53 protein-coding genes, 1 tRNA gene and 1 pseudogene (1 of these 55 running past the window's edge) are annotated in these 57,671 nt (G+C 56.1%); 32 read left to right on the forward strand and 23 right to left on the reverse strand.

Annotated elements, in window-relative coordinates; genetic code table 11:
- Positions 1-500 precede the first annotated feature (500 nt).
- Complete coding sequence (tyrS, locus tag BM395_RS20850; RefSeq protein ID WP_069902640.1) at positions 501-1,700, reverse strand: tyrosine--tRNA ligase; 1,200 nt, start codon at positions 1,698-1,700, stop codon at positions 501-503.
- Between the two features lie 223 nt (positions 1,701-1,923).
- On the opposite strand from tyrS, the gene BM395_RS20855 reads away from it, so the two are divergent.
- The gene (locus tag BM395_RS20855) at positions 1,924-3,330 is read left to right on the forward strand and encodes a peptidoglycan DD-metalloendopeptidase family protein (RefSeq protein ID WP_090515377.1); all 1,407 of its coding nucleotides are present in this window, start codon (positions 1,924-1,926) and stop codon (positions 3,328-3,330) included.
- A gap of 4 nt (positions 3,331-3,334) precedes the next feature.
- Positions 3,335-4,426, forward strand: coding sequence for an anhydro-N-acetylmuramic acid kinase (locus tag BM395_RS20860; protein ID WP_090515379.1), 1,092 nt, complete (start codon positions 3,335-3,337; stop codon positions 4,424-4,426).
- A 73-nt stretch (positions 4,427-4,499) separates the two neighbouring features.
- On the opposite strand, the gene erpA is transcribed toward BM395_RS20860, so the two are convergent.
- From erpA to argC, 4 genes are all read right to left on the reverse strand, one after another.
- Positions 4,500-4,850, reverse strand: coding sequence for an iron-sulfur cluster insertion protein ErpA (gene erpA, locus BM395_RS20865; protein WP_069902671.1), 351 nt, complete (start codon positions 4,848-4,850; stop codon positions 4,500-4,502).
- A 77-nt stretch (positions 4,851-4,927) separates the two neighbouring features.
- A complete protein-coding gene (locus tag BM395_RS20870; protein ID WP_069902637.1) occupies positions 4,928-5,338 on the reverse strand; it encodes a bactofilin family protein in 411 nt (136 codons plus the stop codon).
- Between the two features lie 15 nt (positions 5,339-5,353).
- Positions 5,354-6,079 carry a DUF6776 family protein gene (locus tag BM395_RS20875; RefSeq protein WP_244529025.1) on the reverse strand — a complete coding sequence of 242 codons (726 nt, stop codon included), beginning with the start codon at positions 6,077-6,079 and terminating at the stop codon, positions 5,354-5,356.
- Positions 6,079-7,113 carry an N-acetyl-gamma-glutamyl-phosphate reductase gene (argC, locus tag BM395_RS20880; RefSeq protein ID WP_090515381.1) on the reverse strand — a complete coding sequence of 345 codons (1,035 nt, stop codon included), beginning with the start codon at positions 7,111-7,113 and terminating at the stop codon, positions 6,079-6,081. Before argC ends, BM395_RS20875 begins: the two co-directional genes overlap by 1 nt.
- A gap of 132 nt (positions 7,114-7,245) precedes the next feature.
- Here argC and hemJ point away from each other — a divergent pair, with 132 nt between their 5' ends.
- The 4 genes from hemJ to BM395_RS20900 all read left to right on the forward strand — a co-directional run bounded on the left by hemJ (position 7,246) and on the right by BM395_RS20900 (position 10,663).
- The gene (gene hemJ / locus BM395_RS20885; RefSeq protein WP_090515383.1) at positions 7,246-7,674 is read left to right on the forward strand and encodes a protoporphyrinogen oxidase HemJ; all 429 of its coding nucleotides are present in this window, start codon (positions 7,246-7,248) and stop codon (positions 7,672-7,674) included.
- Between the two features lie 63 nt (positions 7,675-7,737).
- Positions 7,738-8,694: an NAD(P)H-dependent flavin oxidoreductase gene (locus BM395_RS20890; protein WP_090515385.1), complete on the forward strand. Its 957-nt coding sequence runs from the start codon at positions 7,738-7,740 to the stop codon at positions 8,692-8,694.
- Positions 8,695-8,840: 146 nt separating this feature from the next.
- On the forward strand, positions 8,841-9,794 hold the full coding sequence (locus tag BM395_RS20895; RefSeq protein ID WP_090515387.1) for a DUF805 domain-containing protein: 954 nt from the start codon (positions 8,841-8,843) through the stop codon (positions 9,792-9,794).
- Between the two features lie 77 nt (positions 9,795-9,871).
- Complete coding sequence (locus BM395_RS20900; protein ID WP_069902631.1) at positions 9,872-10,663, forward strand: SDR family NAD(P)-dependent oxidoreductase; 792 nt, start codon at positions 9,872-9,874, stop codon at positions 10,661-10,663.
- 9 nt (positions 10,664-10,672) lie between these two features.
- Here BM395_RS20900 and BM395_RS20905 read toward each other — a convergent pair whose 3' ends face one another.
- On the reverse strand, positions 10,673-12,157 hold the full coding sequence (locus BM395_RS20905; protein WP_170860634.1) for an AAA family ATPase: 1,485 nt from the start codon (positions 12,155-12,157) through the stop codon (positions 10,673-10,675).
- A gap of 85 nt (positions 12,158-12,242) precedes the next feature.
- Here BM395_RS20905 and BM395_RS20910 point away from each other — a divergent pair, with 85 nt between their 5' ends.
- The 3 genes from BM395_RS20910 (at position 12,243) to BM395_RS20920 (ending at position 14,247) form a co-directional block, all read left to right on the forward strand.
- Positions 12,243-12,581: a histidine triad nucleotide-binding protein gene (locus BM395_RS20910; RefSeq protein WP_090515392.1), complete on the forward strand. Its 339-nt coding sequence runs from the start codon at positions 12,243-12,245 to the stop codon at positions 12,579-12,581.
- A 109-nt stretch (positions 12,582-12,690) separates the two neighbouring features.
- Positions 12,691-13,338, forward strand: a complete 648-nt coding sequence (gene coq7 / locus BM395_RS20915; protein ID WP_069902628.1) for a 2-polyprenyl-3-methyl-6-methoxy-1,4-benzoquinone monooxygenase — start codon at positions 12,691-12,693, stop codon at positions 13,336-13,338.
- 144 nt (positions 13,339-13,482) lie between these two features.
- Positions 13,483-14,247 (forward strand): carbonic anhydrase, encoded by a 765-nt coding sequence (locus BM395_RS20920; RefSeq protein ID WP_090515394.1) that lies wholly within the window; start codon positions 13,483-13,485, stop codon positions 14,245-14,247.
- A gap of 84 nt (positions 14,248-14,331) precedes the next feature.
- Here the strand turns inward: BM395_RS20920 and speD are convergent, their stop codons facing one another.
- Entirely contained in the window at positions 14,332-15,126 is a 795-nt protein-coding gene (gene speD / locus BM395_RS20925; protein ID WP_069902627.1) for an adenosylmethionine decarboxylase, read from the reverse strand.
- Positions 15,127-15,440: 314 nt separating this feature from the next.
- A complete protein-coding gene (locus tag BM395_RS20930; protein ID WP_069902626.1) occupies positions 15,441-15,863 on the reverse strand; it encodes an OsmC family protein in 423 nt (140 codons plus the stop codon).
- A 230-nt stretch (positions 15,864-16,093) separates the two neighbouring features.
- Here BM395_RS20930 and crp point away from each other — a divergent pair, with 230 nt between their 5' ends.
- Positions 16,094-16,738: a cAMP-activated global transcriptional regulator CRP gene (crp, locus tag BM395_RS20935; RefSeq protein WP_069902625.1), complete on the forward strand. Its 645-nt coding sequence runs from the start codon at positions 16,094-16,096 to the stop codon at positions 16,736-16,738.
- A 52-nt stretch (positions 16,739-16,790) separates the two neighbouring features.
- Here crp and trpC read toward each other — a convergent pair whose 3' ends face one another.
- The 7 genes and pseudogenes from trpC to rpe form a co-directional block, all read right to left on the reverse strand.
- Positions 16,791-17,627 carry an indole-3-glycerol phosphate synthase TrpC gene (gene trpC, locus BM395_RS20940; protein WP_090515396.1) on the reverse strand — a complete coding sequence of 279 codons (837 nt, stop codon included), beginning with the start codon at positions 17,625-17,627 and terminating at the stop codon, positions 16,791-16,793.
- Complete coding sequence (trpD, locus tag BM395_RS20945; RefSeq protein ID WP_069902623.1) at positions 17,624-18,673, reverse strand: anthranilate phosphoribosyltransferase; 1,050 nt, start codon at positions 18,671-18,673, stop codon at positions 17,624-17,626. Before trpD ends, trpC begins: the two co-directional genes overlap by 4 nt.
- Positions 18,670-19,266 carry an aminodeoxychorismate/anthranilate synthase component II gene (locus BM395_RS20950; RefSeq protein WP_069902622.1) on the reverse strand — a complete coding sequence of 199 codons (597 nt, stop codon included), beginning with the start codon at positions 19,264-19,266 and terminating at the stop codon, positions 18,670-18,672. The genes trpD and BM395_RS20950 overlap by 4 nt, the downstream gene beginning before the upstream one ends.
- Before the next feature lie 10 nt (positions 19,267-19,276).
- Positions 19,277-20,755, reverse strand: coding sequence for an anthranilate synthase component I (gene trpE / locus BM395_RS20955; RefSeq protein WP_090515398.1), 1,479 nt, complete (start codon positions 20,753-20,755; stop codon positions 19,277-19,279).
- 67 nt (positions 20,756-20,822) lie between these two features.
- Positions 20,823-20,925, reverse strand: a pseudogene (locus BM395_RS23910) (phosphoglycolate phosphatase); the annotation flags it as partial.
- Positions 20,926-21,056: 131 nt separating this feature from the next.
- A complete protein-coding gene (locus BM395_RS20960; protein ID WP_090515400.1) occupies positions 21,057-21,740 on the reverse strand; it encodes a phosphoglycolate phosphatase in 684 nt (227 codons plus the stop codon).
- On the reverse strand, positions 21,740-22,414 hold the full coding sequence (rpe, locus tag BM395_RS20965) for a ribulose-phosphate 3-epimerase (RefSeq protein WP_090515402.1): 675 nt from the start codon (positions 22,412-22,414) through the stop codon (positions 21,740-21,742). Before rpe ends, BM395_RS20960 begins: the two co-directional genes overlap by 1 nt.
- 135 nt (positions 22,415-22,549) lie before the next feature.
- Between rpe and BM395_RS20970 the strand changes: the two genes are divergently transcribed.
- Positions 22,550-23,548 carry an alpha/beta hydrolase family protein gene (locus BM395_RS20970; RefSeq protein WP_090515404.1) on the forward strand — a complete coding sequence of 333 codons (999 nt, stop codon included), beginning with the start codon at positions 22,550-22,552 and terminating at the stop codon, positions 23,546-23,548.
- 25 nt (positions 23,549-23,573) lie between these two features.
- Here BM395_RS20970 and BM395_RS20975 read toward each other — a convergent pair whose 3' ends face one another.
- Genes BM395_RS20975 through BM395_RS20985 form a run of 3 tightly spaced genes read right to left on the reverse strand, consistent with a single transcriptional unit; the run spans position 23,574 to position 26,036 of the window.
- Positions 23,574-24,329 carry a DnaJ domain-containing protein gene (locus tag BM395_RS20975; protein ID WP_090515407.1) on the reverse strand — a complete coding sequence of 252 codons (756 nt, stop codon included), beginning with the start codon at positions 24,327-24,329 and terminating at the stop codon, positions 23,574-23,576.
- A 1-nt stretch (position 24,330) separates the two neighbouring features.
- Positions 24,331-25,014, reverse strand: coding sequence for an N-acetylmuramate alpha-1-phosphate uridylyltransferase MurU (gene murU, locus BM395_RS20980; protein ID WP_090515409.1), 684 nt, complete (start codon positions 25,012-25,014; stop codon positions 24,331-24,333).
- Positions 25,011-26,036, reverse strand: coding sequence for an aminoglycoside phosphotransferase family protein (locus tag BM395_RS20985; protein ID WP_090515411.1), 1,026 nt, complete (start codon positions 26,034-26,036; stop codon positions 25,011-25,013). Before BM395_RS20985 ends, murU begins: the two co-directional genes overlap by 4 nt.
- A gap of 126 nt (positions 26,037-26,162) precedes the next feature.
- On the opposite strand from BM395_RS20985, the gene BM395_RS20990 reads away from it, so the two are divergent.
- From BM395_RS20990 to BM395_RS21040, 11 genes are all read left to right on the forward strand, one after another.
- The gene (locus tag BM395_RS20990) at positions 26,163-28,973 is read left to right on the forward strand and encodes an LPS-assembly protein LptD (protein WP_090515414.1); all 2,811 of its coding nucleotides are present in this window, start codon (positions 26,163-26,165) and stop codon (positions 28,971-28,973) included.
- Positions 28,954-30,246, forward strand: a complete 1,293-nt coding sequence (locus BM395_RS20995; protein WP_090515416.1) for a peptidylprolyl isomerase — start codon at positions 28,954-28,956, stop codon at positions 30,244-30,246. Before BM395_RS20990 ends, BM395_RS20995 begins: the two co-directional genes overlap by 20 nt.
- A complete protein-coding gene (gene pdxA / locus BM395_RS21000) occupies positions 30,243-31,232 on the forward strand; it encodes a 4-hydroxythreonine-4-phosphate dehydrogenase PdxA (RefSeq protein ID WP_090515418.1) in 990 nt (329 codons plus the stop codon). The genes BM395_RS20995 and pdxA overlap by 4 nt, the downstream gene beginning before the upstream one ends.
- Before the next feature lie 104 nt (positions 31,233-31,336).
- On the forward strand, positions 31,337-32,158 hold the full coding sequence (rsmA, locus tag BM395_RS21005; protein ID WP_069902611.1) for a 16S rRNA (adenine(1518)-N(6)/adenine(1519)-N(6))-dimethyltransferase RsmA: 822 nt from the start codon (positions 31,337-31,339) through the stop codon (positions 32,156-32,158).
- A 23-nt stretch (positions 32,159-32,181) separates the two neighbouring features.
- The gene (gene apaG, locus BM395_RS21010; RefSeq protein ID WP_069902610.1) at positions 32,182-32,562 is read left to right on the forward strand and encodes a Co2+/Mg2+ efflux protein ApaG; all 381 of its coding nucleotides are present in this window, start codon (positions 32,182-32,184) and stop codon (positions 32,560-32,562) included.
- 1 nt (position 32,563) lies between these two features.
- Positions 32,564-33,388, forward strand: coding sequence for a symmetrical bis(5'-nucleosyl)-tetraphosphatase (locus BM395_RS21015; RefSeq protein ID WP_090515420.1), 825 nt, complete (start codon positions 32,564-32,566; stop codon positions 33,386-33,388).
- Positions 33,385-33,714: a thiosulfate sulfurtransferase GlpE gene (glpE, locus tag BM395_RS21020; RefSeq protein ID WP_069902608.1), complete on the forward strand. Its 330-nt coding sequence runs from the start codon at positions 33,385-33,387 to the stop codon at positions 33,712-33,714. The genes BM395_RS21015 and glpE overlap by 4 nt, the downstream gene beginning before the upstream one ends.
- 277 nt (positions 33,715-33,991) lie before the next feature.
- Positions 33,992-35,914 carry a PrkA family serine protein kinase gene (locus BM395_RS21025; RefSeq protein WP_069902607.1) on the forward strand — a complete coding sequence of 641 codons (1,923 nt, stop codon included), beginning with the start codon at positions 33,992-33,994 and terminating at the stop codon, positions 35,912-35,914.
- A 97-nt stretch (positions 35,915-36,011) separates the two neighbouring features.
- Complete coding sequence (locus tag BM395_RS21030) at positions 36,012-37,286, forward strand: YeaH/YhbH family protein (protein ID WP_069902606.1); 1,275 nt, start codon at positions 36,012-36,014, stop codon at positions 37,284-37,286.
- Positions 37,283-38,863 carry a SpoVR family protein gene (locus tag BM395_RS21035; RefSeq protein WP_090515422.1) on the forward strand — a complete coding sequence of 527 codons (1,581 nt, stop codon included), beginning with the start codon at positions 37,283-37,285 and terminating at the stop codon, positions 38,861-38,863. Before BM395_RS21030 ends, BM395_RS21035 begins: the two co-directional genes overlap by 4 nt.
- A 130-nt stretch (positions 38,864-38,993) precedes the next feature.
- On the forward strand, positions 38,994-40,232 hold the full coding sequence (locus BM395_RS21040; protein ID WP_090515425.1) for a multifunctional CCA addition/repair protein: 1,239 nt from the start codon (positions 38,994-38,996) through the stop codon (positions 40,230-40,232).
- Here BM395_RS21040 and folK read toward each other — a convergent pair.
- Both folK and folB read right to left on the reverse strand, forming a co-directional pair.
- Positions 40,229-40,762: a 2-amino-4-hydroxy-6-hydroxymethyldihydropteridine diphosphokinase gene (folK, locus tag BM395_RS21045; protein WP_090515427.1), complete on the reverse strand. Its 534-nt coding sequence runs from the start codon at positions 40,760-40,762 to the stop codon at positions 40,229-40,231. The genes BM395_RS21040 and folK overlap by 4 nt on opposite strands.
- Positions 40,753-41,109: a dihydroneopterin aldolase gene (folB, locus tag BM395_RS21050; protein WP_090515429.1), complete on the reverse strand. Its 357-nt coding sequence runs from the start codon at positions 41,107-41,109 to the stop codon at positions 40,753-40,755. Before folB ends, folK begins: the two co-directional genes overlap by 10 nt.
- 251 nt (positions 41,110-41,360) lie before the next feature.
- On the opposite strand from folB, the gene plsY reads away from it, so the two are divergent.
- On the forward strand, positions 41,361-41,930 hold the full coding sequence (plsY, locus tag BM395_RS21055) for a glycerol-3-phosphate 1-O-acyltransferase PlsY (RefSeq protein ID WP_069902601.1): 570 nt from the start codon (positions 41,361-41,363) through the stop codon (positions 41,928-41,930).
- A gap of 35 nt (positions 41,931-41,965) precedes the next feature.
- Here the strand turns inward: plsY and tsaD are convergent, their stop codons facing one another.
- A complete protein-coding gene (tsaD, locus tag BM395_RS21060) occupies positions 41,966-42,991 on the reverse strand; it encodes a tRNA (adenosine(37)-N6)-threonylcarbamoyltransferase complex transferase subunit TsaD (protein WP_090515431.1) in 1,026 nt (341 codons plus the stop codon).
- 205 nt (positions 42,992-43,196) lie between these two features.
- Here tsaD and rpsU point away from each other — a divergent pair, with 205 nt between their 5' ends.
- From rpsU to BM395_RS21090, 6 genes are all read left to right on the forward strand, one after another.
- The gene (gene rpsU, locus BM395_RS21065; RefSeq protein WP_003296736.1) at positions 43,197-43,412 is read left to right on the forward strand and encodes a 30S ribosomal protein S21; all 216 of its coding nucleotides are present in this window, start codon (positions 43,197-43,199) and stop codon (positions 43,410-43,412) included.
- 174 nt (positions 43,413-43,586) lie between these two features.
- Complete coding sequence (gene dnaG / locus BM395_RS21070; RefSeq protein ID WP_069902599.1) at positions 43,587-45,575, forward strand: DNA primase; 1,989 nt, start codon at positions 43,587-43,589, stop codon at positions 45,573-45,575.
- Between the two features lie 67 nt (positions 45,576-45,642).
- Entirely contained in the window at positions 45,643-47,487 is a 1,845-nt protein-coding gene (gene rpoD / locus BM395_RS21075; protein ID WP_069902598.1) for an RNA polymerase sigma factor RpoD, read from the forward strand.
- Between the two features lie 325 nt (positions 47,488-47,812).
- Positions 47,813-51,529, forward strand: coding sequence for an EAL domain-containing protein (locus BM395_RS21080; RefSeq protein ID WP_090515433.1), 3,717 nt, complete (start codon positions 47,813-47,815; stop codon positions 51,527-51,529).
- A gap of 15 nt (positions 51,530-51,544) precedes the next feature.
- Positions 51,545-51,621: transfer RNA gene (locus BM395_RS21085), tRNA-Ile, on the forward strand.
- 126 nt (positions 51,622-51,747) lie between these two features.
- Complete coding sequence (locus tag BM395_RS21090) at positions 51,748-52,809, forward strand: site-specific integrase (RefSeq protein WP_090515435.1); 1,062 nt, start codon at positions 51,748-51,750, stop codon at positions 52,807-52,809.
- Between the two features lie 11 nt (positions 52,810-52,820).
- Here BM395_RS21090 and BM395_RS21095 read toward each other — a convergent pair whose 3' ends face one another.
- The gene (locus tag BM395_RS21095) at positions 52,821-53,534 is read right to left on the reverse strand and encodes a helix-turn-helix domain-containing protein (protein WP_090515437.1); all 714 of its coding nucleotides are present in this window, start codon (positions 53,532-53,534) and stop codon (positions 52,821-52,823) included.
- Between the two features lie 6 nt (positions 53,535-53,540).
- Entirely contained in the window at positions 53,541-53,759 is a 219-nt protein-coding gene (locus BM395_RS21100) for a hypothetical protein (protein ID WP_090515438.1), read from the reverse strand.
- Positions 53,760-54,005: 246 nt separating this feature from the next.
- Between BM395_RS21100 and mobI the strand changes: the two genes are divergently transcribed.
- The 3 genes from mobI to hsdR form a co-directional block, all read left to right on the forward strand.
- Positions 54,006-54,503, forward strand: coding sequence for a conjugative transfer protein MobI(A/C) (gene mobI / locus BM395_RS21105; RefSeq protein WP_090515440.1), 498 nt, complete (start codon positions 54,006-54,008; stop codon positions 54,501-54,503).
- A gap of 668 nt (positions 54,504-55,171) precedes the next feature.
- Positions 55,172-55,540 (forward strand): hypothetical protein, encoded by a 369-nt coding sequence (locus BM395_RS21110; RefSeq protein ID WP_090515442.1) that lies wholly within the window; start codon positions 55,172-55,174, stop codon positions 55,538-55,540.
- A gap of 1,389 nt (positions 55,541-56,929) precedes the next feature.
- Positions 56,930-57,671 carry the beginning of a type I restriction-modification system endonuclease gene (gene hsdR, locus BM395_RS21115; RefSeq protein WP_090515444.1) on the forward strand. Its footprint extends 2,732 nt past the window's final position, so only the first 742 of its 3,474 coding nucleotides appear in the window; it begins with the start codon at positions 56,930-56,932; its stop codon lies beyond the right edge, outside the window.

The raw sequence follows: 57,671 nt of genomic DNA on the forward strand, positions 1-57,671 counted from the left end.
AATTAATGTAAGGTAACTCTCGAATTAACGAGTGTTGCTTTGTGATGCTGATAATCTGTTGACTATCAGTCTTACCTCACAAGCACCCACACGAATTGCTTGATTCAGTTGTTAAAGAGCGGTTGGTTAAGTCTTTCGTCTCAACCGAGGCGCGCATTCTACAGCAGCCTCATGTTCTGTCAAGCTGTTTTTCGAAGAATTTCTTCAATCTACTCAACCACTTGCGCTTCCGATCAAACCAGCTTCTCGTCAGCGGGAGGCGCATTCTACAGCGTTCAAACTCGCTGTCAACACCTCGTTTTCTACCGCTTTCGATCACCGTAGCGATCACTCTAAAAGGCTTTAAAACCACCTTTCAGAGCCCGACGCATTCTACACAGCTTTCGCTGTTTTGCAACCCCTCTTTTCAAGCTAACTTCTTGTTTTCTAAGAAGTTTTCCGAGAGGTCGACGCCGGAAGAGGTGCGCATTATAGGCACCTCAGTTTTGCCGTCAAGGGTTTTATTCGGCTTTCAGGCTAATCCGTGCAAACGACTTCTTACCAGCCTGGCAGACATGAGTTGCGCCCAGCTTGAACAGGAAGGAGCGATCTACAACCTGACCATCAACACGCACACCGCCAGAACCCAACAAGTCACGCGCTACTGCCGCGTTCTTTACCAGACCTGCCTTATTAAGGAGAGCGGCAATCGGCATGTCTTCGCTCGCAGCCAATTCGACCTCAGGAAGATCTTCCGGCAGCTCGCCATCTTTCATGCGGTTACCCGCAGAGCGATGAGCATTAGCAGCCGCCTCTTCTCCGTGGAAACGTGCAACGATTTCTTCTGCCAGCTTGATTTTGATGTCGCGCGGATTCGCACCGTTTTCGACATCCAGCTTGAACTGATTGATTTCATCCATTGAACGGAAGCTGAGCAGCTCAAAGTAACGCCACATCAACGAGTCAGGCATCGATACCAGCTTGTTATAGATAGTGCCCGGTGCTTCCTGAATGCCGATGTAGTTGCCCAGCGACTTGGACATCTTCTTCACACCGTCCAGACCTTCAAGCAACGGCATGGTCACGATGCACTGTGAAGACTGGCCGTAAGAGCGTTGCAATTCACGCCCCATCAGCAGGTTGAACTTCTGATCGGTACCGCCCAACTCGACATCGGCCTGCAACGCCACAGAGTCATAACCCTGCACCAGCGGGTAGAGGAACTCGTGAATCGCAATCGGCTGATTGGTGGTGTAGCGCTTATTGAAGTCATCACGCTCAAGCATGCGCGCAACGGTGTATTGCGACGCCAGCTTGATGAAGTCGGCAGGCGTGAGCGTCTCCATCCAGGTGGAGTTGAAGGCAACCTCGGTCTTGGCCGGATCCAGAATCTTGAACACCTGCGCCTTATATGTCTCAGCGTTGGCCAAGACCTGCTCGCGCGTTAATGGAGGGCGTGTAGCGCTCTTACCGCTTGGGTCGCCGATCATGCCAGTGAAGTCACCGATCAGGAAGATCACCTGATGACCCAACTCCTGGAATTGACGCAGCTTATTAATAAGCACCGTATGCCCCAGGTGCAGATCAGGCGCCGTTGGGTCGAAGCCCGCTTTAATGCGCAACGGCTGACCGCGCTTGAGCTTTTCGACCAGCTCGGACTCAACCAAAACCTCTTCTGCGCCGCGCTTTATCAGCGCCAGCTGCTCTTCAACCGACTTCATGGCAGGACTCTTAATCACTCAAAACGAAAGGGAACCAACGATACAAGATAACGGACAAATAACAAGTTTTGCCAACAGCTAGTCAGTCTGCGGCGTGATAGCACTGTAACAGGGTTGCCTCACAGGCATTTTGGTTATATTTTATACAGTTAGTGCATATTCATCATGTAATTCATCTTTTCCATATTTTTCTTTTCATCTCTTCAAAGTCAAAAGTAGCCATATGACCCATAAAATAAGCACGGCGCCACCCCTGTACCCCAAAACCCACATTTTGGCTGCCAGCGGTGTCGCCGCTGTGCTGAGCCTCGCCTTGTTAGTGTTCCCCACACGTGAAGTAGAAGCCAAGAAGACCTACCTGGGCCTTGAGCTAGACGCCCCAACAGAACAACTGCTTAATAATGAAGACCTTCCGGAGAAGCTTGAGGCCCCAATCCTCGCCTCACCTTTCGCGCAGATAGAAGGCGATTCAGCAGACGCAAAAGAAGTCGCCCTCAAGGAAATCTCTCCAGAGCCGCCTGAAGACCCCACGCAAAAATCCATCACCGTTGCGAGTGGCGATACGCTCTCGACCATCTTCGAAAAAGTTGGTCTTCCAAACAGCACGCTGCATGACGTGCTGCAAAGCGATAAAAACGCCAAACGTTTCGCCAAGCTGAAAGTAGGCCAGACCCTTGATTTCAAACTGACCGAAGACGGCCAACTCGAAAGCATCGAGTGCCAGGTAAGCCAACTCGAAACCATCCGCATGGAAAAGAGCACGGACGGCTACGCCTTCAAGCGCGATATGCTCAAGCCGGAAGTCCAGTCTGCCTATGCCCACGGTGTAATCACCGACTCGCTGTTTGCCTCAGCCCGTCGCGGCGGCCTTTCACACAACCTGACCATGGAACTGGCGAATATTTTCGGCTACGACATCGACTTCGCAATGGATATCCGCAAGGGCGATGAGTTTGAAGTGATTTACGAGAACAAGGTGGTAGACGGCAAGAAAGTCGGCACCGGACATATCCTCTCGGCACGCTTTAAAAACCGCGGCAAAACCTACACAGCTGTTCGTTATACCAACCAGCAAGGCAACACCACCTATTACACAGCCGATGGCGGCAGCATGCGCAAGGCCTTCATCCGCACGCCAGTTGACTTCGCCCGCATCAGCTCGCGCTTTTCCAACGGTCGCCGCCATCCCATTCTGAACAAGATCCGCGCCCACAAAGGCGTCGATTACGCAGCACCCCGTGGCACCCCGATCAAAGCGACTGGCGATGGCAAGATCGTCCTTGCGGGTCGTCGTGGCGGTTACGGTAATGCTGTAATCATTCAGCACGGCCAACGCTACCGCACGCTTTACGGCCACATGCAGGGTTTTGCCAAGGGTATTCGCACTGGTGGCTCGGTCAAGCAGGGTCAAATCATCGGCTATATCGGCACAACCGGCCTCTCTACCGGCCCACACCTGCACTATGAGTTCCAAGTGAACGGTGTACACGTCGACCCGCTCAGCCAAAAGCTGCCGATGGCAGACCCGATTGCCAAAAAAGAGAAGGCACGTTTCATGAAGGTCAGCCAACCGTTAATGGCGATGATGAACAAAGAGCACGAAACCATGCTCGCGCTTAACAAGCGTTAAGTTCATGCACCGCTATTTCGGGGTCATGTCGGGCACCAGCCTCGACGGCCTGGACATTGCCCTGATCGAACAGGGCAATTCCACTCGCTTAGTTGCCACCCACTACATCCCGATGCCGATTCAGCTGCGCGCAGACATTCTTGCTCTGTGCGCAAGCGGCCCGGATGAACTGGCCAGAGCGGCACTCGCCGAACAACAGTGGGCGCAGCTTGCAGCGCAAGGCATTGACGCAATACTCCACGAGCAGAACCTGAACCCTGAAGATATCCGCGCCATTGGCAGCCACGGCCAGACTGTGCGCCACGAACCGGCACGCGGCTTCACAGTTCAGATCAGTAACGCTCCTTTGCTTGCAGAATTGACCGGTATTTGCGTGGTCAGCGATTTTCGCCGGCGCGATGTCGCCGCTGGCGGTCAGGGCGCCCCTTTGGTGCCGGCCTTTCATGAGGCGGTGTTCAATGCGGCGGGGGGGTTGCGCGCAGTTCTCAACATTGGCGGTTTCAGCAACCTGACGCTGCTGACACCTGACGCCGAGGTTCGTGGCTTTGATTGCGGCCCCGGCAATGTTTTGCTCGACGCCTGGATTGGCCGACATCAGAACGCCTGTTACGATCAGGACGGCAACTGGGCGGCCACAGGGCAGGTGCAAGCGCAATTGCTCAACGCCTTTTTGCAGGACAGCTTCTTTGCCACCCAAGGCCCCAAAAGCACCGGCCGTGAGCTGTTCAATATCGAGTGGCTAGATCAGCACTTGAGCAGACTGCCATCCTTTCGCCCTGAAGATGTGCAAGCCACGCTGCTTGAACTGACTGCTCAAACCATCGCCAAAGCCTTGCTCAGCGCTCAGGCTAAAACCGAACAATTACTGGTTTGCGGCGGCGGCGCACGTAACATCACGCTGATGAACCGCCTTGCAGCCTTGCTCCCAGACTGCAGCGTTTGCGCGACCGATACCCACGGCGTTCCTGCTGACTGGGTCGAGGCGATGGCCTTTGCCTGGCTCGCCCATTGCTGCCTGGAAGGCATACCCGCAAACCGCCCAAGCGTTACCGGTGCCAAAGGCTTGCGGATACTCGGCGCCATCCACCCGGCCTGAGCCTTATTACCCCACATACAAAAACGCCGCACTGATTAGCGCGGCGTTTTTGGTGTGACTCAAGCAAGCATAATCAGATCGAGAATGAAGAACCGCAGCCGCACGTAGTGGTTGCATTCGGGTTATTGATCACAAAGCGTGAGCCTTCCAACCCTTCCTGATAATCCACTTCGGCACCTGCCAAGTATTGAAAACTCATCGGATCAACTACCAGGCTAACGCCTTCGCGTTCAATGATGGTGTCATCATCTGCGACTTCTTCATCAAAGGTGAAGCCATACTGGAAACCAGAGCAGCCGCCACCTGTAACGAATACGCGCAACTTCAGACGAGGATTTCCCTCCTCATCGACCAGGCTCTTCACCTTGCTCGCTGCACCTTGGGTAAACAGCATTGCTGTAGGGGTGAAGGTTTCGACGCTCATGCTGACTATCTCCCGGCGCCAGGCGCCATACTGCATTGATGCCGTGCATTATCCGCTTACCCTACAAATGCGGTCAACTATTCTGCGATTTCTAGGCTCTCGGGTAATTCCAACGGCTTTACATGTTCTTTCAGGTGGCAAAGATTACCTTCGATTTGGGCGCCCATTGCCATCTCCATCAGACCATAATAGAGATTACCGCATACGCGTGCACGCGCGCCGAGCTCGAGATGCTCGCTGGCATAAACATCGCCAATCACTTCACCGTCAATAACTATATGGGGTGCGCGAACCTCACCTTCAACCTTGCCTTCGACACTGACGCGGATCATTCCCTCAGTAGTCAGTAGATTCCCTTCTACCCGACCATCAACCTGAACAGCTCCCATAAAGCGCATTTCGCCAGACAACGATGCACCCGCGGCTATGAGGCTGGTTTTGCCAGTAAATCGCTGCACGTCAACCTTCTTCTTTTCTTTGTTCCACATGTGGGCCACTTACTCTTAATCGATCCATTTGAATGTGCGTTCCAAAGGTTTCTCACCTTTGACTTCGGCGCGCACTCGAACCTGAGCGGGCACGAAGCCTTCAGGTATCTCCAACTCGGCGAAGCGTCCTGCCTCGGGAATTGACTTAAAGTGTTTGAAGGTGAAGGGCAACGACTTGCCATCGAACTGCCCCGCCGCCTCTGTCGTCAGCTCGGACAGTTCAAGCTTGGCTGACTTGCCAGCCTGCTTGCCCTCAACCGTAATCCGCAGTTGGCCGCTTAAGGGTTTGTCATCCTTACCCACCCGACTGAGGAGTATCTTGTAGCGATAATTGCGTGGCTTTTCCGTGGACTGCAGCTCAAAAGTGCCAATTCGCAAGCCGTCTTGACGACTATTGGGCGCCAGCACTCCTTTATAGGAAGCCAAATCCTGCTGCAGTTTGAAAATCTGCTCTTCAAGAAGCTTTATCGACAAGCGACTTTGCTCATTGGCCTGCAGCGCAACCGTTTCGCCACTGGCCGCTCTGGCCAGGCTCTGCTTCAACTGCTCGATCTCGGCGTCTTGCTGGGCAACCCGTGCTTGCAGCGGTTTTACCTGATCGTTCAGGGTCTGCATTTGCTCGTCATGCCAATAGGCGCCGACCATGAATGCAGCCGGAATCGCCAGCAGCGCAACCGTTAGCGCAACGCGCAAGCGCCCGGTACGACGGGCGCCACGCGGATGAACCTCCCAGCCTGCCATCAGGGCAACATGGCCGCATGCGCAAGGCCGGCATTCTCTTCCAGACCAAACAGAATGTTCATGTTCTGCACGGCTTGACCAGAAGCGCCTTTGACCAGATTGTCGATGACCGACAAGATCACCACCAAGTCGCCATCTTGCGGACGATGCACGGCGATGCGGCAAACGTTGGCGCCACGCACGCTGCGTGTTTCCGGATGGCTGCCAGCTGGCATCACATCCACAAAAGGCTCATTGGCATAACGCTTTTCGTACAGCGCCTGCAGATCTACCGAACGGTCGACCACGGTTGCGTACAGCGTCGCGTGAATACCGCGAATCATCGGCGTAAGGTGCGGTACGAATGTCAAACCAACCTCATGCCCCGCAGCGCGGCGCAGGCCCTGACGAATTTCCGGCAAGTGACGGTGACCTTTGACACCGTAAGCCTTCATGCTTTCGCCCGCCTCGCTGAACAGCGAGCCAACACTGGCGCCACGCCCGGCGCCGCTGACGCCGGATTTGCAGTCAGCAATCAACCGATCGGTATCAGCAAGCCCTGCTTCAAGCAGCGGCAGCAAACCCAACTGAGCCGCCGTCGGGTAGCAGCCAGGCACGGCAATCAAACGAGCTTGCTTGATCGCGTCACGATTGACTTCCGGCAGGCCGTAAACCGCCTCACCCAAAAGCTCAGGAGCGCCATGTGGTTGGCCGTACCACTTGGCCCACTCATCGGCATCGGCCAGACGGAAATCGGCAGACAGGTCGATAACCTTGGTGCCGGTCGCCAGCAAGTCGGCAGCCAGTGCGTGCGCTACGCCATGCGGGGTTGCGAAGAACACCACATCACAGGCGCCCAGCGTGGCGACGTCCGGCACACTGAACGCAAGCGTTGGATAATGGCCGCGCAAGTTCGGGTACATCTCGTCCACTCGCATACCGGCTTCGGAGCGCGAAGTAATGACTTCAACCTGGGCCTGCGGGTGCTGCGCCAACAGACGTAACAGCTCGACGCCGGTGTATCCGGTTCCACCTACAATCCCAACCTTGATCATTGCTTGCCCCTTACGATAGCGCTGAAAAGATGCTGATGATAAGGCCGCAGCCGCCGCGGGCCAACCGCCATTGATGACGGATGCTGTACAGGCCTCTACTATCTGCCTATCTATTTGCCAAGGTGTTACCCAATGCTCTATTTGTGGCTCAAAGCTCTGCACATTATTGCGCTGGTCTGCTGGTTTGCCGGACTGTTTTATTTGCCACGCCTGTTCGTCTATCACGCCATGAGCGACGACCAGATCAGCCGCGACCGTTTCTGCACCATGGAGCGCAAGCTGTATCGCGGCATCATGACCCCTTCGATGATCGCAACCGTGCTGCTGGGCATCGGCCTCATCAGCCTCAATCCCGGTTTCTACTTTAGTCAGGGCTGGATGCACGCCAAACTGAGCCTGGTCGTGTTACTAGTGATCTATCACTTCATGTGTGGCGCACAAATGAAGCGTTTCGCGCGTGGCGAAAATCAGCGCACCCATGTTTTTTACCGGTGGTTCAATGAAGCGCCGGTTCTGGTGCTGCTCGGTGTGGTAATCCTGGTTGTGGTGAAACCCTTCTAGACCGCTTCGCGTTCATTAACCGCCGCCAAAGAGCAACTATTCACAGACATTGAAGGAAACTTTATGACTTTGCCCGCCTTGCTCGAAAACAAACTCCGTCTGCCTCTGGTCGCAGCGCCGATGTTTCTGGTGTCGAACCCGGACCTGGTGCTTGCCTGCTGCAAAAATGGTGTCGTTGGCAGCTTCCCCGCACTCAATCAGCGCGAAAGCTCCGGCTTCAAGCAATGGCTTGAGCAAATAGAAGCGGGCCTTACCCCAGACAGCGCGCCTTATGCGGTCAACCTGATCGTGCACAAGAGCAACCCACGGCTGCAGGCTGACCTGGCCATTTGCATCGAACACCAGGTGCCCATCGTGATCACCAGCCTGGGCGCGGTCAAAGAGCTGGTAGATGCCGTGCATGAATATGGCGGCTTAGTTTTCCACGATGTCACCACGCGCCGTCACGCCGAGAAGGCTGCCGAGGCCGGCGTTGATGGATTGATTGCCGTTGCTGCCGGTGCGGGCGGGCATGCCGGGACCTGGAGCCCGTTTTCGCTGATCGCCGAGATTCGCCAGTTCTTCGATAAAACCCTGTTGCTTTCGGGCTGCCTCAATCATGGCCACGAAATCCTCGCTGCACAGTTGCTCGGCGCCGATCTGGCCTACATGGGCACCCGCTTTATTGCGACCACCGAAAGTGACGCGCAGCCTGAATACAAGCAAATGATTCTCGGCGCCAAAGCGGCAGACATCATCCATACCCCGGCGGTGTCCGGCGTACCTGCCAGTTTTATGCGCCAAAGCCTTGAGCAGGCAGGTTTTGACCTTAACCAATTGCAGAACAAGGGTGAGATCAATTACGGGGAGAAACTCAAACCCATCAGCGATGAAGCAAAAGCCTGGAAAACCGTCTGGTCTGCTGGTCAGGGCGTTGGCGAAATCAGCGATGTTCCCGACACGGCAGAATTGATTGCACGACTGGACCGTGAATATCAGGCCGCGCTCAACCATGCTCAGGCACTCAAGGCTTCGCACTGAAACTAACGACTTGAGTTGATGGCAATCTGCTACATTTTATCGGCTGCCGACAACCGTCCAGCGTTACAAACCAGCGGTGCCATTACCGCTGGTTTAGCATCAAGCAATCACATCAATAGAGTTCTGCCGCAGAGAAGGATGCTCTTATGAATCAAGCCCGTTATAAAATTGTTTTCAGCGGCGAGCTTATGCCTGACGCCGCGTTGGATACGGTGAAGGGAAACCTGGCCCGGCTGTTTAAAAGTGACGTCAGTAAAATCAATGACCTGTTCAGCGGCAGGAATGTCGCGATCAAACGTAATCTCGCCGAAAGCGAAGCTGATCAATACATCAGCGCCTTGCAGCGTGCCGGTGCAAGGGTCCGCAAAGAGCCTGAACTCAGCGAAAGCCTCAGTTTAATGGCAACCGATGATCATGGCGCGCCTGCAGCGGCGGCCGAGTCAGCCGAGCAAATGACCTGCCCCAAATGCCAGCACGTTCAACCCAAAGCGGACGAGTGCAGCGCCTGCGGCATCATCATCGAGAAGTATATCGCCCGCCAGGCAACCCTGACCGACAGCGCCCCGGCGCAGAGTAGTGACGCCTCGGCAGTAGCGCCCGCCTCGCCTTACGCGCCGCCAAAGGCCAACGTTACTGACAACATGCCCGAGTTCGGCCAACTCAAAGCCTTCACCACCAATGGCCGGATTGGCCGTCTGCGTTATCTGGCCTGGACACTGGTCATGCTGCTTGCCAGCACACCGCTGCTGGGTGTTGCGGCGGCAGGCTACGCCATATCCGATCTGTTCGGCAGCCTGTTGGTTGTACTTGCGACCATTGCCGTGTTCGTGATCGCGATTCAGATAGGGGTGCAGCGACTGCATGACATTGGCTGGTCTGGCTGGCTCTTGCTGATCAATATTGTGCCGGTGGTGGGCAGCGTGTTCGCCCTGCTGATGGTGGTAATGCCCGGAACCAATGGCGCCAATCGCTACGGTCCGATGCCGCCGCCCAACAGCACCGCGGTTAAAGTGCTGGCCTGCTTGTTCTTGCTGGTACCGTTGAGCGGCATCATTGCTGCCATCGCCATGCCAACTTTATTTTCCGCCTATGCGCCTTAATCGATAAGCTATGCACTGTCTCCATTTGGAGGGGGACGCCCCGAACAGGGTTAAACCAACTGCAACATGGAGACAGCATGACTCAGTACGCACTTGTTACAGGTGCATCCAGTGGAATTGGCCTGGCACTGGCCGAGGCGCTCGCAAGACGCGGACGCAACTTGATTCTGGTCGCCCGCAAACGCCCCGCCCTTGAGAGTATTGCCAGCGAGCTGGCCATGCGTTTCTCGGTCGAGGTTCTGTTTCGCGTTTGCGACCTGAGCGAGCCACAACAAGTCACCGGTTTGCTATTCGAACTGGAAGAGCAAAACCTGCGCATCGACCTACTGGTCAACAATGCCGGCATCGGCACAGCTGGCGCGTTTGTCGCTCAGGACTGGCGCCGCGAGCAGCAATTACTGGAGGTCAACGTACTGGCACTGGCGCGCCTGTGCCATTCCATTGGCAACATCATGGCGGGTCAGGGCAGCGGACAGATACTCAATGTGGCATCAGTCGCCGCCTTCCAGCCGGGCGCGTGGATGAGCAACTATTACGCGAGCAAGGCTTACGTGCTGCACTTTTCCGAAGGCTTGCGCGAAGAGCTCAGCCGCTACGGCGTCAGCGTTTCAGTGCTGTGCCCCGGGCCGACCAAAAGCGCATTCTTTCGCAGCGCAGAGCTGGATATCAGCGGCATTGAAAACAGCAAGTTGATGATGAGCTGCGAAGAAGTGGCGCTGATTACCGTGAAGGCACTGGCAAAGCGCCGGACCATCATCATTCCGGGCTGGCGCAATCGACTGCTGGCACTCTCGCCGCGCTTTGCCCCACGTTGGCTGGTGCGCAAGATCAGCGCGAAGATCAACCAGCGCGTGGGCAAGATCGCTTAGCGAGACCGTTCAACCATCGGCGCTCACCGTTCTGCCACGCGCCCAGTCACGCAGCGCCGTGATCTGCTCGGCCATCACCACCGAAAGCGGCGCGGTTGCCTGAATCGCCTGCACCAGCAGCGCCTGATCGACCGCGCGCTGCTGGGCTTGCGCCATATACAGCGCACTGACAATCACCTGCTCAATCTCGGCTCCGGAAAACCCTGCGCTGGCCGCAGCCAATGCGACCAAATCGAAATCAGCCGCGGCCAGTTCGCGCCGCAGCAAATGGATGCTGAAAATCTGCTCGCGTATCGCACTGCTGGGCAGGTCGACAAAAAACACCTCGTCAAACCGGCCCTTACGCATCAGCTCCGGCGCCAGCTGGTCGATGGCATTGGCGGTCGCCACCATAAATACCGGTGCCGTGCGCTCCGCCATCCATGTCAGCAAAGTGCCCAATACCCGCTGGCTCACACCGCCATCGTTATCGCCGGTCGCCAGCCCCTTCTCGATTTCATCGACCCACAGAACGCAGGGCGACATTTGCTCGGCAAGCTTCAAGGCATCGCGCAGATTACGCTCGGTCTCGCCAAAGAACTTGTTGTACAGCGCAGCAATATCCAGGCGCAGTAGCGGCATGCCCCACATACCCGCGACAGCTTTGGCGGCGAGGCTTTTACCGCTGCCTTGCACACCGAGCAGCATAATGCCCTTGGGTAAATCGGTGGCCGAGGCGCTCAAAAATGCGCTTTGCCGGGCTGCCAGCCAACTCTTCAGATTGCTCAGACCGCCCACTTCGGCAAAGCGTGCGGTTTCATACTCGAAACTCAATACACCATCGAGATCGAGCAGTTTGAATTTGGTCTTGTTCAGTTCGGGCAAGTCTTCCTGCGTAATCGCGCCGTCATCGCAAATCACATTTCGCGCCAGCACGCGCGCCTCGGCATGGCTCATACCGCGCAGATTCTTCACCACCTGCTGCAAGGTTTTATTGTCGGTGCGCACCCGCACATTACGGTTGCGCTCGCTCCAGCTCGCCGCCTCCTCTCGCACGATCGCCAGCAACTCATCTTCCGAAGGCAAGGCCAAAGCAAATCTGGCGGCATAACGCTGCACTTCAGCGGGTAACTTACAGGCATGTGAAACCAGCACCAGCGTGGGTTTATGCGCGTCCTCGCTCATGGCTATTTCTTTGAGCAAGCGCACCAACTTGGGGTTATCGCTGAGAAAGGGATGCAGATCGCACATCACATAAAGGGTTGGCTGCACATCGGCCTTGATCAGCCGCAGCGCCGCTTCCGGCTCTGTACTGTTGTGCTGATCAGCGCCGTCCGTGCCAAAGCCAAGACGCTGTAAACCCTCGGTAACGGACCAAAGCACAATACTCAGCGCGCGCCTGACGGCTAGACTGGTAAGGGTTTCAAGGACGCGACGCTCATCCCATGACTCGATCAAGATCAGTTTGACCTTGGAATCCAGAACTAAACCAAGGTCATGAATATCGTTTCTCAAGCTGAAATCCTTAGCTGGCGGTGGCTCGCACGTGCGATCTGCACGACGGTTTAAACCCAAGTTCCTAACAGCCCGGGAGGTTTTTATGGACTGTCTGTTCTGCAAGATTGTCAGCGGTGACATCCCTGCGCAAAAGATTTATGAAGACGATCAGATACTCGCCTTCAACGATATTAGCCCGCAAGCGCCAGTGCACTTTCTGGTTATCCCGAAAAAGCATATCAGCACGCTCAATCATCTGACCGCAGATGATAAAGAGCTCGCCGGGCATATTCTCCTGACGGCTCAACATTTGGCAAAAGAGTCAGGGTGCGAAGCGGGCTTCAGGGTTGTAATGAACTGCGAAGAGCACGGTGGCCAAACGGTTTACCACATTCATATGCACGTGCTCGGCAAGCGTCAAATGACCTGGCCACCGGGCTGATTGCTCAACAAGGACCACGCCCACTCACGGGCAGGCGCTGATCTCGATCAAACCTGACGCGCGGGTTTAGAGTAAACTGTGCGCTGTTGTTTTCGTCGGAGATATTCTCATGGCCCAAATGCGTCACTACTCCCCAGTCGACCGCCTGCTGCTGCAAGCAGATACGGCGCTGCGCACGTTGTTGCCATTCAGTGGCCAGCCAAGCCGACCTTCACCCGCCATCGTGCAGCCCGAGGCAGAGCTTGATGCCGAGCAAACCCAGCATATTGCCGGGCTGATGCGCATCAATCACACCGGTGAGGTGTGTGCTCAGGCGTTGTATCAAGGCCAGGCATTAACCGCCAAACTGCCACATGTGCGTGAAGCCATGGAGCAGGCCGCCGATGAGGAAATTGATCATCTGGCGTGGTGTGAACAGCGAATCCGCCAACTAGGCAGTCACCCAAGCGTACTCAATCCGTTGTTTTACGGTTTATCGTTTGGCATCGGCGCATTTGCAGGCCTGGTCAGTGACAAAGTCAGCTTGGGATTTGTTGCTGCCACAGAAAATCAGGTGGTGAAACACCTCGATGATCACCTGCAACAAATTCCCGCCACAGACGAGAAGTCTCGCGCCATTCTTGAACAGATGCGTGAAGATGAAGAACATCACGCCTCAAGCGCAATTGAGGCCGGTGGCTTGCGCTTTCCTGCGCCGATAAAGCTGGGCATGTCCTTGTTGTCCAAAGTGATGACCAAAAGCACTTACCGCATGTAATCATCGACGGGCTCAGGACTGCCTGAGCCCGTCCTGAAACCTCGTATTTTCTTGTAGTCTTTTTCCGCGCAACTGTTACAGCCCGCCCTGCCCCCGGCAAACTCTCTACCATCGCCCCTGTTAATTATTACAGGGAGTTTCAACGTGTCTGTAAAACATATTCAGCAGAAACTATTCATCGCACTGCTTATCGCGATGCCTGTTCATGCGCTCGCCAACGGCTGGAGCTACGCAGGCCAAAACGCACCAGAGCATTGGGCAAACATAGACCCGACAGGTGGCAGCGAGGCTTGTCTTGCTGGGGAGGCGCAATCACCCGTGGATGTAGATCTACACAAGCTTGCGCATCAACCCGGCTTAGCCAAAGACCTGACCATCAACTACCAACGCAGCGCGCTGCAGTTGGTCAATAACAGCCACTCAATCCAGGCCAACCTGCAACCAGGCAACTCCCTGACGTTCAAAGGCAGTAGCTACAACCTTGTGCAGTTCCATTTTCATACGCCGAGCGAACACCAGTTCAATGACAAGAATTTCCCGATGGAAATGCACCTGGTCAATCAGGCTGAAGACGGACGACTGCTGGTAATGGCGGTGATGATCAAACAAGGTGAAGCCAACACTGAACTGGATCACCTGTGGAAAATGCTGCCACAAAAAGCCGGTCAGGCGTTCGACATCAGCGAGCCACTGGCACCTGACCTCGCGGCTATATTGCCGAGCAATAGCAAGCATTTGCTGTATACCGGCTCGCTGACAACACCGCCATGTACCGAGGGCGTACAGTGGGTTTTATTCGAGCAACCGATTGAGATGTCCGCCGCACAGATCAAGGCATTTCAGCAGCTATACGCCGACAACCACCGCCCGATAAAACCGCTCAACTCGCGCCAAGTGATTGAAGACTGATCGCTCCAAGGCTGCTGGCCGTCAACCTGAGTTATTCATGACCACAAAAAAACCCGCCGAAGCGGGTTTTTTATGCTGCTGCAATTACTTCCAGAGGTTGCGCGCGTAGAAAATCTCGAGCATCTCATGGCGGACACGGTCTTCAACCAGTTGGCGCTGTTCAGGCGTCAGGCTGCTGGTCGCATCGCCGAACAGGTAGTTGTCGAGGTCGAACTCTTTAAGCAGCATTTTGGTGTGAAACAGGTTCTCCTGATACACGTTAACGTCGGTCATTTGATACGCCGACTGCGTGTCTTCGGACAGATAGTTCTGAATGGAATTGATCTCGTGATCAATGAAGTGCTTGTGGCCTTCAACATCACGGGTGAAACCGCGCACACGGTAGTCAACGGTGACGATATCCGAGTCAAACTGATGAATCAGATAGTTAAGTGCTTTCAGCGGCGAAATCACGCCACAGGTCGACACGTCGATATCGACACGGAAGGTCGCAATTCCATCTACCGGATGGATTTCCGGATAGGTATGGACGGTGATGTGGCTTTTATCCAGGTGCGCGAGAATAGTCTCTGGTAACGGACCAGGCGACTCCTCAATCTGGCTTTCTGTTGGCTCAACCGGCTGCTCGGAAATCAGGATGGTAACACTGGCCCCTTGGGGGTCGTAATCCTGACGAGCGATGTTGAGGATGTTGGCACCGATAATGTCTACAACATCAGTGAGAATCTGCGTCAGGCGCTCAGCATCGTATTCCTGGTCGATGTACTGAACATAAGCCTGCTGGTCTTCCGGCGTTTCCGCGTAGCAGATGTCATAGATGTTGAAGCTCAAGGTCTTGGTCAGGTTATTGAACCCATGGAGCTTGAGTTTGCTTTTCACCGTTGTAGAACTCTCTTTATAAGCGGCAACGCCGCGTGGTCGAGCATGCCCGTCAACCGTGATGTACCCGGTTGCGTAGGACGGTTTACACCTCTTCGCATTGCGATTTTGGTTATTGGTTCCAAGAGCGCGGCTGCGCTCAAAAGGGGCGCCATTATGCAGATTGATGCCCATGCCCGCTAGAGCATGCAGCATACAAATGATAAAGGGATTGCAGTGGCAAACATTTTGGCTGTTGCAGCCAGAATGGACTTACTCCGGGATAAACCAGGAACACTGGTTTATCCCGGAAAACACTTGTCTTTAGATTGGATTTAACCCAATTCGACGATCTCATAATCGTGGGTAATTTCAACACCGCCACGGCCGAGCATTATCGAGGCCGAGCAGTACTTCTCTGCTGACAGCTCAACGGCCCGCTTAACTTGCGCTTCTTTCAAGCCGCGACCTTTAACCACGAAGTGTAAATGGATCTTGGTGAACACTTTTGGCTCTTCGCTTGCACGCTCAGCCTCAAGAAAAGCCTCACAGCTTTCTACCGCTTGTCGCGATTTTTTTAGGATACTGACTACATCAAAGTTGCTGCAGCCGCCCAAGCCGATCAACACCATTTCCATCGGACGCACGCCCAGATTACGTCCACCACTCTCTGGCGGGCCATCCATTACAACCGCGTGGCCACTGCCCGACTCGCCTATAAACAGGGCGTCTCCGGCCCATTGAATGCGCGCTTTCATTTGCAAGCCTCCGCTAGAAAAAGGGCCAGCAGCTTATCACAGGCAAGTCTGGGATAAGTTCCGTCGAAATAGCCGAGAAGTTGCAAATAAGGTGTTATCCAGGTCGCAAAACATTATCTCGCAACACTCTGCCTGTTAAGATGACGCCGGATTACTGGCACACTGAATGCGATTACTAATAAGAAAGCGTCTGTCGCACAGGCATAAATTTTTTAATTCGGGACTCGGGAATGGTCGCTATAACCCTTACACCTAAAATAAAGAATCTCGATAAGATCTTGGCACATTGCCATCGCCGTCGTTATACGGCAAAGAGCACGATTATCTATGCAGGTGATCGTAGCGAGACTCTATTCTTTATCGTCAAAGGCTCTGTCACCATCCTCATTGAAGATGACGACGGGCGCGAGATGATCATCGCCTATCTCAACAGCGGAGACTTCTTCGGTGAGATGGGTCTATTTGATAAAGTGGGCGCTGAAAAGGAACGCAGCGCTTGGGTAAGAGCTAAAACGGAATGCGAAGTTGCAGAACTCAGCTACACCAAATTCCGTGAATTGACGGAACAAGATCCAGACATCCTTTACGCACTTGGCAGCCAGATGGCTGAACGCTTGCGCGCCACAACTCGTAAGGTCGGTGATCTGGCCTTCCTTGATGTGACGGGTCGCGTTGCACGCACCCTGCTCGATCTGTGCAAACAACCTGATGCGATGACGCATCCGGATGGCATGCAGATCAAGATCACTCGTCAGGAGATTGGCCGCATTGTCGGTTGCTCACGCGAGATGGTCGGCCGGGTTCTCAAGTCGCTTGAGGAACAGGGTCTGGTCAACGTCAAAGGCAAGACCATGGTGGTATTTGGCACACGCTGAGTACCAGGCATAAAAAAACCGGCATCGATGCCGGTTTTTTTATGCCTGCGATTTAGTCAACATCGGGGCTGTAGGCCACACGCTTGCGCGTTGGGAAGAACAGTTTCTCCAGCTCCGAACCTGGGTTCTCGGCGCGCATGAACACTTCGCCGACCAAGAACGCGTAAACGTCGTTGATTTCCATCAGCTCGACATCAGCCCGATTGAGAATTCCGCTCTCAGTGACAACATGACGATCCTGCGGCACCCGGGTAATCAGGTCGAGCGTGGTGTCGAGGCTGACCTCAAAGGTATGCAGATTACGGTTGTTGATGCCAATAAGAGGCGTGTCGAGCACATTGAGTGCGCGCTCCAGCTCATCGCTGTCGTGCACTTCAACCAATACATCCAGATCGACGCTTTTGGCGGCTGCAGCCAGTTCGGCCATGCGAACATCATCCAAGGCCGAGACGATCAGCAGTACGCAGTCGGCACCCAACGCCCGGGACTCGATGATCTGATACGGATCAATCATGAAGTCTTTACGGATAACCGGCAGCGAGCAGGCGTTACGCGCTTGCTGCAAGTACGCATCTGAGCCTTGAAAGAAGTCGATATCGGTGAGTACCGACAAACAGGTCGCACCACCGGCTTCATAGCTGCGGGCGATTTCAGCGGGGTCAAAATCCTCGCGCAATACACCTTTGCTTGGCGACGCCTTCTTCACCTCGGCAATGACCGCCGCTTGCTTCTGTGCGATTTGGGTTTCCAGTGCACGGGCAAAACCACGCGGCGCATCAGCGTTTCGCGCCTGTGTCTCAAGCTCCGCCATACTTGTTACGGCACGGCGGGCAGCGACTTCCTCGGCCTTGCGCGCAAGAATCTTCTCCAGAACAGTTGGCAAGCTCAACCTTCATTCTCCTGTTTGAAAACAGTGGTAAACGACACCAACTCTTCCAGCTTCTCGCGGGCCAGTCCGGTGTGTAGCGCATCATGCGCTCGGGCTACGCCCTCTTTCAGAGTAGCCGCCAAGTCAGCCGCGTACAGCGCTGCACCCGCATTTAGAATAATCATTTCGGCAGCCTTCTGTCCGGCCTCGGTTTTACGCTTGCCGAGTGCGTCCAGCACCAGATCCAGCGAAGCCGCCGGGCTGTCGACAGACAACCCGATCAGGCTCTGGCTCTGCAGGCCAACATCTTCCGGCAATACCTGGTACTCACGAACCTCGCCATCTTTGAGTTCGGCCACATGTGTTGCGGCGGCCAGACTGAACTCATCGAGGCCATCACGCGAATGCACCACCAAAATGTGTTTACTGCCCAGACGCTTGAGCACCTCAGCCAATGGCCGGCACAGGGCCTGGCTGAATACGCCTACAACCTGATGCTTGACGCCAGCCGGATTGGTCAGCGGGCCAAGCATGTTGAACAGAGTACGCAAGCCGAGTTCGCGACGCGGGCCTGCCGCATACTTCATGGCTTTATGGTGCACCTGAGCAAACATGAAACCGACGCCGACGCTGTCGATGCAACGCGCGACTTGCTCAGGTTGCAGGTTCAGGTAAATACCGGCCGACTCCAGCAAGTCGGCGCTGCCGCTCTTGCCCGAAACGGCGCGGTTACCGTGTTTGGCAACCTTGCCGCCCGCCGCCGCAACAACAAACGAGGCGGCAGTGGAGACGTTGAAGATATTGGCGCCATCACCGCCGGTCCCCACCACATCAACCACATGCTCAAGGGTTGGCAGCTCGACGTGATGCGCCAACTCGCGCATCACCGAAACCGCACCGACGATTTCGTCGATGGTCTCGCTCTTCATGCGCATGCCCATAAGGAATGCACCTATTTGGGCATCGGTGCATTGGCCGGTCATGATTTCACGCATGACGTCCTGCATTTCTTCGGTGCTCAGGTCGAGCTGGTTAACCACACGATTCAGCGCTTCCTTGATATTCATGCGCGCATACCTCCTTGTTGCTTGAGGAAGTTGGCAAACAGTTCGTGGCCTTGCTCGGTCAGAATCGACTCGGGGTGGAACTGCACGCCCTCAACATTCAGGGTCTTGTGACGCAAGCCCATGATTTCATCCACCGAGCCGTCTTCATGCTGAGTCCATGCGGTCAGCTCAAGGCAATCGGGCAAGGTTTCACGTTTGACCACCAGAGAATGGTAACGGGTCACGGTCAGCGGATTGTTCAAGCCGTTGAATACGCCCTGATCATGGTGATAAACCGGGCTGGTCTTGCCGTGCATGACCTGACGCGCACGCACCACATCGCCACCAAAAGCCTGGCCGATACTCTGATGCCCCAGGCATACGCCGAGCAGTGGCAGTTTACCGGCGAAATGCTTGATCACTTCCAGCGAAATACCCGCCTCATTCGGCGTGCACGGCCCCGGCGAAACCACGATACGCTCTGGGTTCAGGGCTTCGATATCGGCCACGGTCAATTCATCGTTGCGTACTACTTTGACGTCTTCACCCAGCTCACCGAGGTACTGCACCACGTTGTAGGTGAAGGAGTCGTAATTATCGATCATCAGTAACATGACGGGCTCCTCAGTGAGTGGATTGTTCGGCTAGCGCAACCGCGCGGAACATGGCACGACGCTTGTTCAGCGTCTCTTCCCACTCAAGTGCAGGCACCGAGTCGGCGACAATACCGCCACCCGCTTGCACGTGTAGCTCACCGTTTTTAATAACCGCAGTGCGAATCGCAATGGCCGTGTCCATGTTGCCATTCCAGGCCATGTAACCCACTGCACCGCCGTAGACGCCACGCTTAACGGGCTCCAGCTGGTCAATGATTTCCATTGCGCGAATTTTCGGCGCACCCGACAACGTGCCCGCTGGCAAAATGGCCCGCAGTGCATCCATCGCCGTCAGCCCCGGCTTTAATTGGCCGGTGACGTTGGAGACGATGTGCATGACGTTGGAGTAGCGCTCAATGACCATTTTCTCGGTCAGCTTGACGCTGCCCGTTGCGGAGACCCGACCGACGTCGTTGCGGCCCAGGTCAATCAGCATCAGGTGTTCAGCAATCTCTTTGGCGTCCGAGAGCAAGTCTTCTTCGAGGGCAAGATCAGCCTCTTCATTCGCCCCACGTGGGCGTGTGCCGGCGATAGGACGCACAGTGATCAGGTTATCTTCAACGCGCACCAGCACTTCCGGCGAGCTGCCAACGACATGGAAATCGCCAAAGTTGAAGAAGTACATATAAGGCGTCGGGTTGATGCAGCGCAGCGCCCGATACAGATCAATCGGCGCCGCCTTGAAGTCAATCGACATGCGCTGCGAAGGCACGACTTGCATGCAGTCGCCCGCCAGAATGTATTCCTTGATGGTATCGACTGCGCGCTCGTAGTCTTCCTGACTGAAGCTTGAGCGGAACGCGGGCTCAGCACCTACCGGAGCATTCAAGTCCACCCCAAGACGCGGGGCAATCGGCTGGCGCAATTTCTGCAGAATTTCTTGAAGATGCGCCTGCGCCTGCTCATAACCGTCGGCATGCGCCGGGTCGGCGAGCACGATTGCATGCATCTTGCCTGCGAGGTTGTCGAACACCACGACCGCATCGGAAACCATCAGCAGGATATCCGGATTGCCCAGCGGATCTGGATTCGGGCAAACGGCTAGGCGCTTTTCTACATAACGCACACTGTCGTAACCGAAGTAGCCAACCAGCCCGCCATTGAAGCGCGGCAAGCCCGGCAGAGTCGGCACTTTATAGCGTTCTTTGAACGACTCGACGAACGCCAGCGGATCTTCACACTCGTGGCGCTCGGTCTCAACGCCGTCGATGCTGACGATCACAGTGTGGTCATAAGCGCGCAATACCGTACGCGCCGGCAGGCCGATGATGGAATAACGCCCCCACTTCTCGCCGCCCTGAACGGACTCGAGCAAGTAGGTGTTCGCCTCATCGGCAAGCTTCAGGTAGATAGACAGCGGGGTGTCGAAGTCAGCAATGGTTTCGTATGCAACAGGGATACGGTTATAGCCGGCAGCGGCTAAACGCAGGAATTCTTCGCGGATCATGATCAGCCTCGTGGCTTGAGGTTTAACGGTCGAGTGCAAACGCGCCGGCTAAGCGGCCAATATCAGGTCAGAGGCGCCAGCGCCAACGGGCCAGTGCCTTGATGATTTTCATCCCGGCTCGTTCGAGCCAGAGTTTGCAGGTAACCACCACGGAGGGATCTCTTAGACGGGCAATAAAGTGCAGCAACACTAGCGCAGCCGCTTGCGCTAATCAACCCGCCGACACGGCTCCGGGCAAGAGGTTGCTGGCACTTTGCGAAAAAATCCGACTCAGTGCCCTCTTGCCTTGGCGCCAGCGCGGTTAGGCCGGCAGAAGTTCGCGCAGATTATCCAGCACCCGGGCCGGGTTCTCTTCACTGATTGGGCGGCCATGGTTGTAGCCGTAATTGAGCGCCACACAGGCAACCTGCGCGGCTTTGGCGGCTTGCACATCGTTGCGCGAGTCACCAATGAACAGCGCCCGTTCTGGCGTTACATTGGCCATGTGCATGACATGCAGCAAGGCTGCCGGATTGGGCTTTTGCTGGGGCAAAGTATCACCCCCGACAATCCAGCGGAAATAGCTGCCAAGGCCCAGTTCATCCAGCAACGGCGCCACAAAACGCTCGGGCTTGTTGGTCACGATTGCCATCGCGACTCCCTGCTCCTGCAACCATTCCAGCACTTCACTGACGCCAGGGTAAACCGTGGTCAACTCATGGCTGTCAGCATAGGCCTGCATAAACAACTCCAGCGCTTGCTGCTCGTCAGCAAGGCTAATGTGCTGATGCTCGATACCGCCGGCCAACGCGCGGCGCATCAACACCTTGGCGCCATTGCCGATCCAGTCACGCACGCGCTCAACACCAGCAGGCTCACGCCCCAGTTGCACCAGCGCTTTATCGACTGCCGCCGCCAGATCCGGAACCGAGTCGATCAGCGTGCCATCCAGATCGAACATCACCAGTTCCGGCAACTGGCCATTGAACAGTTGACGCAACGCCATTAGCGCTGCACCTGCGCAAGCTCTGCACGCATGGCATCAATCACCTGACGGTAATCCGGTTGATTGAAGATCGCCGAGCCCGCGACAAAGGTATCCGCACCGGCTTCGGCGATTTCACGGATGTTCTGTACATTGACCCCGCCATCGATTTCGAGACGGATGTCGCGGCCACTTTCGGTGATCAGCGCACGTGCTTCGCGCAGTTTGCCGAGGGTGGCCGGGATGAACTTCTGCCCGCCAAACCCGGGGTTCACGCTCATCAGCAGAATCATGTCGACTTTATCCATGACGTACTTGAGCACTTCCAGCGAAGTCGCCGGATTAAACACCAGGCCAGCCTTGCAGCCAGCCGCACGAATCAGTTGCAGCGAACGGTCAACGTGCTCGGACGCTTCAGGGTGGAAAGTGATGTAAGTGGCGCCCGCTTCGGCGAAGTCACCAATCATGCGATCGACTGGCTTGACCATGAGATGCGCATCAATCGGTGCGGTGATGCCATATTTACGCAACGCCGAGCACACCATCGGGCCGATGGTCAGGTTGGGGACGTAATGATTGTCCATCACATCAAAGTGAACAATATCGGCGCCGGACGCGAGTACGTTATCGACTTCCTCGCCCAAACGAGCAAAGTCAGCGGACAGAATCGACGGGGCGATGGCGAAGGGTTGCATGGCTCACCTCAGTGGCTTTCACGGAAGGCCGCTATTGTAGCAGCCCCAACCTTGCTTTGGCTGGCATTGCGGCGCAGACAAACTGCTGCGATTACCGCTAGTCTTGGCGTTGATGTTGCCCGCCGGAGTTGTTGAATGCGCCCTACCGCTATAGCCCTGCCCATAATTGGACTCAGCCTGATGCTCAGCCTGCCCGCACTTGCCGAGGACGCCGAGCCCGCCGCGCCGGAAAATAAAGCCAGCGAGCAAACCGTCGCGCCTCGCGAGCCACTGACCGCGCGCAGCCAAGTGGAGGCGACGGCCCTTGAACGGCAGGTCGACCCAAAGCAGGTGCAACACCTGCAGGCGGGTGATGAGCAGTTTCTGGCGCTCTGGCTCGAAGCCAACAGTGCGCAACCGCGCGGCGCGGTGATTCTGATTCCAGGCGACAACGAAAGCGCCGACTGGCCGCAAACCGTCGGACCACTAAGGCGCAAGCTGCCAGACAACGGCTGGCATACGCTTAGCCTGACGCTTCCAGACCCACTCAGCACAGTCCCGATCGTCACGCCGACACCAGAAAAGCCAGCCCCTGACGCCGCAGCCGAGACAGCAACTGAAGATGAAAAAGCAGCTGGGCAGCCGGCAGAGGCCGCAGCCGAAACGCCATCAGAGCCCAGCACTGAAGCTGACACGCCAGCCGAAGTTGCGAACACGCCGGATGCAGAGGAACTGCGCAAGCAGCATGAGCAACGGATCTTTGCGCGAATAGGCGCAGGCCTTGAATATGTGCGCCAACACAAACCCCGAACCATCGCATTGCTGGGTCAGGGCACCGGCGCGTACTGGGCAGCGCGCTATATCAGCGAGCGCCCGGCCAAGGACATACAGCGGATAGTTGCAATATCCGCGCAGGCGCCAGAATTTGCTTCAAGCCAACTTGAAGCCTTACTGACTGAAAACAAGACTGCCACGCTGGACGTTTTCTACCGCTCGACGGCTGCAAGCAACAAGCAACTGCACGAGCGCTTGATGGCCAGCAAACGCCAGGCTGAATCAGGCTACGAGCAAATTGCCCTCAATGCACTGCCGGGCAACCTGCATGATGAGCAGGAGCAACTCTACCGGCGTGTCCGCGGCTGGTTGGAGAAATAGCAGCGATTGCCGGAGTGCTGATTCCCTAGAAGCCGCGGCGCTGGCGAATAACGCGGTAAGCCTGATGCAATTCGCGGGTCTTCTCGGTGGCCTCGCGAACTTGCTCGGCACTGGCACCACGACCGGCAAGCTTGTCGGGATGGTGCTTGCTGAGCAGCAGCCGGTAAGCACGTTTAATCTGCGCCGGATCACTGTCATCGCTGACGCCGATAATGCGCAAAGCGCCCTGATAACCACCGCTAGCCAGAGGCTGAGTTGCCGCCTTGGGTGCATGATTGGCGCTAATGGCTTCCTGCTCGGCAGCCGGCACGCCTAACCATTTACCCCAAAGCATTATCAGCTCGCGCTCGGGTCGGCTAATGCGCCCGTCCGCCCAGGCCATGCGCCAACAGGCGCGCAGCAGGCTGTCGGCATTGGCACGCTGACGCTGCAGTGGGGAGCGCAGGCTGTCCGTGCCTGTTTTACCGCGAGCAAAGGCTTCGATCGCACGCATTCGACTTGGCTCATCGAAACCCAGACGACGCATCTCCGCCCGCGCCTGCTGAATATGCGCATCGAGCACCCGCCCTTCGCACTTGGCCATTCGCCCCAGCATGACGAATAACACGTAGGGATCATCGGCTATGGCCGGGCGCTGAAAACGCTCAAGCAGAGCCGACCAGCTCGCCAACTGCAAACGGCGGTCGATGATCTGGCCCAGCAAACCGCCCAGCAGCGCGCCCGGAATACTCGCTGCTGCGAACCCCGCCAGTGCGCCGATTGCGGTAATCGGGAAGATCAATTCAAGCCTCCGCCGCCAGTAGTTGCTCAACCTCAGCTAGCCGCTCGAAAGTGCCGACATCGACCCAGCAACCCTTATGCAGCTCACCACTGACCTGCCCGCGACTCATGGCTTCGCGCAACAAGGGCGCAAGCTTGAAAGCGCCCGCTGTGCAGTTCTTGAATAAGGCCGGATCAAGCACCGCGATACCACTGTAGGTGTAGCGATCAGCAGCAGTATTGGCCAATGCAGGAGCATCCGTCAGCAAGCCTTCACTCAGGCAGAAGTCACCCGTCTGGTGATGAGCCGGATTGTCGACCAAGACCAAGTGCGCAAGACCTTCATGGGCTTTGCGCAGCTCGGCGAATGGATAATCAGTGAAGATATCGCCATTGACCACCAGAAACGGTTGATCACCCAGCAGCGGCAACGCACGGAATATGCCGCCGCCGGTTTCCAGCGGCTCACCTTCAGCGGAGTAGACGATGCTGACGCCGAACTGTTCACCATCCCCCAAATACGCCTCGATCTGGGCACCCAGCCAGGCATGGTTAATTACCAGTTCAGTGAAGCCAGCGGCGGCTAGCGCGCGAATGTGGTACTCGATCAGCGGCACACCCGCAGCGCGAACCAGCGGTTTAGGCGTATGCAAGGTCAACGGACGCAGCCGCTCACCCTTGCCCGCGGCCAGAATCATGGCTTTCATGCCTGCTCACCCGCCACGCCCTGTAACTCTTCGATCAGCTCAGCCAACTCGGCAAGTTCGGGCCGACGCGCAAGCACTGCAGCTATATAGGCGAAGAAACGCGGCACATCCGCCAGATACTTGGGCTTGCCATCGCGATGACAAATGCGCGCGAAGATACCAATGACCTTGAGGTGACGCTGCACGCCCATCAGATCGCTGGCGCGCATAAACTGGTTGAAGTCCGGCTGCACCGGCAAACCGGCTGCCCGCGCCTGCTGCCAATAGCCTTCAAGCCAGGCGTGCACTTGCGGCTCCGGCCAACTGAGGAAGGCGTCCTTGAACAGGCATGTCACGTCATAGGTGACTGGCCCATACACCGCATCCTGAAAATCAAGCACGCCCGGATTCGTCTCGCTGATCATCAGATTGCGCGGCATAAAATCGCGATGGACCAGCACTTTTGGCTGATCAAGCGCACTGCTTATCAGCAGCCCACAGACCCGCTGCCATTTGGCCTGTTGCTCGGCGCTGAAGGTGATGCCCAGATGCCGCTGCACATACCACTCAGGAAACAGTTGCAGCTCACGCAGCAGCAACGCCTCGTCGTAGCTCGGCAAGGGAGTGTCCATTGGCAGTTTTTGCAATGCCAGCAGTGCGTCGATGGCATCAGCGAACAAGGCGTCTGCATTGCCCGCATCAATCACATCCAGATACGTTTTGCTGCCCAGATCGTTAAGCAACAAAAAGCCTTGCTGTAAATCTTCGGCCAAAATTTTCGGCACATTGAGTCCGGCAGTCGCCAGCAGAGCCGCCATTTTCACAAAAGGACGGCAATCTTCCTGCGGTGGCGGCGCATCCATGACAATCAAAGTGCGCCCGGCGCCTTGCCAGCGAAAATAGCGGCGAAAGCTCGCATCGCTGCTCGCAGAGGTTAATGTGGCGTCCGGAACAGCGCCCCAACCCTGCTCTGAAAATAGTTTTGGCAGCACCTGATTAAGCCAATTATCAAGGAGTTGCAGGCGTTCATCGTTTTCATACATCACTAAGGGTCTCCGACGGCGCTAGCCGTTGCGCGGGTCATGCTTTATTATCCAGCATCTTTTAAAGCCCATCGAGAGGCGTGTAGCCTCCGGGCATATGACACGCAGGAAGCCCGGAAAAACAAGATGGCAGTTAAAACTCCCGCGGTACGTAAAAAATTCCCACTTCTCGTCACAGGCAGCCTGTTGGCTCTTCAACCTATGGCGAGTCAATTTGTTGTTGCAGCCGAACAGTTCGACTGCGGCGTTTCTCCGAGCGGTGGCTGGGCGTGTGCGCCCAAGACCAGCAACGTCGAATTACCGGCGCGCCCTGCTCGCAGTACACCTGAGGCTGACACCAGCGCAACCAATGTTGCCGCTCCGGTCGCAGCCGGTGCTGCAGTTGCCGCAACGAGCAGCAAACCGGCGAAAAAGCTCAACACGACCAAGCAGGTTACCGAAGCGCAAGGCTTGGGTCTGGCCTCTCGCAGCGCCGACTATAGCCATCTTGACTGGGTTCCGCGCGAAAAGTTGACGCCGGAGCAGCTTGCCGAGACAGCGCCATATTGTTCCGGTGCTTACGTTGAGCCCGAACGCCCAGGCATGGATGACACCACGCCAATGAATGAGGCGCCACTGTTCGTCTCGGCGAAAGCGTCGCGTTACGAGCAAGAGACTCAGAAAGCGACCCTGGCGGGTGATGTCGTTCTTCGCCAGTCGAGCATGCAGGTTGAGGCCAATGAAGCCAGCCTGCTGCAAGCCGAAAATCGCGGCGTACTCGATGGCAACGTGCGCTTGCGCGACAAAGGCGCGCTGATTGTTGGCGATCATGCTGAGCTGCAGCTGGATAACGGTGAAGCGCAGATTGATAACGCCGAATATGTGATGCACGAAGGTCAGGCGCGCGGTAATGCACTCTATGCAAAACGTGAGCAGACCTCGATTATTCGTCTTAAAGACGGCACGTTCACCCGCTGCGAACCGAACAGCAACGACTGGCACCTGAAGGGTAACAACATCACCCTCAACCCGGTGACTGGCTTTGGTTCGGCGACCAACGTGACCTTGCGCGTCAAAGACTTCCCGGTGTTCTACACGCCATATATTTACTTCCCGATCGACGATCGTCGCCAGTCAGGTTTCCTGACGCCGTCAATCAGCTCATCGAGCAGTAACGGCCTGACGCTGGAAACGCCTTACTACTTCAACCTTGCGCCCAACTATGACGCCACGCTGTACCCGACCTACATGGGTGACCGTGGCTTGCATCTGGAAGGCGAGTTCCGCTACCTGAGCAAAACCGGCGAAGGCCAGGTCGGCGCGGCCATTCTGAATGACAAGAATGACGATCGCGACCTGCAGTCCGACTCCAAGGACACTCGCTGGTTGTACAGCTGGCAGCACAAGGAAGGCCTGAACTCACGCCTGACTGCTGAAGTCGATTACACAGACATCAGCGACCCGTACTATTTCCAGGACCTGGATACCGATCTGGGTATTGATACGCCGGACTTTATCAACCAGCGCGGCACCCTGACCTATCGCGGCGATTCATATGTCGCGAAGCTCAATGCTCACGCCTATGAGCTGGCGAATATCACCGACATCACCCCATACGATCGCCTTCCGCAGATCACAATTGATGGCCAGCTGCCGTTTCAGCCTTCGGGTCTGAACATGAGCTATGGCGCTGAACTGGTTCGCTTTGACCGGGATCTGCGCAGCGGCGACTACATCAATGAAGATGGCGTCGTCGAGCAGCCTTGGTACGACAACAACGTGACCGGCCTTGCGCGTGCGAACGGTACTCGTATGCACCTCGAGCCCGCTGTCAGCCTGCCGCTCGACTGGAGCTGGGGCTTCGTCAAACCGCAGTTGAAGTACCTGTACACCAACTATGACCTCGATCTGGACTCTATCGGCAAAGCGCAACTCGCCGGAGGCGCAGGCTCATTTGACGATGCCCCTGATCGTGGCGTTGGCATGTTCAGTGTCGACAGCGGCCTGTACTTCGACCGTGACACTCAGTGGTTCGGCACCAACTTCCGCCAGACGCTCGAGCCGCGCATGTACTACCTGTATGTGCCCGAGGAAGATCAAGACGATATTCCGGTATTCGACACCAGCGAAACCACCTTCAGCTACAACTCGCTGTTTCGCGAAAATCGTTTCACAGGTAAAGACCGGATCGGTGACGAGAACAAACTCTCGTTTGGCGTAACCAACCGCTGGATCGAAGACAACGGCTTTGAGCGTCAGCGTCTGAGCATCGGCCAGGCCGTTTACTTCGAAGACCGCAAGGTTCAGCTGCCAGGTATCGATTACAAAACCCGTGACGATGCGCAGTCCTCGGTGTCACCGATTGCACTTGAGCACTCTTACCGGTTCAACCGCGACTGGCGCCTGGACTCGGACTTCAACTGGGACCCGGATGCTCGCAGAACCCGTTCCGGCAGCACCATGTTCCATTATCAGCCTGAAGATAATCCGGGCAAGATCATCAACGCCGGTTATCGCTATCGCAACGACACCGTCCGCTACGACCAGAGCACTGGTCAGTGGGTTGTCGGCGGCGGCGATTACGGTGTTCCTGGCAGCGCCAACTACATCAAGGATTACTACAAGATCAGCCAGCACGACTTCTCGGTGGTCTGGCCGATCGTTCAGCAATGGAGTCTGATCTCACGCTGGCAGTATGACTACGGCCGCAACCGTACACTCGAAGCCTTTGGCGGCCTTGAGTACGACAGCTGCTGCTGGAAAGTACGCGTAATCGATCGTTACTGGATCAACTACGACGAAGTCAGCCTCAACCCAGACTTGAACGACGATCCTGATCGCGGGATCTTCCTGGAAGTAACGCTTAAAGGCCTCGGCGGCGTTACTGGTAAATCCGCAAGTTCGTTCCTGAATAACGGCATTCAAGGTTATCGTAAACGTGAAGATGAAGCTTTCTGATTGCCTGCGCCCCCTGATGCTGGGCGCAGTACTTATTGGCTCTATGGCACACGCTGAAGTTCAGCCGCTGGACCGGGTCGTCGCCATCGTGGACAACGATGTCATCATGCAAAGCCAGCTCAACTCACGCCTGCGTGAAGTTCAGCAAACCATCGCCAAGCGCGGTGCGGCCGTGCCGCCTGATGACGTCCTGCAAAATCAGGTGCTCGAGCGTCTGATTCTGGAAAACCTGCAGCTGCAGATTGGTGATCGCTCCGGTATTCGTATCGGCGACGAAGAACTCAATCAGGCAATCGGTACGATTGCCCAGCGCAACAACATGACCCCTGCTCAGTTCAAGGCAGCCCTGACCCGTGACGGCCTGTCTTATGAAGATGCCCGCGATCAGGTACGCCGCGAAATGATCATCAGCCGCGTACGTCAGCGCCGCGTGGGTGAGCGTATTCAGGTGAGCGATCAGGAAGTGAAGAACTTCCTCGCCTCCGACCTGGGCAAGATGCAGCTTTCGGAAGAATATCGCCTGGCCAACATCCTGATTCCGGTTCAGGAAGGTGCTTCCTCGGACGCGATCCAGACAGCAGCCAAACAGGCTCAAGATATTTACAGCCAGCTCAAGCAAGGCGCCGATTTCGCGCAGATGGCGATTGCCCGCTCGGCGAGTGAAAGCGCGCTGGAAGGCGGCGAAATGGGCTGGCGTAAAGCCGGTCAGCTGCCACCGCCATTCGACACCATGCTCAGCACGATGTCGGCAGGTGAGGTGACCGAGCCTGTACGTACGCCAGGTGGTTTTATCATCATCAAGCTGCAAGAAAAACGTGGCGGCGGCGCTCAGGTCAGCGAAGAAGTTAATGTTCGCCATATCCTGATCAAGCCCAGCGAAATCCGCAGCGATTCCGAAAGCCAGCGTCTGGCCCAGCGTCTGTATGACCGCATTGCCGCAGGCGAAGACTTTGCCGAACTGGCGAAAAACTTCTCGGAAGACCCAGGCTCTGCCCTTAATGGCGGCTCGCTGAACTGGATCGACCCGAAGGTACTGGTTCCGGAGTTCCAGGCGGTTATGAACAGCACGCCGAGCGGTGAAGTGTCCAAGCCATTCAGAACCAGTTTTGGCTGGCACATTCTGCAGGTTATGGGTCGTCGCGCCACGGACAACAGCGAGAAGTTCCGCGAGCAGCAAGCGATGAACATCCTGCGTAACCGTAAGTACGACGAAGAACTGCAAACCTGGCTGCGTCAGATCCGCGACGAGGCCTACGTAGAAACCAAGCTGTGAGCAGCAAACCCTTTGCCCTCACACCGGGCGAGCCCGCAGGTATAGGTCCAGACCTATGCCTGCTGCTGGCCCGCGAGCAACAGGCGCAGCCAATCATCGCGATTGCCAGCTGCGCCCTGCTCGCCCAGCGCGCACAGCTGCTGGGCCTGAATATCCAGCTCATCAGCGTCACCCCCGACACGTTTCCCAAGCAACCGGCGCCTGCTGGCAGCCAATACGTGTGGGACACCCCGCTCGGCGCGCCCGTTACCGCTGGCCAGCTCAACCCTGCAAACGCTGCTTATGTCCTTGAAACCCTGACCCGTGCGGGCCAAGGCTGCATGGACGGGCATTTCGCCGGGATGATTACCGCGCCGGTGCATAAAGGCGTCATCAACGAAGGCGGCGTAAGCTTTTCCGGCCATACCGAGTTTCTGGCCGAACTGACAAACACCGAACAGGTCGTGATGATGCTTGCGACCCACGGTTTGCGGGTCGCCTTGGTGACCACTCACCTGCCACTCAAAGATGTAGCAGATGCCATAACACCTGAACGCTTAAGCCGGGTGACGCGCATTCTGCACAACGATTTGCGCGACAAGTTCGGTATCAGCCAGCCGAAAATTCTGGTTTGCGGCCTCAATCCGCACGCCGGTGAAGGCGGCCATCTTGGCCACGAAGAAATCGACGTGATCGAGCCAACGCTTGAGCAACTGCGCGCTGAGGGCATCAACCTGATCGGCCCGCTGCCCGCCGACACGCTCTTCACCCCCAAGCACCTCGACCATTGCGACGCCGTCTTGGCGATGTATCACGATCAGGGCTTGCCCGTGCTCAAGTTCAAAGGCTTTGGCGCTGCGGTGAATATCACCCTCGGTCTGCCGATTATCCGCACCTCGGTCGATCACGGCACAGCGCTGGACCTCGCCGGCAGCGGCAATATCGACACCGGCAGCCTGCAAGTCGCCCTGCAAAATGCCTTCGCCATGGCAGCCAGTCAGGCTTAACGCCACGATTGCTGCTGTACGCAGCTACTTTTTGCCCCATCACTGTTAAACTGCATCTCTTTGTTTTCGCTTTAAGCTTGCGGCTTGAAGCTTGGAGCTGCTGTATGTCTGAACAATACCAACACAAGGCGCGCAAGCGCTTTGGTCAGAACTTCCTGCATGATGCCGGCGTGATCCATCGCATCCTGCGCGCTATCCATGCCCGCGAAGGCGAGCATGTGCTGGAAATCGGCCCGGGTCAGGGCGCACTCACTGAAGGCCTGCTGAGCAGCGGCGCGCAACTGGATGTGATCGAGCTCGATAAAGACCTGGTGCCAATTCTCAACGCCAAGTTCGCCAACCACAGCAACTTCAAGCTGAATCAGGGTGATGCGCTCAAGTTCGACTTTGCCCGTCTCAACGCCGCGCCTAACAGCCTGCGCGTGGTCGGCAACCTGCCTTACAACATTTCCACCCCACTGATTTTTCACCTGCTGAGTAATGCCTCGCTGATTCGCGACATGCACTTCATGCTGCAAAAGGAAGTGGTCGAGCGTCTGGCCGCAGGGCCAGGCGGTGGCGATTGGGGCCGTTTGTCGATCATGGTTCAGTACCACTGCCGCGTAGAACATTTGTTCAACGTCGGGCCCGGCGCGTTCAACCCGCCGCCCAAGGTAGACTCGGCCATCGTGCGCCTTACGCCGCATGAGGTGCTGCCGCATCCGGCCAAGGATCACAAGCTGCTCGAACGCGTGGTACGCGAAGCCTTCAACCAGCGCCGCAAAACCCTGCGCAACACGCTTAAAGCCCTGTTGCCGGCTAGCGAGATCGAAGCCGCAGGCGTTGACGGCAGCCTGCGCCCCGAACAACTGGACTTGGCTGCATTTGTGCGCCTGGCTGATAAATTGGCCGAGCAACCAGTCGCCAGTGCCGAGACGGATCACTGATCCCTAATTTGCGAGTCATCCCTATGTCTGATCCACGCTACCAGGTCGACGTTAGCGTCGTAACCCGCTTCCTACCGGAGCAATCCCAGCCCGAGCAGGAGCGCTTTGCCTTCGCCTACACCGTCAGCATCACCAACAACGGTGAGTTGCCAGCCAAGTTGCTGTCGCGTCACTGGGTGATTACCGACGGCAACGGCAAGGTGCAGGAAGTCCGTGGCGCCGGCGTTATCGGCCAACAGCCGCTGATTGCCCAAGGCGAGACTTACACCTACAGCAGCGGCACCGTAATGGCCACGCGCGTCGGCACGATGCAGGGCAGCTACAAGATGATCAGCGAAGACGGCGCGAACTTCGACGCACCGATTGCACCCTTTCGCTTAGCCGTACCAGGATCACTGCACTGAGATGACCACCTATGCTGTCGGCGACCTGCAAGGTTGCCTGAAACCCCTGCAATGCTTGCTTGAGCGAGTAAAGTTCGACCCGAAAGTTGATCGGCTGTGGCTGGTCGGCGACCTGATAAACCGCGGCCCGGACTCGCTCGGCACTCTGCGCTTTCTCTACGCGATGCGCGACTCAGTCACCTGCGTGCTGGGTAATCATGACCTGCACTTGCTGGCGGTTGCGCATAACGTCGAGCGTCTGAAAAAGAACGACACGCTGCAGGAAATTCTCGATGCGCCGGATCGGCACGAGTTGCTCGACTGGCTGCGTCAGCAGAAACTCATGCACTACGACGCCGAGCGCAACATGGCCATGGTGCATGCCGGTATTGCTCCGCAATGGACACTGGAGAAGGCGCTCAAGCGCGCCGCAGAGGTCGAAGAAGTGCTGCGCGACCCTAACCGACTGCCCGTGTTTCTCGATGGCATGTACGGCAACCAGCCCGATTGCTGGGATGGCGACCTGAAAGGCATCAAGCGTCTGCGCGTTATCACCAACTACTTCACCCGCATGCGCTTTTGCAAAGCCGACGGTACGCTCGACCTCGTCAGCAAGGAGGGCCTGGATACGGCCCCCAGCGGTTTTGCCCCCTGGTTCAGTCACCCGAGCCGCAAGACCCGTGATGTGAAAATCATTTTCGGCCATTGGGCGGCACTTGAGGGCAACTGCACCGAGCCCAACGTATTTGCCCTGGACACCGGTTGCGTCTGGGGCGCGGCCATGACGCTGATGAACATCGACAGCGGCGAAATGCACCGCTGCAACTGCAATGAGGACTCCGCATGAGCGACTTCAAACGAATTTCCCCCGAGCAAGCTCAAGCACTTCGCCAGCAGGGCGCCGTGGTCGTCGATATCCGCGACCCGCAGAGTTTCGACATGGGCCATATCGCCGGCTCGCATCACCTCGATAACCACTCGCTGGTCGACTTTATTGCCAAGGCCGATCTCGATCATCCGCTCATCGTTTCCTGCTATCACGGCAACTCCAGTCAAAGCGCTGCCGCCTACCTGATTGGCCAGGGTTTTACTGACGTTTACAGCCTTGATGGCGGCTTCGAGCTGTGGCGCGCCACTTACCCTGAAGACACACGCCAGAGCCCCGACGAATAATTTTTTACATCTGCCAAGGCCCGCCATATCGGGCCTTGCGCGCACTTTCTGGCTTCCTGCGCCAAGCTATTTGCGCATATCGCCTTGCCCTCGCAAATTCCGAACTATCCTTTATCTCAGGCCATCCAAATAAGGTAGAGCCGGCAAGCCGGCAGCCGGGCCATCGGTACGACTTTTAGGTGTTTCGGGGGATTTACCTAGGTTGACTTCTCAGCCGTCCATCCGTGCCCGTTCGACCGATCCCTGCTAACTCTTTTGCATCGAGCGAGGTGAAGTCATGAGCATTTTCAGTCACTTCCAACAACGTTTCGAAGCGACCCGCCAGGAAGAGTATTCCCTGCAGGAATATCTCGAACTGTGCAAACAGGATCGCAGTGCTTATGCCTCGGCAGCTGAACGGTTGTTACTGGCAATAGGCGAGCCCGAGCTGCTCGACACGGCAGCCAACCCCAGGCTTTCACGTATCTTCTCGAACAAGGTGATCCGCCGCTATCCGGCTTTCGCCGACTTCCATGGCATGGAAGAGTGCATTGATCAGATCGTGTCCTACTTCCGCCACGCCGCCCAAGGGCTCGAAGAAAAGAAACAGATCCTCTATCTGCTGGGCCCGGTAGGCGGCGGTAAGTCCTCGCTGGCTGAAAAGCTCAAGCACCTGATGGAAAAAGTGCCGTTCTACGCGATCAAGGATTCACCGGTTTTCGAGTCGCCACTCGGCCTGTTCAGCGATGCCGAAGACGGGGCCATTCTGGAAGAGGAATACGGTATTTCGCGGCGCTATCTGGGCAGCATCATGTCGCCATGGGCCACCAAGCGCCTGAGCGAGTATGGCGGCGACATCAGCCAGTTCCGCGTGGTCAAACTTTACCCCTCGATTCTGCGGCAGATTGCCGTGGCTAAAACCGAGCCCGGCGATGAAAACAACCAGGACATCTCGGCACTGGTCGGCAAGGTTGATATCCGCAAGCTGGAAGAATTCCCGCAGAACGACGCGGACGCCTACAGCTATTCAGGCGCCCTGTGCCGCGCCAACCAGGGCCTGATGGAATTCGTCGAGATGTTCAAGGCGCCGATCAAGGTCCTGCACCCGCTACTTACCGCGACTCAGGAAGGCAACTACAACAGCACCGAAGGCCTCGGCGCGATCCCCTACAACGGGATTTTGCTGGCGCACTCCAACGAATCCGAATGGCACAGCTTCCGTAACAACAAGAACAACGAGGCGTTCATTGACCGGATTTACATCGTCAAGGTGCCTTACTGCTTGCGCGTCAGCGATGAGATCAAGATTTACGACAAGTTGCTGCTCAACAGCTCACTGGCCAACGCCCATTGCGCGCCAGACACCCTGAAAATGCTCGCGCAGTTCTCCGTACTGTCACGGCTCAAAGAGCCTGAGAACTCGAATATCTATTCGAAAATGCGCGTCTACGACGGTGAAAACCTTAAGGACACCGACCCGAAGGCCAAGTCGATTCAGGAATACCGGGACACAGCAGGCGTTGATGAAGGCATGAACGGCCTGTCGACACGCTTCGCCTTCAAGATTCTGTCCAAGGTGTTCAACTTCGACCCGCACGAGGTTGCCGCCAACCCGGTGCACCTGCTGTATGTGCTTGAACAGCAGATTGAGCAGGAGCAGTTCCCGGCAGAGACCCGCGAGCGTTATCTGCGCTTTATCAAGGAATACCTGGCGCCGCGCTATATCGAGTTTATCGGCAAGGAAATCCAGACCGCTTACCTCGAGTCTTACAGCGAGTACGGTCAGAACATTTTCGACCGCTATGTGCTGTACGCCGACTTCTGGATTCAGGATCAGGAATACCGCGACCCGGAAACCGGCGAGATCCTCAACCGCGTAGCACTCAACGAAGAGCTGGAGAAAATCGAGAAGCCGGCCGGCATCAGCAACCCCAAGGATTTCCGCAACGAGATCGTCAACTTTGTGTTGCGTGCGCGGGCCAACAACAATGGCAAGAACCCAACCTGGCTCAGCTACGAGAAACTGCGCGTCGTGATCGAGAAGAAGATGTTCTCCAACACCGAGGATCTGCTTCCGGTCATCAGCTTCAACGCCAAGGCCAGCAAAGAGGACCAGCAAAAACACAACGACTTCGTCACTCGCATGGTCGAGCGCGGCTATACCGACAAACAGGTTCGGCTGTTGTCTGAATGGTATCTGCGGGTTCGTAAATCGCAGTAATGCAGCCTCAAGCCACCCGGTGATGACTGCGCAAGAGCGAGGGCGACACCTTCGTCCTCGCTCGCAGCTTGCCGCTTCAAGCTCCCCGGAGGGGCCTATGAGCTATGTGATTGACCGTCGCCTTAACGGCAAGAACAAGAGCACGGTAAATCGTCAGCGTTTTTTACGGCGTTACCGTGGTCATATCAAAAAGGCAGTTGAAGAGGCTGTCAGCCGCCGCTCGATTACCGACATGGAGCACGGCGAGCAAATCAGTATTCCTGGCCGCGACATCGACGAGCCCGTGCTTCATCATGGCCGCGGAGGCCGCCAGACCATTGTTCACCCAGGCAACAAGGAATTCAGCGGCGGAGACCATATCCCGCGCCCGCAAGGCGGGGGTGGCGGCGGCCAAGGCAGCGGCAAGGCTAGCAACAGTGGCGAGGGCATGGACGAGTTCGTCTTCCAGATCACTCAGGAAGAGTTTCTCGACTTCATGTTCGAAGATCTCGAGTTGCCCAATCTGGTCAAGCGCCACCTGACCGGCACCGACACGTTCAAGACCGTGCGCGCGGGCATCAGCAGCGAAGGCAACCCTTCCCGAATCAACATACTACGCACGCTGCGCTCCGCTCACGCCCGACGCATCGCGCTCTCTGGCAGCAGCCGCAAGAAACTCAAAGAAGCCATGCTCGAACTTGACCGGCTCAAGCGCGAGGAGCCCGACAACTTCGGCGATATACAGGCGCTTGAAGAGGAAATCAGCAAGCTGCACATCCGCATTAACCGGGTGCCGTTTCTCGACACCTTCGACCTCAAATACAACCTGCTGGTCAAACACCCCAACCCGAGTTCAAAAGCGGTGATGTTCTGCCTGATGGACGTTTCCGGCTCAATGACGCAAGCCACCAAGGACGTCGCCAAGCGTTTCTTCATCTTACTCTACCTGTTTCTCAAGCGTAATTACGACAAGATCGAAGTGGTGTTCATCCGTCACCACACCAGTGCCAAGGAAGTCGACGAGGAGGAGTTTTTCTACTCCCGCGAAACCGGCGGCACCATTGTCTCCAGCGCGCTGAAAATGATGCAGGAGATCATGGCCGAGCGTTATCCGGTCAATGAGTGGAATATCTATGCCGCGCAAGCCTCGGATGGCGACAACTGGAATGACGATTCCCCGGTGTGCCGGGATATATTGATCAACCAGATAATGCCGTTCGTGCAGTACTTCACTTATGTCGAGATCACACCGCGCGAACATCAGGCGCTATGGTTTGAATATGAGCAAGTGGCCGAAGCGTTCGCCGACACCTTTGCCCAGCAACAATTAGTCTCAGCCGGCGATATTTACCCGGTATTCCGCGAACTGTTTCAGCGGAGGCTTACGACATGACCCAACCCGAAGGCAGCGTACGCGACAAGAAACGCCAGCCGATCTCGACCACTTCAGAGTGGACGTTCGAGCTGATCCGCAGCTACGACCGCGAGATTGCCCGCATCGCCGAACGCTATGCGCTGGACACTTATCCCAATCAGATCGAGGTGATTACCGCCGAGCAGATGATGGACGCCTACGCCTCTGTGGGCATGCCGCTGGGCTATCACCACTGGTCTTATGGCAAACACTTCCTGAGTACCGAAAAGAACTACAAGCGCGGCCAGATGGGCCTCGCGTATGAAATTGTGATCAACTCCGACCCCTGCATCGCCTACCTCATGGAAGAAAACACCATGTGTATGCAGGCCTTGGTGATTGCTCACGCCTGCTACGGGCATAACAGTTTCTTCAAGGGCAATTACCTGTTCCAGACCTGGACTGATGCCAGCTCGATCATCGACTATCTGGTGTTCGCCAAGCAGTACATCATGCAATGCGAGGAGCGCCACGGCATTGATGCCGTCGAGGACTTGCTCGATTCATGCCACGCCCTGATGAACTACGGCGTAGACCGTTACAAGCGGCCCTACCCCATTTCTGCCGAGGAAGAGCGCCGCCGCCAGAAAGAGCGCGAAGAGCACCTGCAGCAGCAGATCAATGACTTGTGGCGCACTATTCCCAAAGGCGCGAGCAAGGGCGGCGAGCAGGACGCTCAGCGCTTCCCGTCCGAGCCACAGGAAAACATCCTGTATTTCCTCGAAAAACACGCGCCATTACTGGAACCGTGGCAGCGCGAGATCATCCGCATCGTGCGCAAGGTCGCGCAGTATTTTTATCCACAGCGCCAAACGCAAGTGATGAATGAAGGCTGGGCGACGTTCTGGCATTACACCCTCACCAACGACCTTTATAACGAAGGGCTGGTCACCGATGGCTTCATGATGGAATTTCTCCAGGCCCACACCAGCGTGATCTACCAGCCAGGCTTCGACAGCCCGTATTACAGCGGCATAAACCCCTACACACTGGGTTTTGCCATGTACAGCGACATACGCCGGATGTGTGAAAACCCAACCGACGAAGATCGCGCCTGGTTCCCGGATATCGCCGGATCTGACTGGTTATCGACCCTGAAATTCGCCATGCACAGCTTCAAGGACGAGAGTTTCATATTGCAGTACCTCTCGCCCAAAGTGATCCGCGATCTGAAGCTGTTCAGCATTCTTGATGACGACCAGAAGGATGATTTACTGGTCCCCGCGATTCACGACGAACCTGGCTATAAAACCATCCGCGAGCTGCTGGCTGCGCAGTACAATCTTGGCAACCGCGAGCCCAACGTACAAATCTGGAGTGTCGATCGGCGTGGCGACCGCTCACTGACGTTGCGCCATCAGCAGCACGACCGCAAACCGTTGGGCAGCTCGACCGAAGAAGTACTCAAGCACCTGCACCGTTTATGGGGCTTTGATGTGCATCTGGAAATCTGGCAAGGCGACAAGTTGGTCAACAGCCAGCATGTGCCGCCGAAAAACGAACCCGAACGTGAAGGCGAGTTTCCCCGACTCGATCTGGTCATTCCACCGATCTAATCTCCCCAGCCAGCCCCGCGACCAGACTGCACCTCGCGGGGCTAGCGCCTTCATCAGCACGCACTTTTCCCTCCAGCCCGCGTAACCGTTATCCTCTGCGTTAACAGAGGCAATTTTGCAGATAGGTGCTATGCAGATTTACAAAGTCGGCGGTGTGGTGCGTGATCGCTTGTTGAACATTGCGTCGAAAGATATCGACCGCGTCGTCGTGGGCGCTACCGCCGAGCAAATGCTTGAACGGGGATACCGCCCTGTTGGCGCGGATTTTCCGGTCTTTCTGCACCCCAAAACCGGCGAGGAATACGCCCTCGCCCGCACCGAACGCAAAAGCGGCCGTGGCTATGGCGGCTTCACCTTCTTCGCCAGCCCCGACGTCACACTGGAACAAGACCTGATCCGCCGCGACCTGACCATCAATGCAATGGCCGAGGCCGATGACGGCACGATCATCGACCCTTACGGCGGCCAGCGCGACCTTGAAGCGAAGGTGCTGCGCCACGTTTCCCCCGCCTTTGCCGAAGACCCATTGCGCGTGCTGCGCGTCGCCCGATTTGCGGCGCGCTACGCACCATTGGGTTTTATCATTGCCGACGAAACCTACGCGCTGATGCGTGAGCTGAGTGACTCGGGCGAGCTTGCCGCCCTGACCGCAGAGCGCAGCTGGACCGAAATTTCTCGTGCGCTGATGGAGCCGCGCCCGGATGTATTCATCCAGGTGCTGCACGACTGCAACGCTCTGCACGCGCTCTTGCCAGAGGTCGATGCCTTGTTCGGCGTTCCACAACCGCCGGCGCACCATCCGGAAATAGACACCGGCGTGCACGTATTGGCGGTGTTGCGCCAAAGCGCCGAGCATCGGTTACCACTGACAGTGCGCTGGGCCTGCCTGCTGCACGATGTCGGCAAAGGCCTCACGCCGGAGTCCGAATGGCCCCGCCACATTGCCCACGAGCAAAAAGGCCTGCGACTGATCAAGACAATCAATCAGCGCTGTAAAGCCCCCAAGGACTGTCAGGAACTGGCGCTACTGGTTGGCGAATACCACACGCACGGTCATCGCGCGCTGGAGCTGAAACCATCGACACTGCTCGAGCTGCTACAAAGCTTCGATGTGTACCGGAGACCGCAACGTTTCGAGGAGTTCATCAGCGCCTGCGAGATGGACGCCCGCGGCAGAACGGGACTGGAGACGCGCGCATACCCGCAAGCCGATTACTTGCGGGGCGCCATGCAAGCGGCACGTGAAGTTGCGGTGCAACCTCTGCTGGAACAAGGCTATAAAGGGCCGGAGCTGGGCGCTGCGCTCAAGGCTGCCCGCTTGCAAGCACTCGTCGCCTACAAGCAAAGCACCAAGCCTGCCGCCGATTAACGGTCTGGCGAGGCGAGCAATGCAGCAGGCGTCAGCTCGACGCCACGCCACTGAAAACTGACCGGGCGCAACTGCTGATTGATCGTTGCCGCCTGCCACAAGTCGGCGAAACTGCGCTGCACGCCCGGATGCACCGTTTCGGGAGCCAACAGCGCGAGCGGCCAGAGCACAAAGGCGTTCTTCAGGATTTCGGCGCGCGGCAACTCGAGCCCCTGAAAATTACCGACCCGATCACTGAACAACAGCACGTCGATATCCAGCGGCAATCCCACCCGATCTGGCGCATAACGGCCGTTATCGGCTTCGATGAATTTCAGCCGGCGATCAAGCTCATGCAATTCCAGCTCACACAGCCCGGTCACTACGAGATTGAAAAACGGCCCGCTCTTGATCCCCACAGGCGCGCTTTCAAACACGGCTGAACAGCGCATGTCGGTGAGCATTTCCGCCAGCGCATCGAGCCCGGCCTGCAGATGAACTTCGCGCTCGATATTGCTACCGAGGCCAAGGTAAACCCGGGTCAGCGACATCCGCGCTCAATCTCCACGCCAACTCCGCCACTCGCGGCAGCAACCGCACCCGGCTTGGTCAAGCGCAGGCGCAACCAGGGCACTTGAAACTCGTCCATCAGCAACTGCGCCAGTCGCTCGGCAAAGGTCTCGACCAGAATAAAGGACGACTCACTGGCGAATGCCTGCACGCGCTCGGAGAGCTTGGCGTAATCCAGCGCCTTGTTCAGGTCATCGCCAGCCGCTGCCGGACGAATATCCCAACCCAGGGTCAGATCCAGGCGCAGACACTGACGAATTGTGCGCTCCCAGTCGTACGCACCGATCACTGTGTCGACCTCAAGGCCGCTGACAAAAACTGTGTCCAAACCCGCTCTCCAAACACCATCTCAATAATCGACATGCAGCATGTCACACGGCACGCTCGCATGCATATCAGCCCGACAATCCCTGGCATTTTTTCGCCCTGGCGGTTAACCGGGAACGACTCAATTGCCTCGCTGCAATCGAAGGCTGTCAGTTTAACCTGCGCAGCGGCCTGCGCGGGCAAAAAGACCGACTCGCCGTTATCTTCAAACGCCTGCTAGAATCGCCGAACACCTGCCATGGAATGGGTACCATGTTTTGGCTACTGGCGTTTCTCGCCTACCTGATGGGTTCTTTGTCCTTCGCCATCTTGCTCAGCATGCGAGCTGGCACGCCCGACCCTCGGGGTTTTGGCTCGGGTAATCCGGGGGCGAGTAACGTTATGCGGGTAGCCGGCAAGCGGCTGGCCGTACTCACGCTGCTGGGCGACATCAGCAAAGGGCTGGTTCCGGTCGTCATCGCCAATCTGGCCGGCTTCAATTTGCAACAACAAGCCTGGATTGGTCTGGCAGCGGTAATCGGCCACCTGTTTCCCCTCTACTTTCGCTTTCGCGGCGGCAAAGGTGTCGCCACAGCGGCGGGCATGTTGCTGGGTTTATCTCCGATCGCGGCACTGTTGGCGATAGCCGCCTGGGTGACTACTTTTCGCCTGACCCGAACTAGCTCGCTGGCCTCACTGATCTCGGTGCCACTGACCATACCCTTGCTGGCGTGGCTGCACCCAACCGTGTTGATGCCGGTGTCGGTACTCAGTGGTCTGATCGTGTGGCGCCACCGCAGCAACCTGCGAGATCTGTTCGCAGGTCGCGAACGGCATTTCTAATCAACCGCGATCAAACGCCCAGCAGAGCTGACCGCTCAAATAGCCGGCAAGCTGTCCATCGGCCAACGCGCCTGCACGGCAATTCCTAAACCGTCATGCTGGCCAGCCTTTAAGCGCTGGCAGCCCGCGTAGGCGATCATCGCGCCGTTATCGGTACAGAACTTCGGCCGCGCATAGAACACCTGCCCATTAAACTCGCTAAGCATCTCGCCGAGCGACTGGCGCAAATCACTGTTGGCGCTGACGCCGCCAGCAATCACCAGATTCTTCAGACCCGTCTGCTTCAGCGCCCGACGGCACTTGATGGTCAGGGTTTGCACCACCGCATGCTGGAACGCCAGCGCGATGTCGCAACGGGTCTGCTCAGAGTCATCGCCTTCGTCACGGCACTTCTGCCACGTATTCAAGGTGAAAGTCTTGAGGCCGCTAAAACTGAACTCAAGCCCTGGACGATCCGTCATCGGTCGCGGGAACACGAAACGCCCCGGCGTGCCGCGCTCAGCCAGCCTGGCGATTTCTGGGCCACCCGGATAATCGAGCCCCATCAGCTTTGCAGTTTTATCAAATGCCTCGCCGGCAGCATCATCGAGCGACTCGCCCAGCAAACTGTATTGGCCAATACCATCTACCCGAACAAGTTGCGTGTGGCCACCGGACACCAACAAAGCGACGAACGGGAAGGCCGGAGGATTTTCCTCCAGCATGGGGGCCAGCAAGTGCCCTTCCATGTGGTGCACACCCAGCGCCGGAACACCCCAGGCGAATGCCATTGCCTGGGCGCAGGAAGCCCCGACCAGCAAGGCTCCAACCAAACCAGGACCCGCCGTATAGGCCACCGCATCAATCTGATCTGCCGTGCAACCGGCTGTCGCCAACACCTCGCGGATCAGCGGCAGCATGCGCTTTACGTGGTCACGCGAAGCCAGCTCAGGCACGACCCCGCCGTAGACACGGTGCAGGTCGATCTGACTGAATAGCGCATCCGCCAACAGGCCGCGTTCACTGTGATAAAGCGCGACACCGGTTTCATCGCACGACGTTTCTAAGCCCAGAACCAGCATTGATAAAGCCTTGATTGAGGTGGGGTTTACTAATAAAGGCAGGCATAATAATAGCCGTGACCGTGCGTCGACCAGAGCTTTTCGATCAGAGGCTTTGCATTCGCCGCGATGAAGCGGTAATATCCGCAACCCTTGAAAACCAACGTTCTTCAGAGCCAAGGCTAGAAGTACGTTACCCACGGAATTAAACGAAGGTACGACCTGGATGCCAGCCGTCAAAGTTAAAGAGAATGAACCCTTCGACGTAGCCCTGCGTCGCTTCAAACGCTCCTGTGAAAAAGCCGGTGTTCTGGCTGAAGTTCGCAGCCGCGAATTCTACGAAAAGCCGACTTCAGAGCGTAAGCGCAAGGCAGCTGCTGCTGTTAAGCGTCACGCCAAGAAAGTTCAGCGCGAGCAGCGCCGCAGCGTTCGTCTGTACTAATACCGTACAGCACGTCGCCGCAGTGAGCATTGCCCGGCCTAGGCCGGGTTTTGCTATTTAAGCCTGCACACATCGTAGAATACCGATACTCCGCACACCGTTAGGTGATGTTCGGAGTTTTTTGCTTTCCAGTTAACAGCAACGCTGCGTAATGCGGCAGTATTCTGGGTGCCTATGGCCGGCCTGATCCCACAGTCTTTTATTGATGACTTGCTCAACCGCACCGACATTGTCGACGTGGTCAGCTCACGCGTTCAACTAAAGAAAACCGGCAAGAACTACACCGCCTGCTGCCCTTTTCATAAAGAAAAGACCCCATCATTCAGCGTCAGCCCGGACAAACAGTTTTACTACTGCTTTGGCTGTGGCGCGGGCGGTAATGCGCTCGGCTTCCTCATGGATCACGACCAACTGGACTTTCCCCAGGCGATCGAAGATCTGGCCAAGAGCGCCGGCATGGAAGTGCCGCGCGAGGAAGGCGCACGCAGCAACAAGCCGCGCCAGCCCACCGACTCACCGCTGTATCCGCTCCTGACTGCCGCCGCCGACTATTACCGGCAAGCACTCAAGAGCCACCCGCAGCGCCGCGCCGCCGTCGACTACCTGAAAGGCCGCGGCTTGTCCGGCGAGATCGCCCGTGACTTTGGCCTGGGCTTCGCGCCTCCTGGCTGGGATAACCTGCACAAGCATCTGGGCGGCGACAGCCTGCAGATCAAAGCCATGATCGACGCCGGCCTGCTGGTCGAGAACACTGAGACCGGCAAACGCTACGACCGCTTCCGCGACCGGGTAATTTTCCCGATTCGCGACAGTCGCGGCCGCGTGATCGCATTCGGTGGCCGGGTACTCGGCGATGACAAACCCAAATACCTGAACTCGCCGGAAACACCGGTATTTCATAAAGGCCAGGAACTCTACGGACTGTTTGAAGCGCGCAAGAGCAATCGCGATCTCGACGAGATCATGGTCGTTGAAGGCTACATGGACGTCATCGCCCTCGCCCAGCAGGGCTTGCGCAATGCCGTCGCAACACTGGGCACCGCCACCAGCGAAGAGCACCTGAAACGTCTGTTTCGCCTGGTTCCCAGCGTGCTGTTCTGCTTCGACGGTGATGGCGCAGGCCGCAAGGCTGCATGGCGAGCACTGGAAGCCACCCTGCCCAATCTAAAAGACGGGCTGCGTGCGCGCTTTCTGTTTCTGCCAGACGGCGAAGACCCGGACACACTGGTGCGCAGCGAAGGCACCGATGCTTTCCGCGCCCGCATTAATCAGCACGCACAGCCGCTGGCCGACTACTTCTTCCAGCAGTTGAGCGACGAGGCCGACCCGCGCTCCCTCGAGGGCAAAGCGCATTTAGTCACTCTCGCCTCACCGTTGATCGACAAAATCCCAGGCAATAACCTGCGCATCCTGATGCGCCAGCGCCTGACCGAGATCACCGGACTCAACAGCGAAGCCATGAGCCAGCTGAGCCCCAGCAACAGCTCAGCACCCAGCACCCCTACTCATTCCAGCAGCGCACCCAACGAACACTTCGATATTCCAGACAGCGCCTACCATGACATGGCGCCCAGCTATACTGAATACGAGCCAATGCCTGCGCAGCCCGCTTTTGAACAAAACTTCAAAGCCGGTAACAAAGACAAAGGCGCCTGGAAAAAGCAGGACGGCAAGTGGAGCAAAAAGGGCCGCGACGACTTTCAACCTCGCCAGCCCCGCACTGCCGTCAGCGTTGAATCACCGCGCCTGAGCGCCCTGAGAACCCTGCTGCATCATCCAGAATTAGCGCAGAAAGTCGACGATGTCAGCCATTTCGCTGCAGAAGACGACACCTACGCGCAATTGCTGGTCGCCCTGCTCGGCGCCCTGCAGAAGAACGCCCAGCTCAGCCCGCTGCAACTGATTGCGCGCTGGCACGGCACCGAACAAGGCCGTTTATTGCAGGCTTTGGCAGAAAAGGAATGGTTGATTTCAGCCGATAACCTTGAACAACAGTTTTTCGACACTATAACTACACTTGTAGCCCGCCAACGCGAACGCAGTTTGGAACATTTACTGCTTAAAGCGCGCCAGAGTGAATTGAGCGCAGAGGAGAAAGATCAACTGCGCAACCTGTTAAACCGCACAACCTCGCCAGTAATTCTAAGCCCAACTGGCGCGTGAGGGAGTTTCTCGGGTATAATCCGCGGCTTGTTTTTAGCCCGCCAAGACCTTCAGTGGATAGGGTGTTATGTCCGTAAAAGCGCAACAGCAATCTCGTTTGAAAGAATTGATCAGCCGTGGTCGTGAGCAGGGTTACCTGACTTACGCGGAGGTCAATGACCACCTGCCGGAAGATATTTCCGATCCGGAACAGGTGGAAGACATCATCCGCATGATTAACGACATGGGGATCAACGTATTCGAGAGTGCTCCGGATGCTGACGCCCTGTTGTTGGCGGAAGCGGATACCGATGAAGCTGCAGCAGAAGAAGCCGCAGCAGCACTCGCAGCCGTTGAGACCGATATCGGTCGCACCACCGACCCGGTGCGCATGTACATGCGGGAAATGGGTACTGTCGAATTGCTTACCCGCGAAGGCGAGATCGAAATCGCTAAACGCATAGAGGAAGGCATCCGGGAAGTCATGGGCGCTATCGCTCATTTTCCTGGCACCGTCGAGAGTATTCTTGCCGAATACAACCGCGTTACCACCGAAGGTGGACGTCTGGTCGAAGTCTTGAATGGCTATATCGACCCGGACGATGGCATCGCGCCTGCCGCAGAAGCTCCAGCACCCATCCCTGCGAAGGAAGGTGCGGCTGATGACGACAATGACGATGACGACGCAGACGATAGCGAAGACGAAGAAGAAGGCGATGGCGGCCCGGATCCGGAAGAGGCACTGCGCCGCTTCACGGCTATCGGCGAGCAACTCGACATTGCCAAGCAAGCGCTGAAAAAGCATGGCCGTGGCAGTAAGCAGGCGAACGCCGAGCTGAAAGAACTGGCTACGCTGTTCATGCCGATCAAGCTCGTGCCCAAGCAATACGAAGCACTGGTTGTTCGTCTGCGTGGTGCGCTTGACCGTTTGCGCGGCCAAGAGCGCGCAATCATGCAAATCTGCGTCCGTGATGCTCGCATGCCTCGTACAGATTTCCTGCGCCTGTTCCCAGGCAATGAAATTGACGAGACCTGGGCAGCCGGACTGGCCAAAGGCAAGGCGAAGTACGCCGAAGCCATTGGCGAGCGCGAAGCTGATATTCAGCGTTGCCAACAGAAGCTGATTGCCCTGCAGGAAGAGTGTGAACTCACCCTGGCCGAGATCAAGGACATCAACCGTCGCATGTCGATCGGTGAAGCCAAGGCTCGTCGCGCCAAGAAAGAAATGGTCGAGGCCAACCTGCGTCTGGTTATCTCGATCGCCAAGAAGTACACCAACCGTGGCTTGCAGTTCCTCGACCTGATCCAGGAAGGCAACATCGGTTTGATGAAAGCGGTAGACAAGTTCGAATACCGCCGCGGTTACAAGTTTTCGACCTACGCCACTTGGTGGATTCGTCAGGCGATCACTCGCTCCATTGCTGACCAGGCGCGGACTATCCGTATCCCTGTGCACATGATCGAGACGATCAACAAGCTCAACCGTATCTCGCGCCAGATGTTGCAAGAGATGGGTCGTGAACCGACGCCGGAAGAGCTGGGCGAACGCATGGAAATGCCTGAGGACAAAATCCGCAAGGTATTGAAGATCGCTAAAGAGCCGATCTCCATGGAAACACCGATTGGTGACGACGAAGATTCGCATCTGGGCGATTTCATTGAAGACGCCACCATGCAATCGCCAATTGATGTGGCGACCGTGGAAAGTCTCAAAGAAGCCACCCGCGAAGTACTCGCCGGCCTCACAGCACGTGAAGCCAAGGTACTGCGCATGCGTTTCGGCATCGACATGAATACCGACCACACCCTTGAGGAAGTTGGTAAGCAGTTCGATGTAACGCGTGAGCGTATTCGTCAGATCGAAGCCAAGGCGCTGCGCAAGTTGCGTCACCCGACGAGAAGCGAGCACCTGCGCTCCTTCCTCGACGAGTAAGGCTTAGCCGCATCATCTATCAGCCCTCCGGCCTCAAAACCGGGGGGCTTTTAGTTTCTGGTGTGCAACTGCGCAATCCGGCTAAGATCAAGCTATGCCCACGCAGAATGAGAACCGCATGCCGCGAATTGCCGCTGCCATTCTTTTGTACTTGGCGTGCTCTGTAGCGCAGCCCTGGACGCCCCTCGCTCTGGCCGCGAATGATGCATCGGCCACACAAGCACCTTTGCAAGAAGGATCGACTGCTGGGCGGGTTTTCTCGGGAGAGCCTGACGCAGGGGTGCCTGCCACAGGTTTGCCTGCCACAGGGTCGCCTGCCGCAGGAATGCCTGCCACAGACCATACACAGCAGGATGCATTGGCGAAGTTGGGCCTCACGGCACAAGAAATGGCCTGGCTTAGGCAACATCCCACGCTGCGGCTTGGCACCGATCCAAGCTGGCCGCCTTTCGAGTTTACCGGCGCGAACAACAGCTACCTTGGCCTGTCCGCGGAATACGTGCGCCTGATCGAGCAACGCCTGAATATAAAGCTGGAGCACGTTGAGCCAGGCAACTGGAGCGCCGTGCTTGAGCAAGCTAAAAACGCCAAGATCGACTTGCTGCCTGGCGTTATGGCAACACCCGATCGCATCAAGACGCTGGCCTTTACCCGCCCCTATCTCGACTTTCCAATCGTAATTCTCGCTCGCGAGGACGGCCCACACCCCGACAGCATCCGCGCGCTTTACGGGTTAAAAGTAGCGGTCGTTAAAAACTACGCGCCCGATGAGTTGCTACGCCAGCAACATCCCGACCTCAACCTGTTACAAGTGCCCAGTGTTAACGCTGGCCTGCAAGCGCTGGCTACAGGCCGGGCCGACGTTCTGATCAGTGACATCGCATCAAGTACCTGGAGCCTGCATCAGCAGAAAATCGACAACCTGATCATCAGCGGCGAAACGCCCTATCGCTACCAACTGGCGATGGCGGTACCAAAACAGAATGCGATTTTCGTCGAGATACTCGACAAGCTTTTTGCCAGCCTGACCCCAGGCGAGCAGATCGCCCTTCAGGAACCCTGGGTCGGCGGCAAGCTGCAATACAACAACACCTGGCAAACACTGCTGGATTACGGCCTGCCAGCCCTGCTCATATTGCTGGCGATTCTGGCGCTGACGCTAATGATAAACCGGCGCATGAGCGGGGAGATTGCACGGCGGACCACGCTTGAACACGAACTGCGCTGCAGCGAGGCGCATTACCGCCGGCTGGTTGAAAACCTCTCCGCCGTGACCTGGGAGGCGGCCATTGGCGAGACGGCCTATCGCTACGTCTCGCCGCACGCTGAAAAGCTACTGGGCTACTCACTGGAGCAATGGCGCCAAGCAGACTTCTGGCCCCTCAAACTGCACCCGCAAGACCATCAACAGACCACTCAAACCCGCCGGACAGAGACTGCGGCCGGCCGAGACCACACACTCGAATACCGAATGATTGCCGCCGATGGCCAAACCGTGTGGATTCGAGAAATCGTCACCATCGACACCGCACAAGAGCAGCCAACCTTACGCGGCCTGATGATCGATATCAGCGAAGCCAAACATATCGAACAGGCCAAACGCACCTCCGAACTCAAGTTCTCGCTGGTATTCCAGAACTGCCCGGACGTGATGATCATCAGCCAGCGCGAGGATGGTCGCATCATTGATGCCAACTACGCCTTCGAGCAGCAGACGGGAATATCGCGCAGCGAGGCACTGGGCAAAACCGCAACCGAGATGAACCTCTGGAGCCTGCCCAACACCGGCCCGGAATTAATCCGCCGGTTGAACAACGGTGAAAGCCTGAGCAACATCGAAATGCCCTTCCAGCTCCGTAACGGCAACAAGCTCACCGGCTTGCTCTCGGTGCAGGCATTTCAGCTCGACGAGGTGCCGGTGCTCATCGCCATCGTACGCGACATCACCCAACTCAAGCGCACTCAAAAACAGCTGCAAACCTCGGAAGAGAAATTCGCCAAGGCCTTCCACGCCTCCCCCGACGGCATGCTCATCACCCGCCTCGAAGATGGCCTGCTGATAGACGCCAACCTGGGTTTTGAACAAATCACCGGCTACAACCGCGAAGTCCTCAGCCATAAAACCACCGTGGAACTTGGCCTCTGGGCGAAACCCACAGACCGCGACAAACTGATCGAACAGATCAAGACCGTCGGCAGCGTACGCCGGCAAACATCACGCATCCGCCATCGCAATGGCAACCTGTGCATCTGTGAGATTTCCGCGCAAATGATCCAGATCGGTGAGCAGAGTTGCCTGCTGAGCATTATTCGCGACATCACCGAACGCGAGAGCATGCAGGCTAAATTGCAACTGGCCGCCACTGTGTTTGAAAGCACGATTGAAGGTGTGGTCATCACCGACACCCAGCAGCGCATCACCGCCATCAACCATGCATTCAGCGAAATCACTGGCTACAGCGAAGCCCAAGCTCTGGGCCAAACGCCACGTATTCTGGCCTCCGGCCAACATGACCGCGAGTTCTTCAGCGAGATGTGGCAGCGCCTGAATGAACATGGCCATTGGCAAGGCGAGGTATGGAACCGGCGCCTGAATAACGAAAGTTTCCCAGCTTGGCTGACCATAAACGAGGTGCGCGACAATGAGAGCAACCTGAGCCATTACGTTGGCGTGATAGCAGACATCACACCACTGAAACAGGCTCAGGCGCGTCTCGATTATCAGGCCCACCACGACCCGCTCACCGGCTTACCCAACCGGCTGCTATTTGAAACGCGCCTCAGCGCCGCCTTGCGTGACGCTCAGGCAGATAACCAAAACGGCGCCGTTTTGTTCCTCGACCTCGACCGCTTCAAACACATCAACGACAGCCTCGGTCATCCTGTCGGCGACCAGTTACTCGTCGTCATAGCCGAGCGCCTCAAGGAACAACTGCGCGACCTCGACACCGTGTCACGATTGGGCGGCGATGAGTTCATCATCTTGCTGCCCGGCCTCAACAACAGCCATGATGCCGAAATCATCGCCAACAAACTGCTCGCCTGCTTCACCGAGCCATTCAATATTCATGATCACACGTTCTACATCAGCGCCAGCATCGGCATCAGCCTCTACCCCGTAGACGGCGAAGACGTCGCCACAATCGTCAAAAACGCCGATGCCGCGATGTACCAGTCCAAAGCCAAAGGGCGCAATCGCGTAGAGCGCTACACCGTCGACCTGACCTCGAAATCCAGTGCGCGCATCAACCTGGAAACCGATTTGCGCCAGGCACTGGAACGAAACGAACTGGTGCTGCACTACCAACCAAAGCTCGACCTCGCCAGCCAAACCGTAATCGGCGCAGAAGCGCTGGTGCGCTGGAATCACCCCGAATACGGCACGATGCTCCCAGACCGTTTCATTCCGCTGGCCGAGGACACCGGGCTCATTCTGCCTCTGGGCGAATGGGTTCTGAATGAAGCCTGCCGGCAGTTGCATGAATGGCGACAGACCCACGCAGAATTCGGCCCGCTTTCGGTTAACTTATCCAGCCTGCAATTGCACCAGCCGCACCTGACAGAAACGATCAGCACCCTGCTTGAACGCTACCAGTTGCCCGCAAACCTGCTGCAACTGGAGATCACCGAAACCTTCATCATGAACCGCACCGAAGGCGCTTTGCGCGCCCTGCACAAGCTCAAGAAACTAGGCGTGCAACTGGCCATAGATGACTTCGGCACCGGCTACTCCTCACTCAGCTACTTGAAGCAGTTGCCGCTTGACGTGCTAAAAATCGACAAATCATTCGTCAGCGGCCTCCCCGCCGACCTCAGCGACGCCGCCATCAGCCGCGCCATCATCACCCTCGGCCGCAACCTCAACCTGACCGTCGTCGCCGAAGGCGTAGAGACCGACGCACAGGTGCAATTCCTCACCTCAGAAGGCTGCGAGCAAATACAAGGCTACATCGTCAGCCCCGCACTAACTGCTGGACAATTCGCAGATAAATTCCTTCATCCGCGCTCCACCCTTGGCACCACAGGAAAGGCACCGGTATAATCCGCACGCTTCTGAGGGCCCATAGCTCAGTTGGTTAGAGCAGAGGACTCATAATCCTTTGGTCCACGGTTCGAGTCCGTGTGGGCCCACCACCTTGAAAGCCGCGCACTGCGCGGCTTTTTCATGTCTGCTGGAAAAACGACCAGAACAGTCCTATAGTCCAAAGGTACAGATTCGGTACAGTGCCGGTACGACGGCTTATCTTTGGAGCATGAATAATGGCCACCATCGTCAAAACAGAAGCAGGTACCTGGAAAGCTCTGATACGCAAAACGGGCTGGCCAACCAGCATTAAGACATTTCGCACAAAGCGAGATGCAGAGGATTGGGCTCGTCGTACCGAAGATGAAATGGTCAGGGGGGTTTACATCCAGCGCAGCGGCTCCGAGCGCATGACCTTGGAAATGGCGCTCAAACGCTATCTAAAAGAAGTTAGCCCAACCAAGGAATCAGCCACCCAAAAAGCCGAAGCCTCCAAGGCGAAGCAGTTGATCAGCCACCTGGGCAAATATTCCATGGCCGCCCTCTCGGCCGAGATCATCGCCAGCTACCGAGATACCCGCCTAGCGACAATGACCAACCGTGGTAAGCCAACCAGCAATAACACCGTACGGCTGGAGCTTGCACTGCTCAGCCACCTGTTCACAGTGGCGATTCAAGAATGGGGACTTGGCCTCAGCTTCAACCCAGTACTGAATATACGTAAGCCAAGCCCCGGAGAAGGCCGCAATCGCCGTTTATCTGCCGAGGAGGAAAGGCGCCTACTCACAGCAGTTCGCAACCATAGCAATCCCATGCTCGGCTGGATTGTATGTCTTGCTCTAGAAACGGGTATGCGTTCTTCCGAAATAATATCCCTGCGCAGATATCAGATAGACATAAAAAAACGCGTGGCACGCTTATCAACTACAAAAAATGATACTGCCCGAACCGTACCGCTTAGCAAGTTGGCGACTGAGACTTTCCAAGTAGCATTGAGCAACCCAGTACGACCAATCGACTGCGATCTCATTTTCTTTGGTGAACCTGGAAGAAACGGCAAACGAAGCCCTTACGCTTTCACCAAAACATGGGGCCAGCTGAAGAAAAAACTTGGGATGTCAGACTTGCACTTCCATGACTTGCGCCACGAGGCTGTCAGCAGACTGGTTGAAGGCGGCCTATCAGATCAAGAGGTCTCAGCTATAAGCGGGCACAAGTCGATGCAGATGCTCAAGCGCTATACCCATCTGCGCGCAGAGGATCTAGTCAGCAAACTAGACACCCTGCGTGACAGATAATGCTTTGCACATTAGTAAACGGTGGCCTCAGCTATCATCCGAGCATCGCTTTCAGATAAACCCCTCCTCTTCATTTCTTCAACATACTTCTGTCGTAATAACTGCACAGAGGCTCCGTTATAGGTCCTCTTCCTGACAACACCTTGAAGCCAAGGAACGACCCCCCGTCTGATTTTTCGCCCACGCAAGGCTTTAGCCAAAATCTCGACGAGCTCTAAAGCCAGGGGTTCACTGAGCGCCCCCAATATGTCTATAACATCTGATCGGTCCACTTCACTCAAAGGCAGAGTTTGAATCCGCTTATTAAAATCTGATGTATCTTCTGTAGGTTGTAGGCACGACACTATCTTGTCATCCCCTCCATGGCCGAGGCTTGACACCCTCCCCCCTGACAAGCCCATCATTTTGCTAGCTCGCTTTGACGTAGCATGGGGGGCTGACACAACATCTAGCCCCTGAGTTTTAAAGACTAATTGGTAAGTGTTGGATGTTTGCCTGCCATTATCTTGGAAGCGGGGTGTAACTCGTATAATCCCAATCGCTTCCAGCTCTCGTAATACTCTTTGCACCGTTCGCTCAGAATAGCCAACCATTGCAGCAATAGTGCTCACTTTCGGCCAGCACTGACTTTTTTTATCTGATCGAAACGCTAGAGCCAGCACAATAATTTTAGTCTGTGGGGAGAAAGATAACCCCCAAACCTCACCCATCAATTTAATTGACATCGCGACTCAGGCCTCATCAAGAAAACGGGCAACTTCAGACGCTTTGTAGAGCACGCGGCGGCCGATTTTCACTCTGGCTGGAGCAAGTTTCATTGCGAGCTCACTTTCACCGGATAACGTTCTACGAAGCCCCTCAGGCTGGCGATCTATCAATTGGGCTAACTGTTCCAGGGTCAACATGAATGTTCCGTAGATTGCCCAAATCTTTTTTTCAGTCTCGCTCATAGATATAACTCCTCTTTCGGGATGACGACATGTCATTCCCTATCGAAGAGGCTATAGATCGGAATATCATTTTTGGGGGCTAATTAGGCGATTTCGACGCCTATTTGAAATCGTCCGAAAATTTAGGGCCAAGGCGACGTCGCGGGGAATTAACGACCCTATCAGTCACAAAAACCGCCTAATTATCGCCCAAAATCACAAATTGAACGTGCAAGCTGAACTCACCACCCCAACTAGGAGCCGGTGATGAGCAACAATCATGAACCCCACAACCCAGTCCAACTGCTCGATGAAAAATACAACGCTCTTGTATGTCTGGCTGAGGACTTATCAAGAGCATTCGATAAAGCGGCGATGAAACTGGTTCGCCAAAACGGAAGGACTCACATCCCAGCCAAGCTCCGCGTCAGGCGCAACGCGGGGCCAAATGCAGCTTCTTTTGAGTGGCAGAAAGTTTATTACCAAAGGGGTAGTAATGGCGGAAAGGGGACCGCGCGAAACTCAACGATTGTCAAAGGTGGACGATCCCATCATTATCCAAAGTCGGCCTTCACCTTCCTTAGCTCCGACATAAAGGGGCTCGTCTGGACGGTTGAAAAAATGATGGTGCCAATACGGCAAGCCTGTAGTGAGATTCTACAGACACGCCGCACACTACTAACCACAATCAATCGCGCAGATCGCGCAATCTCAGACTTTGAACAGCGTTTGTCGGACCACAGTAAATCAATTCGCGAACGATAAAGCTTGGCGCGCAGAGGCGCACATAAGAGGCTTACGGCTGGGGGTTCGGTTTCGAACTGAGCCTCCTGTTCTCATGTGCATCGGCCAATTCTGCACTGGTGCTACTCAAGAGGCGAAAGGGGCTGCCTTGCTTGGAGTCGCAGATTTCAGCTCTAACCTACCGCTCTAAGAGCTGAAGTATACAGATCAGTAATCATCAACCCATTTGGCAACTCGATAGCCTGCAAGGACAGCTAAAGCCCAACCGGAAAGAGTCAGCCAAGGGTACTGGTGATAAATTCCAACCTCGGCTTGCAGAGTCAAAAGCACCTCTCCCAAAAGCAGACAGACAGATATACCTGCCAATCCAGCCAGCAAGCGCATAAGGCGCTGGAAGATCGTTGGCCTGCTACCATCCCAATTGTCACTCAAGCAGAAGGGACAATGATTTGAGATTGGTCGGGCCCCATCCCACCACCCTAATGCCCGGCCGTAACTGGTACGTGGGACCATCAGTTTCCCGCAGCATTGGCACTCGACTAATGACTGTCGCATACACACCTCCAGTGTTTTCTATTGTGTGTATGGTGCGTCACCTTCGAAAAATCCCAAGCTAACCGAGCAAGGACTTGGGTAATCAGTAATTCGATGCAAGCTATGCAGCACAATCATTGTGTTGAGAGAACTCCATGGAATTTCGTGCACTGGGATCGGGTCGATACTTTCCGCCAATCGCCCCAAACGGCAAAGTCATGGCGACGCACATCAAGACTGATAATCAGCAAGAAGTTTTTCGGCTAACGTCGGAGGGAATATTTGCGCTTGGCGTAACGGCAAGGTGGCAAGAAATTCGTGGTTGCTATACCGATAACGATTTCTGGGAAATCATTTTGCCTGAGTATCTTGGCAGGCCTCTGCGCTTCAAAAGTAGTCGCCCTTGCCTCTTGATACCTGATGCTCAACAAATTATCACGTCCAGTCTTCAGGGCTATGTCATCCCGATGTGCATAATGAATCGAATTGCTTTTGAGCAACATGAACGCAAGCTTCGTTCATAACACCATTCCTGCCTGCATAAACTCTTCTTGGTTGGGTTTAAACGTGTCAACTAAGCCCAACATGGCTTGCGAGTGATAACGCCTTAAAAACGGCGCTGAGGGCCGTTGGTGCAAAAAACAGCCCCCACCTAGCAGAGCGGGGTCATCTAGGTTTTCGTTGAACTGGTGAGCGCTGGTGAGTATCAGCGCGATCAAACGTCGCCAGCTGTTTAGTGCACTGCGGATAACGCCTGTCGAGCTTTGCGGCTACCCAAAAACCAACGGGCCCAACTACAGCAAAAAACGCAAATATCGCACAAACGAAATAAACCATATCCATCTGCACCTCCAGCAATCGACAATCATCCTGCTACTGACACTAGATCATAAGTCACGCAAAAACCCAATAGTTCGAGGGTTGCACAACTCCGCTTCGCGATAAGGCATTTCACTGTCAATCTGCTCAGTGGAGGATCTGAGGCTTGCTAGATAACCTCAACCAGAACACTACTTCACAGTCGATACGTTCAGAAGCGGTCTCGAACGCTGCGCGACACTTTATTTCCTGTCCGTACGTCTTGGGGCTCACGGCAGAGCTGTATTCCGACCTACATTTAAGCTACGTGTTTTTTGGCCTGTAAAAACAAGCTAATCCCTTACTTTACTTAAAGGTACGCCCCTCCCCCGTACCTTTAATAAAACGCCCTGATCGATCAAATCTACACAAAGATGGTGTGTAAATTCCCCAAGCCCGCGCAGCACTAGGTGTTGAATGGTGTGTAATCGTCTGGCGATAACGGTTTTTTAGCAGTTGCATAAAAAGATGGTGTGTAATCGCAAATTTAATGGTGTGTAAAAGTACCCAAACCCGCGTAGCACTAGGTGTTGAATGGTGTGTAATCGTCTGGAGAAAACGGATTTTTAGCAGCTGCATGAAAAGATGGTGTGTAATCGCAAAATTAATGGTGTGTAAAAGTGCCCAAACCCTTGCAGCACTAGGCGTTGAATGGTGTTTAATCGTTTGGCGCAAACGGGTTTTTAGCAGTTGCATAAAATGATGGTGTGTAAAACCACCCTAACCCGCGCAGCACTAAGCGTTGAATGGTGTGTAATCGTCTGGCGAAACGTATGTTCATCAGTTGCATGAAAAGATGGTGTGTAATTGCAGAAGTGACGCTGTGTAAGAACGCCAAAACCTTTGCTAAGCCTTGCGTTGAGTGTAGTGGCCAACAAACCCTACCTAGCTTCAAGGCTATAGACTTGTTAGTTAGTTTAGAGGCAGGTCAACGCTCAATATTGAACAGCCCTTTGCCATGGCTAAACTCGGCTCAACTTGGTTAGACTGCTGCAACCTGCGCGTAATACACCCAAGATTGGTGTAGTGAGTGGAACGCAACCGAAGGATCGACCATGGTAGCCAGCAGCAACTTCGCCTTTCTCCAAGAGCACGACCCCGTCTTCCTTCAGCTAGCAAGCACAGCCGAGCAGGTATTTGCCAGCGATCCCAACACTACCCTGATTAAGCTGCGCCAGCTCGGCGAGGCTCTGGCGCAAGACTTGGCCAGCCGCGCCGGTATCGAGTTTGATGTCAACACCACACAGTCCGACCTACTCTATAAGCTCAGCCGCGAGATCCAGCTGGATCAGAACATCCGTAGTCTGTTCCATACCTTGCGCGTCGAAGGCAACAAGGCCACTCATGAGTTCCGCACCCAGCACCGTGAGGCCATGGATGGGCTGAAGGTCGCCCGTGCTCTGGCCATCTGGTATCACCAGTCGTTCGGCAAGAATGCTCATGCGTTCAAATCTGGCCCCTTCGTCACCCCCGCAGACCCCAGCGCTCCGCTGCGGGATCTGCAAAGTCAGATCGAAAAGCTAAAGACGCAGCTCAGCGAGTCCAGCCAGCAACTGGAGAGCAACCAAAAACTGGCCGATCTGCTGAAGCAGGAAGCCGAAGAGTACGCCGTGCTTGCCGAGCAAATGGATGCCGAATCGCGCAGCCATAAACAGCTAGCAGCCGAACACGAAGCAGCATTACAAAAGCTGCGCAGTGAGCACGAACAAAGCCTCAAAGCACTGCAGCAGCAACTGGCGGCCCAACCTCAAGCCAGCCAACAGGTCGCCGAACTGACTCAGCAGGCCAGCAACAGTT

It is taken from the genome of Pseudomonas marincola, assembly GCF_900116605.1.
Classification (GTDB): domain Bacteria; phylum Pseudomonadota; class Gammaproteobacteria; order Pseudomonadales; family Pseudomonadaceae; genus Aquipseudomonas; species Aquipseudomonas marincola.

Bases quoted from the DNA above. Each gene is read 5' to 3' on its own strand.
- tyrS (WP_069902640.1), bottom strand. From the start codon at position 1,700: ATGAAGTCGGTTGAAGAGCAGCTGGCGCTGATAAAGCGCGGCGCAGAA.
- BM395_RS20855 (WP_090515377.1), top strand. From the start codon at position 1,924: ATGACCCATAAAATAAGCACGGCGCCACCCCTGTACCCCAAAACCCAC.
- BM395_RS20860 (WP_090515379.1), top strand. From the start codon at position 3,335: ATGCACCGCTATTTCGGGGTCATGTCGGGCACCAGCCTCGACGGCCTG.
- erpA (WP_069902671.1), bottom strand. From the start codon at position 4,850: ATGAGCGTCGAAACCTTCACCCCTACAGCAATGCTGTTTACCCAAGGT.
- BM395_RS20870 (WP_069902637.1), bottom strand. From the start codon at position 5,338: ATGTGGAACAAAGAAAAGAAGAAGGTTGACGTGCAGCGATTTACTGGC.
- BM395_RS20875 (WP_244529025.1), bottom strand. From the start codon at position 6,079: ATGGCAGGCTGGGAGGTTCATCCGCGTGGCGCCCGTCGTACCGGGCGC.
- argC (WP_090515381.1), bottom strand. From the start codon at position 7,113: ATGATCAAGGTTGGGATTGTAGGTGGAACCGGATACACCGGCGTCGAG.
- hemJ (WP_090515383.1), top strand. From the start codon at position 7,246: ATGCTCTATTTGTGGCTCAAAGCTCTGCACATTATTGCGCTGGTCTGC.
- BM395_RS20890 (WP_090515385.1), top strand. From the start codon at position 7,738: ATGACTTTGCCCGCCTTGCTCGAAAACAAACTCCGTCTGCCTCTGGTC.
- BM395_RS20895 (WP_090515387.1), top strand. From the start codon at position 8,841: ATGAATCAAGCCCGTTATAAAATTGTTTTCAGCGGCGAGCTTATGCCT.
- BM395_RS20900 (WP_069902631.1), top strand. From the start codon at position 9,872: ATGACTCAGTACGCACTTGTTACAGGTGCATCCAGTGGAATTGGCCTG.
- BM395_RS20910 (WP_090515392.1), top strand. From the start codon at position 12,243: ATGGACTGTCTGTTCTGCAAGATTGTCAGCGGTGACATCCCTGCGCAA.
- coq7 (WP_069902628.1), top strand. From the start codon at position 12,691: ATGGCCCAAATGCGTCACTACTCCCCAGTCGACCGCCTGCTGCTGCAA.
- BM395_RS20930 (WP_069902626.1), bottom strand. From the start codon at position 15,863: ATGAAAGCGCGCATTCAATGGGCCGGAGACGCCCTGTTTATAGGCGAG.
- crp (WP_069902625.1), top strand. From the start codon at position 16,094: ATGGTCGCTATAACCCTTACACCTAAAATAAAGAATCTCGATAAGATC.
- trpD (WP_069902623.1), bottom strand. From the start codon at position 18,673: ATGAATATCAAGGAAGCGCTGAATCGTGTGGTTAACCAGCTCGACCTG.
- BM395_RS20950 (WP_069902622.1), bottom strand. From the start codon at position 19,266: ATGTTACTGATGATCGATAATTACGACTCCTTCACCTACAACGTGGTG.
- trpE (WP_090515398.1), bottom strand. From the start codon at position 20,755: ATGATCCGCGAAGAATTCCTGCGTTTAGCCGCTGCCGGCTATAACCGT.
- BM395_RS20960 (WP_090515400.1), bottom strand. From the start codon at position 21,740: ATGGCGTTGCGTCAACTGTTCAATGGCCAGTTGCCGGAACTGGTGATG.
- rpe (WP_090515402.1), bottom strand. From the start codon at position 22,414: ATGCAACCCTTCGCCATCGCCCCGTCGATTCTGTCCGCTGACTTTGCT.
- BM395_RS20970 (WP_090515404.1), top strand. From the start codon at position 22,550: ATGCGCCCTACCGCTATAGCCCTGCCCATAATTGGACTCAGCCTGATG.
- murU (WP_090515409.1), bottom strand. From the start codon at position 25,014: ATGAAAGCCATGATTCTGGCCGCGGGCAAGGGTGAGCGGCTGCGTCCG.
- BM395_RS20985 (WP_090515411.1), bottom strand. From the start codon at position 26,036: ATGTATGAAAACGATGAACGCCTGCAACTCCTTGATAATTGGCTTAAT.
- BM395_RS20990 (WP_090515414.1), top strand. From the start codon at position 26,163: ATGGCAGTTAAAACTCCCGCGGTACGTAAAAAATTCCCACTTCTCGTC.
- rsmA (WP_069902611.1), top strand. From the start codon at position 31,337: ATGTCTGAACAATACCAACACAAGGCGCGCAAGCGCTTTGGTCAGAAC.
- apaG (WP_069902610.1), top strand. From the start codon at position 32,182: ATGTCTGATCCACGCTACCAGGTCGACGTTAGCGTCGTAACCCGCTTC.
- BM395_RS21015 (WP_090515420.1), top strand. From the start codon at position 32,564: ATGACCACCTATGCTGTCGGCGACCTGCAAGGTTGCCTGAAACCCCTG.
- glpE (WP_069902608.1), top strand. From the start codon at position 33,385: ATGAGCGACTTCAAACGAATTTCCCCCGAGCAAGCTCAAGCACTTCGC.
- BM395_RS21025 (WP_069902607.1), top strand. From the start codon at position 33,992: ATGAGCATTTTCAGTCACTTCCAACAACGTTTCGAAGCGACCCGCCAG.
- BM395_RS21030 (WP_069902606.1), top strand. From the start codon at position 36,012: ATGAGCTATGTGATTGACCGTCGCCTTAACGGCAAGAACAAGAGCACG.
- BM395_RS21035 (WP_090515422.1), top strand. From the start codon at position 37,283: ATGACCCAACCCGAAGGCAGCGTACGCGACAAGAAACGCCAGCCGATC.
- BM395_RS21040 (WP_090515425.1), top strand. From the start codon at position 38,994: ATGCAGATTTACAAAGTCGGCGGTGTGGTGCGTGATCGCTTGTTGAAC.
- folK (WP_090515427.1), bottom strand. From the start codon at position 40,762: ATGTCGCTGACCCGGGTTTACCTTGGCCTCGGTAGCAATATCGAGCGC.
- plsY (WP_069902601.1), top strand. From the start codon at position 41,361: ATGTTTTGGCTACTGGCGTTTCTCGCCTACCTGATGGGTTCTTTGTCC.
- tsaD (WP_090515431.1), bottom strand. From the start codon at position 42,991: ATGCTGGTTCTGGGCTTAGAAACGTCGTGCGATGAAACCGGTGTCGCG.
- rpsU (WP_003296736.1), top strand. From the start codon at position 43,197: ATGCCAGCCGTCAAAGTTAAAGAGAATGAACCCTTCGACGTAGCCCTG.
- dnaG (WP_069902599.1), top strand. From the start codon at position 43,587: ATGGCCGGCCTGATCCCACAGTCTTTTATTGATGACTTGCTCAACCGC.
- rpoD (WP_069902598.1), top strand. From the start codon at position 45,643: ATGTCCGTAAAAGCGCAACAGCAATCTCGTTTGAAAGAATTGATCAGC.
- BM395_RS21080 (WP_090515433.1), top strand. From the start codon at position 47,813: ATGCCTGCCACAGACCATACACAGCAGGATGCATTGGCGAAGTTGGGC.
- BM395_RS21090 (WP_090515435.1), top strand. From the start codon at position 51,748: ATGGCCACCATCGTCAAAACAGAAGCAGGTACCTGGAAAGCTCTGATA.
- BM395_RS21095 (WP_090515437.1), bottom strand. From the start codon at position 53,534: ATGTCAATTAAATTGATGGGTGAGGTTTGGGGGTTATCTTTCTCCCCA.
- BM395_RS21100 (WP_090515438.1), bottom strand. From the start codon at position 53,759: ATGAGCGAGACTGAAAAAAAGATTTGGGCAATCTACGGAACATTCATG.
- mobI (WP_090515440.1), top strand. From the start codon at position 54,006: ATGAGCAACAATCATGAACCCCACAACCCAGTCCAACTGCTCGATGAA.
- BM395_RS21110 (WP_090515442.1), top strand. From the start codon at position 55,172: ATGGAATTTCGTGCACTGGGATCGGGTCGATACTTTCCGCCAATCGCC.